Source organism: Pleomorphomonas carboxyditropha, assembly GCF_002770725.1.
Lineage (GTDB): Bacteria > Pseudomonadota > Alphaproteobacteria > Rhizobiales > Pleomorphomonadaceae > Pleomorphomonas > Pleomorphomonas carboxyditropha.
This window is the reverse complement of record NZ_NQVN01000016.1, coordinates 1-56,376: the sequence shown is the minus strand read 5'-3', so window position 1 is coordinate 56,376 and position 56,376 is coordinate 1. Positions and strand designations below refer to the sequence as shown.

The 56,376-nt window shown below is 62.8% G+C and carries 54 protein-coding genes and 2 pseudogenes (1 of these 56 only partly in view); 32 read left to right on the top strand and 24 right to left on the bottom strand.

All coding sequences use genetic code 11. From position 1 onward, the window contains the following. The 10 genes from CJ014_RS19350 to CJ014_RS19305 all read left to right on the top strand — a co-directional run. Positions 1-86: the final stretch of a conjugal transfer protein TrbD gene (locus tag CJ014_RS19350; protein ID WP_100082139.1), read on the top strand. 214 nt of this gene lie to the left of the window's left edge; only the last 86 of its 300 coding nucleotides appear in the window; the start codon falls outside the window, past its left edge; the stop codon is at positions 84-86. A gap of 10 nt (positions 87-96) precedes the next feature. Then, entirely contained in the window at positions 97-2,595 is a 2,499-nt protein-coding gene (locus CJ014_RS19345) for a conjugal transfer protein TrbE (RefSeq protein WP_100082138.1), read from the top strand. After that, a complete protein-coding gene (trbJ, locus tag CJ014_RS19340) occupies positions 2,592-3,404 on the top strand; it encodes a P-type conjugative transfer protein TrbJ (RefSeq protein ID WP_245427462.1) in 813 nt (270 codons plus the stop codon). Before CJ014_RS19345 ends, trbJ begins: the two co-directional genes overlap by 4 nt. After that, a complete protein-coding gene (locus tag CJ014_RS19335) occupies positions 3,398-3,616 on the top strand; it encodes a DUF2749 domain-containing protein (RefSeq protein WP_100082136.1) in 219 nt (72 codons plus the stop codon). The genes trbJ and CJ014_RS19335 overlap by 7 nt, the downstream gene beginning before the upstream one ends. Beyond that, positions 3,610-4,812: a P-type conjugative transfer protein TrbL gene (gene trbL / locus CJ014_RS19330; protein WP_100082135.1), complete on the top strand. Its 1,203-nt coding sequence runs from the start codon at positions 3,610-3,612 to the stop codon at positions 4,810-4,812. The genes CJ014_RS19335 and trbL overlap by 7 nt, the downstream gene beginning before the upstream one ends. Positions 4,813-4,832: 20 nt before the next feature. Beyond that, positions 4,833-5,492, top strand: coding sequence for a conjugal transfer protein TrbF (trbF, locus tag CJ014_RS19325; RefSeq protein WP_100082134.1), 660 nt, complete (start codon positions 4,833-4,835; stop codon positions 5,490-5,492). A 50-nt stretch (positions 5,493-5,542) separates the two neighbouring features. Further along, the gene (gene trbG / locus CJ014_RS19320) at positions 5,543-6,352 is read left to right on the top strand and encodes a P-type conjugative transfer protein TrbG (protein WP_425351934.1); all 810 of its coding nucleotides are present in this window, start codon (positions 5,543-5,545) and stop codon (positions 6,350-6,352) included. 4 nt (positions 6,353-6,356) lie between these two features. Continuing rightward, entirely contained in the window at positions 6,357-6,836 is a 480-nt protein-coding gene (gene trbH, locus CJ014_RS19315; protein ID WP_245427460.1) for a conjugal transfer protein TrbH, read from the top strand. 12 nt (positions 6,837-6,848) lie between these two features. Next, positions 6,849-8,186, top strand: a complete 1,338-nt coding sequence (trbI, locus tag CJ014_RS19310; RefSeq protein WP_100082132.1) for an IncP-type conjugal transfer protein TrbI — start codon at positions 6,849-6,851, stop codon at positions 8,184-8,186. Positions 8,187-8,540: 354 nt separating this feature from the next. After that, a complete protein-coding gene (locus CJ014_RS19305; protein WP_245427470.1) occupies positions 8,541-9,221 on the top strand; it encodes an autoinducer binding domain-containing protein in 681 nt (226 codons plus the stop codon). Positions 9,222-9,224: 3 nt separating this feature from the next. Here the strand turns inward: CJ014_RS19305 and CJ014_RS28395 are convergent, their stop codons facing one another. Further along, complete coding sequence (locus CJ014_RS28395; protein WP_425351933.1) at positions 9,225-9,314, bottom strand: transcriptional repressor TraM; 90 nt, start codon at positions 9,312-9,314, stop codon at positions 9,225-9,227. Here CJ014_RS28395 and CJ014_RS28215 point away from each other — a divergent pair. Next, complete coding sequence (locus CJ014_RS28215; RefSeq protein WP_425351932.1) at positions 9,300-9,554, top strand: molybdenum cofactor biosynthesis protein MoaE; 255 nt, start codon at positions 9,300-9,302, stop codon at positions 9,552-9,554. The genes CJ014_RS28395 and CJ014_RS28215 overlap by 15 nt on opposite strands. Before the next feature lie 125 nt (positions 9,555-9,679). Here CJ014_RS28215 and katG read toward each other — a convergent pair whose 3' ends face one another. The 3 genes and pseudogenes from katG to CJ014_RS19285 all read right to left on the bottom strand — a co-directional run bounded on the left by katG (position 9,680) and on the right by CJ014_RS19285 (position 13,027). Beyond that, the gene (gene katG / locus CJ014_RS19295; RefSeq protein ID WP_100082129.1) at positions 9,680-11,860 is read right to left on the bottom strand and encodes a catalase/peroxidase HPI; all 2,181 of its coding nucleotides are present in this window, start codon (positions 11,858-11,860) and stop codon (positions 9,680-9,682) included. Positions 11,861-11,927: 67 nt separating this feature from the next. Then, positions 11,928-12,335 (bottom strand): annotated as a pseudogene (locus tag CJ014_RS19290) (Dps family protein). A gap of 137 nt (positions 12,336-12,472) precedes the next feature. Next, positions 12,473-13,027 carry a recombinase family protein gene (locus CJ014_RS19285; RefSeq protein ID WP_245427458.1) on the bottom strand — a complete coding sequence of 185 codons (555 nt, stop codon included), beginning with the start codon at positions 13,025-13,027 and terminating at the stop codon, positions 12,473-12,475. On the opposite strand from CJ014_RS19285, the pseudogene CJ014_RS19280 reads away from it, so the two are divergent. From CJ014_RS19280 to CJ014_RS19245, 8 genes and pseudogenes are all read left to right on the top strand, one after another. Then, positions 12,995-13,696, top strand: a pseudogene (locus CJ014_RS19280) (Tn3 family transposase); the annotation flags it as partial. The gene CJ014_RS19285 and the pseudogene CJ014_RS19280 sit on opposite strands and share 33 nt — an antisense overlap. A 476-nt stretch (positions 13,697-14,172) precedes the next feature. Further along, entirely contained in the window at positions 14,173-16,287 is a 2,115-nt protein-coding gene (locus tag CJ014_RS19275; protein WP_207765812.1) for a beta-galactosidase, read from the top strand. 16 nt (positions 16,288-16,303) lie between these two features. Then, positions 16,304-17,116 (top strand): hypothetical protein, encoded by an 813-nt coding sequence (locus tag CJ014_RS19270; RefSeq protein WP_133121885.1) that lies wholly within the window; start codon positions 16,304-16,306, stop codon positions 17,114-17,116. Between the two features lie 123 nt (positions 17,117-17,239). Next, a complete protein-coding gene (locus CJ014_RS19265; RefSeq protein ID WP_245427456.1) occupies positions 17,240-18,340 on the top strand; it encodes a substrate-binding domain-containing protein in 1,101 nt (366 codons plus the stop codon). A 113-nt stretch (positions 18,341-18,453) separates the two neighbouring features. Continuing rightward, positions 18,454-20,055 (top strand): sugar ABC transporter ATP-binding protein, encoded by a 1,602-nt coding sequence (locus CJ014_RS19260; RefSeq protein WP_100082125.1) that lies wholly within the window; start codon positions 18,454-18,456, stop codon positions 20,053-20,055. A gap of 37 nt (positions 20,056-20,092) precedes the next feature. Next, positions 20,093-21,034 carry an ABC transporter permease gene (locus CJ014_RS19255; RefSeq protein WP_245427455.1) on the top strand — a complete coding sequence of 314 codons (942 nt, stop codon included), beginning with the start codon at positions 20,093-20,095 and terminating at the stop codon, positions 21,032-21,034. A gap of 162 nt (positions 21,035-21,196) precedes the next feature. Next, a complete protein-coding gene (locus CJ014_RS19250; protein ID WP_133121884.1) occupies positions 21,197-22,222 on the top strand; it encodes a LacI family DNA-binding transcriptional regulator in 1,026 nt (341 codons plus the stop codon). A 292-nt stretch (positions 22,223-22,514) separates the two neighbouring features. Beyond that, positions 22,515-22,841, top strand: a complete 327-nt coding sequence (locus tag CJ014_RS19245; protein ID WP_100082122.1) for a LuxR C-terminal-related transcriptional regulator — start codon at positions 22,515-22,517, stop codon at positions 22,839-22,841. A 3-nt stretch (positions 22,842-22,844) separates the two neighbouring features. On the opposite strand, the gene CJ014_RS19240 is transcribed toward CJ014_RS19245, so the two are convergent. Next, complete coding sequence (locus tag CJ014_RS19240; protein WP_100082121.1) at positions 22,845-23,162, bottom strand: transcriptional repressor TraM; 318 nt, start codon at positions 23,160-23,162, stop codon at positions 22,845-22,847. Positions 23,163-23,536: 374 nt separating this feature from the next. Between CJ014_RS19240 and CJ014_RS19235 the strand changes: the two genes are divergently transcribed. Both CJ014_RS19235 and CJ014_RS19230 read left to right on the top strand, forming a co-directional pair. Next, positions 23,537-24,793, top strand: a complete 1,257-nt coding sequence (locus CJ014_RS19235) for an ATP-binding protein (RefSeq protein WP_100082120.1) — start codon at positions 23,537-23,539, stop codon at positions 24,791-24,793. 365 nt (positions 24,794-25,158) lie between these two features. Continuing rightward, positions 25,159-26,106 (top strand): AEC family transporter, encoded by a 948-nt coding sequence (locus CJ014_RS19230; protein WP_100082119.1) that lies wholly within the window; start codon positions 25,159-25,161, stop codon positions 26,104-26,106. Positions 26,107-26,620: 514 nt separating this feature from the next. On the opposite strand, the gene CJ014_RS19225 is transcribed toward CJ014_RS19230, so the two are convergent. The 5 genes from CJ014_RS19225 to CJ014_RS19205 form a co-directional block, all read right to left on the bottom strand. Beyond that, positions 26,621-27,019: a NifB/NifX family molybdenum-iron cluster-binding protein gene (locus CJ014_RS19225; RefSeq protein ID WP_100082118.1), complete on the bottom strand. Its 399-nt coding sequence runs from the start codon at positions 27,017-27,019 to the stop codon at positions 26,621-26,623. A gap of 5 nt (positions 27,020-27,024) precedes the next feature. Then, complete coding sequence (locus CJ014_RS19220) at positions 27,025-27,405, bottom strand: DUF134 domain-containing protein (protein ID WP_280952346.1); 381 nt, start codon at positions 27,403-27,405, stop codon at positions 27,025-27,027. A gap of 211 nt (positions 27,406-27,616) precedes the next feature. Beyond that, the gene (locus CJ014_RS19215; RefSeq protein WP_100082197.1) at positions 27,617-28,399 is read right to left on the bottom strand and encodes a sulfite exporter TauE/SafE family protein; all 783 of its coding nucleotides are present in this window, start codon (positions 28,397-28,399) and stop codon (positions 27,617-27,619) included. Positions 28,400-28,504: 105 nt separating this feature from the next. Then, a complete protein-coding gene (locus CJ014_RS19210) occupies positions 28,505-29,233 on the bottom strand; it encodes a peroxiredoxin (protein WP_100082116.1) in 729 nt (242 codons plus the stop codon). 39 nt (positions 29,234-29,272) lie between these two features. Continuing rightward, positions 29,273-30,160 carry an MBL fold metallo-hydrolase gene (locus CJ014_RS19205; protein ID WP_100082115.1) on the bottom strand — a complete coding sequence of 296 codons (888 nt, stop codon included), beginning with the start codon at positions 30,158-30,160 and terminating at the stop codon, positions 29,273-29,275. Between the two features lie 93 nt (positions 30,161-30,253). Between CJ014_RS19205 and CJ014_RS19200 the strand changes: the two genes are divergently transcribed. Next, positions 30,254-31,204 carry a hydrogen peroxide-inducible genes activator gene (locus tag CJ014_RS19200; protein ID WP_245427454.1) on the top strand — a complete coding sequence of 317 codons (951 nt, stop codon included), beginning with the start codon at positions 30,254-30,256 and terminating at the stop codon, positions 31,202-31,204. Here the strand turns inward: CJ014_RS19200 and CJ014_RS19195 are convergent. After that, the gene (locus tag CJ014_RS19195; protein WP_100082113.1) at positions 31,194-31,793 is read right to left on the bottom strand and encodes a class I SAM-dependent methyltransferase; all 600 of its coding nucleotides are present in this window, start codon (positions 31,791-31,793) and stop codon (positions 31,194-31,196) included. The two genes, CJ014_RS19200 and CJ014_RS19195, sit on opposite strands and share 11 nt — an antisense overlap. A 168-nt stretch (positions 31,794-31,961) precedes the next feature. Between CJ014_RS19195 and CJ014_RS19190 the strand changes: the two genes are divergently transcribed. Then, positions 31,962-32,357, top strand: coding sequence for a PaaI family thioesterase (locus CJ014_RS19190; RefSeq protein WP_165790917.1), 396 nt, complete (start codon positions 31,962-31,964; stop codon positions 32,355-32,357). A 15-nt stretch (positions 32,358-32,372) separates the two neighbouring features. Here the strand turns inward: CJ014_RS19190 and CJ014_RS19185 are convergent, their stop codons facing one another. Beyond that, positions 32,373-33,353, bottom strand: coding sequence for an SLAC1 anion channel family protein (locus CJ014_RS19185; protein ID WP_207765811.1), 981 nt, complete (start codon positions 33,351-33,353; stop codon positions 32,373-32,375). A gap of 108 nt (positions 33,354-33,461) precedes the next feature. Between CJ014_RS19185 and CJ014_RS19180 the strand changes: the two genes are divergently transcribed. Together CJ014_RS19180 and CJ014_RS19175 are read left to right on the top strand one after the other, a co-directional pair. After that, positions 33,462-34,436 (top strand): hydrogen peroxide-inducible genes activator, encoded by a 975-nt coding sequence (locus tag CJ014_RS19180; RefSeq protein WP_100082110.1) that lies wholly within the window; start codon positions 33,462-33,464, stop codon positions 34,434-34,436. A gap of 148 nt (positions 34,437-34,584) precedes the next feature. Continuing rightward, a complete protein-coding gene (locus tag CJ014_RS19175; RefSeq protein ID WP_165790916.1) occupies positions 34,585-35,229 on the top strand; it encodes a Crp/Fnr family transcriptional regulator in 645 nt (214 codons plus the stop codon). Between the two features lie 4 nt (positions 35,230-35,233). On the opposite strand, the gene CJ014_RS19170 is transcribed toward CJ014_RS19175, so the two are convergent. The 6 genes from CJ014_RS19170 to CJ014_RS19145 all read right to left on the bottom strand — a co-directional run bounded on the left by CJ014_RS19170 (position 35,234) and on the right by CJ014_RS19145 (position 41,927). Continuing rightward, positions 35,234-35,887, bottom strand: coding sequence for a cytochrome b/b6 domain-containing protein (locus tag CJ014_RS19170; protein WP_100082108.1), 654 nt, complete (start codon positions 35,885-35,887; stop codon positions 35,234-35,236). Continuing rightward, a complete protein-coding gene (locus tag CJ014_RS19165) occupies positions 35,884-37,452 on the bottom strand; it encodes a tetrathionate reductase family octaheme c-type cytochrome (RefSeq protein WP_100082107.1) in 1,569 nt (522 codons plus the stop codon). Before CJ014_RS19165 ends, CJ014_RS19170 begins: the two co-directional genes overlap by 4 nt. A gap of 117 nt (positions 37,453-37,569) precedes the next feature. After that, positions 37,570-39,516, bottom strand: coding sequence for a methyl-accepting chemotaxis protein (locus CJ014_RS19160; RefSeq protein WP_165790915.1), 1,947 nt, complete (start codon positions 39,514-39,516; stop codon positions 37,570-37,572). 352 nt (positions 39,517-39,868) lie between these two features. After that, positions 39,869-40,759, bottom strand: coding sequence for an ATP-binding protein (locus tag CJ014_RS19155; protein WP_100082105.1), 891 nt, complete (start codon positions 40,757-40,759; stop codon positions 39,869-39,871). Then, the gene (locus tag CJ014_RS19150) at positions 40,756-41,592 is read right to left on the bottom strand and encodes a nucleotide-binding protein (protein ID WP_100082104.1); all 837 of its coding nucleotides are present in this window, start codon (positions 41,590-41,592) and stop codon (positions 40,756-40,758) included. The genes CJ014_RS19155 and CJ014_RS19150 overlap by 4 nt, the downstream gene beginning before the upstream one ends. Continuing rightward, positions 41,589-41,927: a NifB/NifX family molybdenum-iron cluster-binding protein gene (locus tag CJ014_RS19145; protein WP_100082103.1), complete on the bottom strand. Its 339-nt coding sequence runs from the start codon at positions 41,925-41,927 to the stop codon at positions 41,589-41,591. The genes CJ014_RS19150 and CJ014_RS19145 overlap by 4 nt, the downstream gene beginning before the upstream one ends. A gap of 151 nt (positions 41,928-42,078) precedes the next feature. Here CJ014_RS19145 and CJ014_RS19140 point away from each other — a divergent pair, with 151 nt between their 5' ends. Continuing rightward, positions 42,079-42,558 (top strand): PaaI family thioesterase, encoded by a 480-nt coding sequence (locus tag CJ014_RS19140; protein WP_165790914.1) that lies wholly within the window; start codon positions 42,079-42,081, stop codon positions 42,556-42,558. A 98-nt stretch (positions 42,559-42,656) separates the two neighbouring features. Here the strand turns inward: CJ014_RS19140 and CJ014_RS19135 are convergent, their stop codons facing one another. Next, positions 42,657-43,619 (bottom strand): aldose epimerase family protein, encoded by a 963-nt coding sequence (locus CJ014_RS19135; RefSeq protein WP_100082101.1) that lies wholly within the window; start codon positions 43,617-43,619, stop codon positions 42,657-42,659. Positions 43,620-44,102: 483 nt separating this feature from the next. Here CJ014_RS19135 and CJ014_RS19130 point away from each other — a divergent pair, with 483 nt between their 5' ends. The 5 genes from CJ014_RS19130 (at position 44,103) to CJ014_RS19110 (ending at position 49,153) form a co-directional block, all read left to right on the top strand. After that, a complete protein-coding gene (locus tag CJ014_RS19130; protein WP_100082100.1) occupies positions 44,103-45,848 on the top strand; it encodes an FAD-dependent oxidoreductase in 1,746 nt (581 codons plus the stop codon). A 262-nt stretch (positions 45,849-46,110) separates the two neighbouring features. Beyond that, positions 46,111-46,590, top strand: a complete 480-nt coding sequence (locus tag CJ014_RS19125) for a permease (protein WP_100082099.1) — start codon at positions 46,111-46,113, stop codon at positions 46,588-46,590. Next, positions 46,587-47,177: a permease gene (locus tag CJ014_RS27390; RefSeq protein WP_118847933.1), complete on the top strand. Its 591-nt coding sequence runs from the start codon at positions 46,587-46,589 to the stop codon at positions 47,175-47,177. Before CJ014_RS19125 ends, CJ014_RS27390 begins: the two co-directional genes overlap by 4 nt. A gap of 65 nt (positions 47,178-47,242) precedes the next feature. Continuing rightward, on the top strand, positions 47,243-47,779 hold the full coding sequence (locus CJ014_RS27385; protein WP_165790913.1) for a disulfide bond formation protein B: 537 nt from the start codon (positions 47,243-47,245) through the stop codon (positions 47,777-47,779). 156 nt (positions 47,780-47,935) lie between these two features. Then, on the top strand, positions 47,936-49,153 hold the full coding sequence (locus tag CJ014_RS19110; protein ID WP_100082096.1) for a GTP-binding protein: 1,218 nt from the start codon (positions 47,936-47,938) through the stop codon (positions 49,151-49,153). 8 nt (positions 49,154-49,161) lie between these two features. On the opposite strand, the gene CJ014_RS19105 is transcribed toward CJ014_RS19110, so the two are convergent. The 5 genes from CJ014_RS19105 to CJ014_RS19085 all read right to left on the bottom strand — a co-directional run bounded on the left by CJ014_RS19105 (position 49,162) and on the right by CJ014_RS19085 (position 53,866). After that, positions 49,162-49,887, bottom strand: coding sequence for an ABC transporter ATP-binding protein (locus tag CJ014_RS19105; protein WP_425351931.1), 726 nt, complete (start codon positions 49,885-49,887; stop codon positions 49,162-49,164). 35 nt (positions 49,888-49,922) lie between these two features. Then, positions 49,923-51,056, bottom strand: coding sequence for an ABC transporter permease (locus CJ014_RS19100; protein ID WP_100082095.1), 1,134 nt, complete (start codon positions 51,054-51,056; stop codon positions 49,923-49,925). Beyond that, a complete protein-coding gene (locus CJ014_RS19095) occupies positions 51,053-52,216 on the bottom strand; it encodes an efflux RND transporter periplasmic adaptor subunit (RefSeq protein ID WP_165790912.1) in 1,164 nt (387 codons plus the stop codon). Before CJ014_RS19095 ends, CJ014_RS19100 begins: the two co-directional genes overlap by 4 nt. Before the next feature lie 109 nt (positions 52,217-52,325). Next, positions 52,326-52,643 carry an SHOCT domain-containing protein gene (locus CJ014_RS28045; protein WP_100082093.1) on the bottom strand — a complete coding sequence of 106 codons (318 nt, stop codon included), beginning with the start codon at positions 52,641-52,643 and terminating at the stop codon, positions 52,326-52,328. A gap of 497 nt (positions 52,644-53,140) precedes the next feature. Further along, on the bottom strand, positions 53,141-53,866 hold the full coding sequence (locus CJ014_RS19085; protein WP_245427452.1) for a cyclic nucleotide-binding domain-containing protein: 726 nt from the start codon (positions 53,864-53,866) through the stop codon (positions 53,141-53,143). Positions 53,867-54,035: 169 nt separating this feature from the next. Here CJ014_RS19085 and CJ014_RS19080 point away from each other — a divergent pair. After that, positions 54,036-56,376 (top strand): nitrate/nitrite transporter (locus tag CJ014_RS19080; RefSeq protein ID WP_100082195.1); only part of this gene is annotated, 2,341 nt, incomplete at its 3' end.

Here is a 56,376-nt window from a genome sequence, read left to right as displayed (position 1 = left end):
ATCCGCTGATGCGGCGCGTCTATCTGCGCCACATCACCTACCGCTCGCACTATCGCACGACATCGTCGCCCTGGCGGCGCGCTTGAGGGATCCGTCATGGCCGCGCTTTCCCCCTTCCGCCACCGCGATCCTTCCTTCTCGGATCTCGTGCCCTATGCCGGGCTCGTCGCAAATGGCGTTATTCTCCTGAAGGACGGCTCGCTGATGGCAGGCTGGTATTTCGCGGGGCCGGATTCGGAGAGTTCCACCGACGTCGAGCGCAATGAGGTCTCGCGCCAGATCAATGCGATCCTCGCACGCCTCGGCTCCGGCTGGATGATCCAGGTCGAGGCGCTGCGCATTCCGGCAACCGATTATCCGTCAGAAGACGTCGGCCATTTCCCCGATGCCGTTACCCGCGCGATTGACTCGGAACGGCGGGCGCACTTCGAGCGGGAGCGGGGGCATTTTGAAAGCCGGCACGCCCTGATTCTGACTTGGCGCCCGCCGGAGCGGCGCAGGTCCGGTCTTGCCCGTTATGTCTATTCAGACGAAGCGAGCCGGACGGCTACCTTTGCCGAAACCGCGCTGCAGTCCTTCGAGACCTCGGTCCGCGAGGTCGAGCAATATCTCGCAAATGTCATTTCCATTGAGCGCATGCGCACGCGGGAGATCCACCAGCGGGAAGGGGAGGGCCGTTCCCGCATTGCCCGGTTCGACGATCTCTTCCAGTTCATCCGATATTGCGTCACTGCCGAGAACCACCCGGTGCGCCTGCCGGAGGTACCCATGTATCTCGACTGGCTGGTGACGGCGGAATATCAGCATGGCCTGACGCCCATGGTCGAGGGTCGCTTTGTCGGCATCGTCGCCATCGACGGCCTGCCGGCCGAGAGTTGGCCGGGCATTCTCAACAGCCTCGATCGGATGCCGCTCACCTATCGTTGGTCGAGCCGCTTCATGTTCCTCGATGCGTTGGAGGCACGCGACCGGCTCGAGCGCACACGCAAGAAATGGCAGCAGAAGGTCCGGCCTTTCTTCGACCAGCTATTTCAAACCCAATCGCGCTCCGTCGACCAGGACGCCATGGCCATGGTCGCGGAGACAGAGGACGCGATCGCGGAAGCTGCCTCCCAGTTGGTGGCTTATGGCTATTACACCCCGGTCATCGTGCTGCATGACAGTGATGCCGAGCGCTTGCGAGAGAACTGTGAAAGCATCCGCCGCATTGTCCAGGCCGAGGGGTTCGGGGCACGCGTCGAGACGCTGAACGCCACCGAGGCCTTTCTCGGCAGCCTCCCCGGCAACTGGTACGCCAATATCCGCGAACCGCTGATCAACACCCGCAATCTCTCGGATCTCCTACCGCTCAACTCCGTCTGGTCGGGGAGCCCTGTAGCACCATGCCCGTTCTATCCGCCGGGCTCGCCGCCACTCTGCCAAGTCGCCTCCGGCTCGACCCCATTCCGGCTGAATCTTCACGTCGATGACGTCGGCCACACGCTGATCTTCGGGCCAACGGGCTCGGGCAAATCAACCCTGTTGGCGCTGATCGCAGCGCAATTCCGTCGCTATGACGACGCGCAGATATTTGCCTTCGATAAGGGCCGCTCGCTCATGCCGCTGACGCTCGCCGCGGGCGGCGATCACTATCAAATCGGAGGAGACAGCGACGGCGAACTGAGAGCTTCACTCTCGTTCTGCCCACTCGGCGAGCTTTCAACCGATGGCGACAAAGCCTGGGCGACGGACTGGCTGGAGATGCTGGTTGCCCTGCAGGGTGTCACCATCACACCGGATCATCGCAACGCCATTGCCCGCCAGGTCGACCTAATGGCCAACGCGCCGGGCCGCTCGCTCTCCGATTTCGTGTCAGGGGTGCAAATGCGCGAGATCAAGGAGGCACTCCACGCCTACACCGTCGATGGGCCCATGGGCCATCTTATGGATGCCGAACAGGACGGGTTGACGCTTCAGTCCCTCCAAACCTTCGAGATCGAAGAATTGATGAACATGGGGACACGCCACCTCGTCGCCGTGCTCACCTATCTCTTCCGGCGGATTGAGAAGCGCCTGACCGGTGCGCCGAGCCTGATCCTGCTCGACGAGGCCTGGCTTATGCTTGGCCATCCGCTGTTCCGCGACAAGATCCGCGAGTGGCTGAAGGTGCTGCGCAAGGCCAACTGTGCCGTCGTACTCGCCACCCAGTCGATCTCCGACGCGGACCGTTCCGGCATCATCGATGTCCTGAAGGAATCCTGCCCGACCAAGATTTGTCTGCCAAATGGCTCGGCGCGCGAACCCGGCACCCGCGAGTTCTACGAGAAGCTCGGCTTCAACGAGCGGCAGATCGAGATCATCGCCTCAGCCATTCCGAAGCAGGACTACTACATTTCCTCTACCGACGGCCGTCGCCTGTTCGATATGGCGCTCGGTCCCGTAGCGCTCGCCTTTGTCGGCGCCTCAGGCCGCGACCATCTCAAACGCATCCTAGAACTCAAGGCAGCCCACGGCGCCGACTGGCCGGCGCACTGGCTCGAAGCGCGAGGCATTGCCCATGCGCATCAGCTGCTTGAGGCCAAGTTGATCGAACCAAACGCGCAGAGGGCACGATGAAGAGACCCCATGAGGTTCCGCGCTCGATGGCGAGCCACCGCATCCTTTCGGCCGCGCTCATCTTGTCGATATCCTGCGCGCAGGGCCACGCTGGCGGTGGGCTCACCGGCGGAGCGACAGAATGGACACAGATCCTCAACAACGGCGAACTCGTCCACCTCGTCGGCCAATCCTCGCAGCAGATCAACAATCAGATCACCCAGATCTCGCAGCTCGCCGAGCAGATCCAGAACCAACTTCACATCTACCAGAACATGCTGCAGAACACCGCGCAGCAGCCGGCCCACGTGTGGGGCGAGGTCCAGGGCGACCTCAACCAGTTGCGCTCGATCGTCAATCAGGGGCAGGGCATCGCCTTCTCCATGGGCAATGTCGATGATGTCCTCAAATCACGATTCCAGAGCTACGCCGACTTCAAGACCAACCTGCCAAGCGGGTCGAGTTTCTCGTCATCCTATCAGACCTGGTCGGCCACCAATCGCGACACGATCTCTGGAACCCTGAAGGCCGCAAACCTCACCGCCGATCAGTTCGGCAGTGAGGAGGCGACCATGTCGCAGTTGCGCTCGATGTCGGAAGGCGCCGACGGCCAGATGAAGGCGCTGCAGGTTGGCCATGACATCGCCGCCCAAGAGGTCGCGCAGATGCAGAAGCTGCGGGGTCTTGTCTCCCAGCAGATGACCATGATGGCGACTTGGTACCAATCCGAGCAGTCCGAAAAGGACCTGTCTCAGGCTCGCCGCGAGGAGTTCTTCAAGTCGGCCGCGCCATCGATCTCCGGTGGACAGGAGATGCGCCCGAGATGGTGAACCGCACTCTCCTCTTCGCCGCCGTGATCGCGAGCTTGATCTCGGCCGCGATCGCCGGGGCGATCAGTTGGCAGATTGCAAGTTCGCGGACCTGCATCGCGGGCAACGCTCCGGCGCAACCAACGGCATCGACCGACAAGCGGCAAAGCGACTTCTTCAAATCGACGGCCCCACCCCTTACCGGTGGCCAGGAAATGAGGCCACGATGGTAGCAGTCAATAGGCCCGCGGCCCTGAACCCGGCTTTCGCTGCGGCGGCCTGTGCCGCCGTTGCCATTCTCATCGCTTCTTCCCCCGCCCTTGCCGCCGACGGCAGCGTGCTCACCACCCTGGAAAACCAGGTAGTGACAGCGGCCAAGGGTTGGGAGACCACCATCATGGATGCGGCGCGGTCGCTGTTCTGGATCCTCGCCGGGATCGAGATCGGGGTTGCCGCCGTCTGGCTCGCCCTTCAGGCTGCTTCGCTCGAGGCCTGGTTCGCCGAACTCGTCCGCCGCATCATGTTCGTCGGCTTCTTCGCCTTCGTCCTCGATCGGGGGCCGGCGCTGGCCAAGGCAATCGTCGACAGTCTGTTCCAGATCGGCGCCGGGGGAGGATCAGCCTCACCCGCCAATGTCTTCAATGCCGGGCTCACCGTCGCCGCGAAGATGTCGGAGAAAATCTCCTTCGGCGTGTTCCAGGACAATGCGCTGGCACTGTCGGCCTCGCTCGCCATGATCGTCAGCGTGATCGCCTTTTCGCTCGTTGCTGCGATCTTCCTCTCGGTCCTCGTTGAAATGTATGTCGGGCTCCTCGCGGCCATGATCCTGCTCGGCCTCGGCGGCTCGTCCTACACAAAGGACTTCGCGATCCGCTATCTCATCTATGCCTTCTCGGTCGGCATGAAGCTGATGGCGCTGGTTATGATCGCCAAGATCGGCTCGGACGTGCTGATCGGGCTGGCGAGTGATGCGACCATCGGAGACCAGTATCAGACCGCGCTGGCGATCGCCGGCATCGCCGTCGTCGTCTTCGTCATCGCCATGTACGTGCCGACCATCATCCAGGGCGTTGTGCAAGGCGTGTCCGTCACCGGCGGCATGGAGTCGATCCGCCATGGCGGTCAAGCCGCGAGTTTCGCGGCAGGCGGAGCCGCGCTTGCCTGGGGCGGGGCGAAGGCGGGAGCGTCCGCCTACACATCGGCGCGCGCAGGCGGCTCTTCCTTCGGCAGCGCCGCCCTTTCCGGATTGAGGGGGGCGGCTTCCACCGGCGGTGCCATGGCCTCAGCCGCGAGGGACAAAGCCATTGGCTCGCCGGGCGCCTATTCCGGTTCCCTCCTCGGGCTGGCCAATGCCAAGCTGGATCAGGGGCAATCGGCCGGGCAGGGGCGTCCGACTTCGCCACCGCCGCCACCAAAGCATCAAGATTGACTTCATGAAGGAGCCCCGCCGTGGCCGAGCATACTCCCGACAATCCCTATCTCGCCGCCCGGCAGGAATGGACCGAACGCTATGGCTCCTATGTTCGCGCCGCCTCTGCCTGGCGCCTCGTTGGCATCGTGAGCCTGTCACTGGCGACCCTCAGCACCGGCTATGCTCTCTACCAGAGCACCGAGGTCAAGCTCGTTCCCTACATCGTCGAGGTCGACAAGCTCGGCTCCGCCGTCAATGCCGGGTTTCCCGCGCAAATCGAATATGCCGATCCACGCGTCGTGCGGGCAAGCCTGGCTGCCTTTGTGACGAACTTCCGGTCGGTCACACCTGATGCGGTCGTCCAGAAGCAATATATCGACCGCACCTACGCTCTCTTGCGCACCTCGGATCCGGCGACCGAAAAGGTCAACAACTGGTTCCGCTCATCCTCCCCCTTCGACAAGGCAAAGACCGCGACGGTCGCCATCGAAGTCAACAATGTGGTCCCACTCTCCGGTCAGTCGTTCCAGATCGACTGGACCGAGTATGAGCGCGATCGCAAGGGCAAGGAGGTCGCCACGCGCCGCTTTCGCGGCATCGCCAATGTCGTGCTGATCCCGCCCCAGGATGAAAGCGTCATCCGCCTCAACCCAATCGGTCTGTACCTCAAGGACTTTGACTGGACCGCCCAGATCTGAAAGGCCGCGCTCCCATGAAGCCGAATTCCCCCATATCCAGCGCGGTGCGGATGCGCTCCTTGCTGGCTCTCACGCTCGTCTACCCGTTCCTCTTTCAATCGCGCGCCGATGCGCAATCGATGACCCTCAAGGAGACAAAGGGCGTGGAGATCTCCGGACAATGGCGCGGCCAGACCGGACTGGTCACCAAAGGTCCGGACGGCAAGGTCATCTTTCTCTATGGCGAGGTTCAGCCCTCGGTTATCTGTTCGCCGCTCCAGGTCTGCGACATCGAGCTCCAGGGTGGAGAAATCGTCCGCGACGTGCTGGTCGGCGATACCGTGCGCTGGAAGGTTGAGCCAGCAACCTCTGGTGCGCCAGGCGGACAGGCCATCCACCTGATCGTCAAGCCGACCGAGCCGGGCCTCGTCACCTCCATGGTGGTGACGACCTCGCGCCGCACCTATCATATCCAGCTCAAATCCCATCCGACCCAATACATGGCCCGCAGCGGCTTCGACTACCCGGAAGACGTCTCGACGCGGATGGCAGACATCAACGCCCGCATTGAGGCGAGCACTATTCCCGGCGCCGGCATTCCCGCCGATCAGCTGAACTTCGGCTACTCGATTTCAGGCAGCGCCCGCTTCCGTCCGACACGCGTCTACACCGACGGCACCAAGACCTACATCCAGTTCCCCGAGTCCGTCGCCGCCCGTGAGGCCCCAGTCCTCTTCGTCGTCTCGGGAGGACAGAACCGCATCGTCAACTATCGCATGAAGAGCAACATGATGATCGTCGATTTCGCGGTCGACAAAGCGATCCTGATCTCCGGCGTTGGCTGGAGCCAGGAAAAGATCACCATCAAGAGGGGAGGGTGATCAGATGACGAAATCTATCCTCGTCCACCCCATGCTCGCCAGGACGGCCATGGTCGTTATGGTCGTGACGCTTGTCTCGGGCTGCGCCGGGCTCGGGCTCGACGGGTTTGGAACCAGCGGCCTTGTTGCCAGCACGGCTCCGACCGAGATGACGACATTGGCGGCATCCGCTGTCGCAGGCGATCTCGTGCCGCGCCTTGCCGAACAGCTCGGACAGGGCAAAGCCACCATCGTCCTGAAGCCAGACAGCTCAGCCTTCGGCGCCGCGCTCGAGGCCGCGCTGCGCACCTGGGGATTTGCCGTCACCACGGACAGCGAGGTGAAGGATCAGAACGCGATCCGCCTCGCCTATGTGCTGGCACCTGTTGACGGCCAGATCCTTGCTCGTCTCACGACGGGCTCGCTGGAAATCGGCCGGATCTACACCACCTCGGGCACGGGGGCGCTCCCGGCCAGTCCCGTCTCTGTCATGCAGCGCGGGTAGGAGAGGGTATCCATGGTTCAATCGCTGAAGCTTGGCGGCTCTGGACAAGGGCACGCCGGCAATCAGAAGCCCGGCGCCGGCATCCGCCGGCTCAACCGTCTGCCCGTCATCATCGCGATCGCGCTCGCCGTCGCCTTCTTCGCTGTGATCCTTTTCGGTCTGACGTCGCGCGGCCTCGTCTTCCGTGATCGTAGCGACCAAAACGCGAGCGGAGGCCTGCCCGCGTCAACCTTTGCCGACCAGATGAAGCGTGGTGTCACCGACGGGATCATCGGCGAGCCTCAGCCGCCGGCGGTCATTGTCGCTGCTCCCGCCAATGATTCGCATGAAGCAAGGCCGAACCCGTTCAATTCCGAGACAAAGCGGACAGAAGACCCAACCCGGCAGAACGAGATGGAATCCGAGGCAGCTTGGCGGGCGCGGCTTATGCGGGAGCAGCAGGAACAGGTCTTCCGCGAGCAGCAGCGCCAACGAATGGCCCGTCTCCAGGCCGCCAATGTGGCGCTCGACTCCCCGCTTGCCGTCAGAACCGACAAGCTGAAGGCTGCAGTCACGGATCCAGGGCAGACCAACGCAGGCGGTCAGGCCGCTCTTTCCGGGAGAACAGCGGCTTCGCCCGCCGCCGACCTTTACAGCGCCGCCCTTCAAGCCGGCTTCAACGGCCAGAATGCGGATCCGAACGGGCAGAGCAAGAAGGAAGCCTTCTTCAACTCCGATCTGGCGAAACTCGGCTATCTGCCGAACCAGGTGGTAGCCCAGCAATCACCTTATGAGCTCAAGCGGGGATCAGTCATCCCTGCAACGCTCATCACCGGCATCAACTCCGATCTGCCAGGAAGGATCACGGCCCAGGTCAGCCAGAATGTCTACGACAGTGCGACCGGCTATCGGCTACTCATCCCGCAGGGCACCCGACTAATGGGCCGCTATGACAGCAAAGTCGCTTTCGGCCAATCGCGCGTCCTCGTCGTCTGGACCGACATCATCTTTCCGAACGGTTCAACCCTGCAGATCGGTGGCATGGCCGGAACCGACGCCGAAGGCTATGGCGGCTTCAACGATCAGGTCGACAACCATTACTTCAAGACGTTTGGATCGGCGGTCCTTCTGGCGCTGATCGGCACCGGCATGGATATGGCCATCCCGGAGAACTCGACGCTGGCAAATCAGACCACTGCTTCGGACGCAGCCCGGCGCAACTTTGCCGAGACCTTTGGCCGCGTCGCGGAGCGGACGATCACCAAGAATCTCGATGTCCAGCCGATGCTGGAAATCCGACCCGGTTACCAGTTCAATGTTCTTGTCGATCAAGATATGGTGTTTCCATCAGATTACAGGGATAAACATTGAATTTTCCGAACTATACTGACCCGTCATTCTTATTCCGTACGCCCTAACCGGCGAGAACGCCTAGCAATTTTGTAGACAAGAAAGCTTATTAGAAGATTTCTATCCTTTACCGATTGGTAAAATGAATTTCAGTACCTTCGGGTATTCATATTTTTGACATATTTTGACACGTTCTATCACTGGTAGCAGTTTCGCCGTGGCCGCCACTTGAGGGAGGAGACTGCAGCAGCAGCATAGCGAGCGAGACGACACGGGACCCGCACCTTCATCCCCGAAGAAGATTCAGTGTCCGATGTGCCCGCGCAAGTCGCGTGATAGAGAGGTCGTGCATTGAGAACATGGTTTCAGCGATTGGTGGACACCCTCGCGGTGACGCAGACAGAAGAAACACTCCGGAAGGCGGTCGCGGACCTCGTCCAGGATCTCGGCTTCGGTGGTTTCGCCTTCCTGCATGTTGAACCGGCACGTACCATTGCCGTGTCGAACTATCCAGAGGAGTGGCAGGAGCGCTACCTTGATGGCAACTATCCCGCGATCGACCCCATCGTGAAAATCGCCAGGTCGCGAATGCGACCTTTCAACTGGGTCACCGGAAATCCTCGATCCGCTGAAAACCAGGAAATCAGAAATTTCTATGAAGAAGCCAACGATTTTGGGATCAGATCCGGAATCAGCATTCCCGTGAGAACCGCCTTTCAGTATGTGTCGATGCTAACGCTCGCTTCCGACAAGTCCATGCTGAGGTTAGAGAGTGACATCGACCAAACCGCCGCTGTCACGGCGGTCGGCTATCTTCATGCCAAGATTGAGCAACAGGATAGGGGCGTTGTCAGGAGCGGCGTTTGCGAACTCACGCCGAAGCAGGCACTTTGCCTGAAATGGTCTGCAGAGGGCAAAACAATGCGGGATATCGCTGTCCTCGAAGACATGTCGTTCGCGACGGTGAATTTCCACCTGAACAATGCACGCAAGGCACTCGACGCCGGCAGTCTGGCACAGGCGACCGCCATTGCCACCAGACTGCGGCTCATCTGAAGCCTACTCCTGCTCGGTTGGCATATCAGGGACATAGCCAAGCACGTCGAGCAATGCGGACAGACACGCCTGCTGTGCGTGGCAGTCGATCATTGTCCGAATGTAAGCGAGTCGGCCGTCGGCGCGGTAACCAGTTTCGTCGTCTATGGCCGCGACGAGGACGGCCGGCTGGCCGCGCTGGAGCTGGAATATTATTCCGGCATGGCCGAGGCGGAGATCGGCCGCGTGGTCAAGGAAGCCGTCGCCCGTTGGCCGCTGATGGCCGTTACCGTCGTTCATCGCGGTGGTCGCATCAAGGGGTCGTCTCAGAAAAGGGAAAATAAAGCACGCTAAGAAAGTTACGAGTTTCAGTACATCATTCGCTGCCCCAAGTACCACGGATACAAAAAGAGAGACCGAAAAACAATTGCTTTTCGGTCTCTCCGAAGAGTGTTTAGCAGGTTGTCCTGCCATCCAACCTAGTGCAGATCAAAACGATCCGCATTCATGACTTTCGTCCAGGCCGACACAAAGTCCTGCACGAATTTGGCCTTGTTGTCATCCTGCGCGTAGACCTCCGCATAAGCACGCAACACTGAATTTGAACCGAACACCAGATCAACGCGTGTCGCTGTCCACTTGGTTGCTCCCGTCTTGCGGTCAACGATGGCGTAAGTGCTGCGCCCCGTCGGTTTCCAGCTATAAGCCATGTCGGTCAGGTTGACGAAAAAATCATTCGTCAGCGTGCCAACACGATCTGTGAACACACCATGTGCGGTGCCGCCGAAGTTGGTGCCGAGCACCCGCATGCCTCCTACCAAGGCGGTCATCTCGCACGCTGTCAAACGCATCAGTTGGGCACGATCAAGCAGCAGTTCCTCAGCACTGACGACATAGTCCTTCTTCAGCCAGTTGCGGAAACCATCGGCCAAGGGCTCAAGCACCTCGAAGGACTCAACATCGGTTTGTTCTTGCTTGGCATCCCCACGGCCGGGGGCGAACGGAACCGTCACGTCAACGCCGGCAGCCTTGGCTGCTTGTTCGACGCCGACGTTGCCGGCGAGCACGATCACGTCAGCGACGCTGGCGCCGGTGTCGGCGGCGATCTTGTCATAGACCGCGAGCACCTTGGCGAGTCGGGCCGGTTCGTTGCCCTCCCAGTCCTTCTGCGGGGCGAGGCGGATGCGCGCGCCGTTGGCGCCGCCGCGCTTGTCCGAGCCGCGGAAGGTGCGGGCGCTGTCCCAGGCGGTGGCGACCATTTCGCTGATCGGCAGACCTGCAGCAACGATCTTCGCCTTGACGGCGGCGACGTCGTAATCCTTGCGGCCGGCCGGCACCGGGTCTTGCCAGATGAGGTCTTCGGCCGGAACATCCGGGCCGATGTAGCGGGCCTTCGGTCCCATGTCGCGGTGGGTCAGCTTGAACCAGGCGCGGGCGAAGACTTTTTCGAAGTAAGCCGGATCGTCACGGAAACGCTCGGCGATCTTGCGGTACTCGGGATCGAACTTCATCGCCATGTCGGCGTCGGTCATGATCGGCTTGCAACGGATTGAAGGGTCTTCGACGTCGACCGGCATGTCTTCTTCGGCGATGTTGACCGGTTCCCACTGGTGCGCGCCGGCCGGCGACTTTTGCAGCCACCAGTCGTAGCGGAGCAGCAGGTCGAAGTAGCCGCCCTTGCCGGTGTTCCATTTCATCGGATGCGTCGTCCAGGCGCCTTCGATGCCGCTCGTCACCGTGTCGCGACCGAAGCCGCGCGTGGTGTGGTTCTGCCAGCCGAGCCCTTGTTCTTCGAGCTCGGCGCCTTCGGGGGCGGGACCGAGGTTGGCGGCGCTGCCGTTGCCGTGCGTCTTGCCAACGGTGTGGCCGCCTCCGGTCAGGGCGACGGTCTCTTCGTCATCCATCGCCATGCGGGCGAAGGTGATGCGCACGTCGTGCGCAGTCTTGATCGGGTCGGGCTTGCCGTCGACGCCTTCGGGGTTGACGTAAATGAGGCCCATCATGACGGCGGCCAGCGGGTTTTCCAGATCCCGTTCACCGGAATAACGGCTACCGGCGCTGCCGCTGGGGGCGAGCCATTCCTTTTCGGATCCCCAGTAGGTGTCCTTTTCGGGATCCCAGATGTCTTCGCGACCAAAGGCGAAGCCGAAAGTCTTCAGACCCATCGATTCGTAGGCCATCGTGCCGGCCAGAATGATGAGGTCGGCCCAGGAGAGCTTGTTGCCGTATTTTTTCTTGATCGGCCAGAGCAGGCGGCGCGCCTTGTCGAGATTGGCGTTGTCCGGCCACGAGTTGAGCGGTGCGAAGCGCTGGTTGCCGGTGCCGCCGCCACCCCGTCCGTCGGCGACGCGGTAGGTGCCGGCCGAGTGCCAGGCCATGCGGATCATCAGTCCGCCGTAGTGCCCCCAGTCGGCCGGCCACCAGGACTGGCTGTCGGTCATCAGCGCCTTGAGATCCTTCTTCAGCGCCTCGACGTCGAGTTTCTTGACCTCCTCACGATAGTTGAAACCCGCGCCCAGCGGGTTGGTCTTGCTGTCGTGCTGATGCAGGATGTCGAGATTCAGCGCCTTCGGCCACCACTGCCGCATCGTTTCAGCCGAGGTCGCGCCGCCGTGCATTACCGGGCATTTTCCAGAAGAACTTGCGTCTTTGTTTTCCATGTCTCACTCCTATGTTGCGTTGTGATCAGAAATCGTTGGCCCAATCCAGGCTGACTGGCGACTTGCGTCAGTCTTCGAGCAAGCTACGCAGCATCCAAGCCGTTTTTTCATGAACATCGATGCGCTGGGTCAGCACATCTGCCGTAGATTGGTCGTTGGCTTCATCAACTACCGGGAAGAGTTTGCGGGCAGTTCTGGCGGTAGCTTCTTGCGCTGCGACCAGATGGGCGATCATCTCGTTGGCTTTGGGTACCCCCTCGACCTCCTGGATTGAGGCGAGCTTGACGAATTCCTTGTAGGTGCCCGGAGCCGGAAAACCCAAGGCACGAATGCGCTCGGCGATGACGTCCAACGCATCTCATTGTTCGGTGTACTGATCCATGAACATCATGTGCAGACTGTTGAACTGCGGACCGGTGACATTCCAATGGAAGTTGTGCGTCATCAAGTACAGCGTGTAACTATCGGCCAGCATCGCGGACAATCCGTCGGAAATTTTCTTCCGGTCAGCCTCCGAAATCCCAGTATTCATAGGCATTGATTTGACTTTCTTTTCTTTCATGGCACTTTCCTTTCGTTGAGAGTAATTGAATTGGCATACCGACGCAGTCATCAAACCTGATTGAGAAGCTTGATTCCATCTGGACGTAGCTCGCCTTTTGGTGAAATGCATCGATACAAGGTCTGACGTGTAATACCGAGTTCGGCACACAAATCGCCGACCTTGGTTTCTGGCTGCCCCATTGCCGCCATTGCCAAGCGCAACTTGGCGGGCGTCATCTTGAACGGTCGGCCACCCTTTCGACCGCGTGCCCGTGCTGAAGCCAGGCCCGCCACGGTGCGTTCGGCGATTAGCTCTCGCTCGAACTCGGCCAGTGCAGCGAAGATGCCAAAGACTAGCTTCCCGGCAGCAGTCGTCGTATCAATGGCTGCGCCGTGGCCCGTTAACACCTTGAGGCCGATGTTGCGCCCGGTCAGATCATGCACTGTGTTGATGAGATGACGCAGGTAGCGTCCAAGACGGTCGAGTTTCCATACGATCAGCGTATCACCTGGCCGTAGCGCCTTCAGGCAATTTGCCAAGCCTGGGCGGTCCTCTCGCTTGCCGGATGCCTGATCTTCATAGAGCTGTGCGGAATCACCGATCACGTCTTCGCACTGATGCACCTCTTGGGCTTCCGCTTCGCGCCGCGCATCCGCGACCTGGGCGACACCAAGCTCTACATCCCGAAGGGCGATGCTGCCTACGAGGCATTGAAACCAATGATCGGCGGCACGCTCAACATCAAGCATGTCCGCGCCCATTGGGACGAAATCCTGCGGCTGGCCACGTCGATCAAGCAGGGTACGGTGACTGCATCCCTCATGCTCAGGAAGCTCGGCAGCTACCCACGCCAGAACGGCCTGGCCGTGGCGCTGCGCGAGCTGGGCCGCATCGAACGCACGCTGTTCATCCTTGACTGGCTGCAAAGCGTCGAGCTGCGCCGCCGCGTACATGCCGGGTTGAACAAGGGGGAGGCGCGCAACGCGCTGGCCCGTGCCGTGTTCTTCAACCGCCTGGGCGAAATCCGCGACCGCAGTTTTGAGCAGCAGCGCTACCGGGCCAGCGGCCTCAATCTGGTGACGGCGGCCATCGTGCTGTGGAACACGGTCTATCTGGAACGGGCGGCACACGGACTGCGCAGCAATGGCCATGCCGTTGATAACGCGCTGTTGCAGTACCTGTCGCCGCTCGGCTGGGAGCACATCAACCTGACCGACGATTACCTCTGGCGCAGCAGCGCCAAGATCGGCGCGGGCAAGTCCAGGCCGCTACGACCCCTGCAACCGGCTTAGCGTGCTTTATTTTCCGTTTTCTGAGACGACCCCAACATCCGGCCAGCAATCTGGCGATGCCTTATCTCAATCGACATGCCGCATGACCTCATTGAAGTGGTTTGATGTTTTTTGTGATGCATGTTGAGGTGAGTAAAGGCTGCGTGCGTGGCGTGCCTCCTCTGAGGCCGCTTGCACCAACGGTTTCGGTCGAAGCTTCATCGAAAAATGCAGAAATCTCGGTCTTTCTAGGGGCTCTTCTTTGGCCGCCTCGCCGTTTCTTGCGCCCTGATTCCACGTCAATAGCCGTCCTGATGTGCAATATGATGGATTAAGCAGGCATGATGACGTACTATCTGATATTTATTGAGTTCTAAGACTGACGTTTTTTGTTGCGCTTTTTGCGGTGCGGTGATACGCCTCCTTATGCACGGACGGCCGCCGTGATGTTGGTGCCACGCAGATATGACGACCGAGAACGGTCGCAGGAGGATGCAGTGACTAAAAATGCGCGAAGCGACGAGCGCATCGTCGCGGGAGATCACCAGTTCCGCATCGGAGGCAAGGTCGAGGAGCTCTATGCCGGTGCCGTGCACTATTGGCGGCTGGAACGCGACAAATGGAGCGACATTCTCGATAAGGTCCGCTCCCTGGGCTTCACCGCCATCTCCATCTACATGCCGTGGGAAATCCACGAGATCGAGCGCGGCAAGTTCGATTTCGGCAGCATCGATCCGCGCAAGGATCTCGATGCCTTCCTGACGCTCGCCGAGTCCAAGGGCCTCAAGATCGTTGCCCGACCGGGGCCGCAGATCAACTCGGAGCTGACCTGGTTCGGCTATCCGCTGCGCATCCTGGCCGATCCGGAGCTGCAAGCCCAGAACGCCCAGGGCGGACGCACGGTTCTGACCCAGGTGCCGCGGCCCATTCCGGCCGTCAGCTATGCCGTCGACAAATTCTTCGACGAGACGGCGCTCTGGTATGACGCCATCATGCCAATCCTCAGCCGGCATCAGTATCCGGCCGGCGGCCTCATCTCGGCGCAGGTCGACAACGAGATGGCGTTCTTCTTCAACATCAACGCCTACGCCTCGGATTTCTGCCCCGCGTCGATCAAGCGCTTCCGCGCTTTCCTTGAGGGCAAGTACGGCTCGATCGCCGGCCTCAACGTCGTCTACGGCAAGAAATACGCGAGCTTTGCCGACGTCGATGCGCCGCGTTCCTTCTCGGCGACCGCCCGCACCGACCTGCCGGCCTACGTCGACTGGATCGAGTATCGCGAGCGCTACCTGATCGACAGCATGAAGCGGCTTGCCGACATGATGCGCGCACGCGGTCTCGACCGCATCCCGCTGTTCCACAACTATCCGCATCCGCTCGGGCCGGGTGGCGCGGCCAGCGGCATCACGGCGCCCTACAACCTCATGGGGCTCGAGGAGGTCCTCGATTTCGTCGGTTTCGACATCTACTCGCGCAAGGAGCTCTACGAGCACGTCAAGACGGTGACGTCCTATGTCGTCGGCTCGAGCCGCTTCCCCTACATCCCGGAGTTCATCGCCGGTGTCTGGCCCTGGTATCTGCATCCGGGCGACGACAAGGACGAGGCCTTCGTGACCCGGGCGGCCATGATGCACGGCATCAAGGGCTTCAGTCGCTACATGCTGGTCGAGCGCGATCGATGGCTTGCCTCGCCAATCCGTCGCGACGGCCGCGTCCGTCCGGAAAACGCCGCGGTGTTCTCGTCCACCAACAAGGTGCTGAAGGAACTCGACTTCAAGTCGCTGCGCCGCCAGGCCGACGTGCTGCTCCTTGCCAATCGCGATTATGATCGCCTCGAGGCCGCGAGCGTGCTGATCTCCTACCCAGGCGACTTCCTCGAGTCGCAGATCAGTCTTTCCGAGTATCCGAACTTCATGACCACCTCGGAAGAGACCTTCGGCTTCGAAGAGCCGGTACAGGCGGTCAAGAACGACTGGTTTGCCGCTTTCTACGAGTCGTTGTCGAAGGGAGGGCAGACGTTCCTGCTGTCCGACACGGCTCTGCCCGCCGAGCGCCTTCCGCGATACAAGGCGGTGCTGCTGTCGTCCTTCGAGTTCCTCGGCGCGGCGGTGCAGAAAAAGCTCCTCGATTACGTCGAGGCGGGCGGTACCGTGGTCGTCGGGCCGAAACTGCCCAGCCTCAACGAGCGGTTCGCCTCCGACACGACGCTTCTCGATGCGGCCAATGCGGCCAAGTCGTCGGCGGTCAGCGTCGTGAACCGCAAGGCGGCGACGCGTTACGCGGTCGGCAAGGGAGCGCTGGTCGTGGTGCATGACATCGCCGATGTGGAGGCCGTCCTCGGCGTCGCTCTCGCCGGCACTGGTATCGTGCCGGTGCGGAAGAACCACCCCAAGCTCGACGTCACCATCCACCGCGATCCGGCCGTGAATGGCAAGGCCGTCGTCTTTGTCGCCAACCCGACCGCCCAGCCGATCGCCGCCGACATCGGCATCGGGGCGCCGGTTTCAAAGGTGAGCGAGGTCTGGGACGCCAAGCCGGTCGTCGTCACCGAAACAGGCTGGAAAGACGATTTCGCGCCCTACACCATCAAAACCTACTTCGTCGAAGCCTGAACGGGAGGACGACATCATGCTTCATGAAAACCCATTGATGGCCGACATCGACGTCGACCACTGGCGCAACCTGCAGTCCCTCCTCCTCGAGTCGGCCAAAGAGAAGCGTCGCATCATCGTCATCCACGAGAGAGGCAAGATCCTGAAGTTCGCCCACTCGGCGAAGGCGGCCATCGTCCGTCCGATCTCCGAGGTGACGGACGCCCACAAGGATGCCGAGGCCATCTACGACGCCAATGTCGCTACCACGGACATGGTGGTGGTGATCGAGCGTTCCGCCTCGGACGCCTACTTCAAGGCGGTCCAGGACGCGTGGACGCCCGCCGACGATATCGACGTCTACGTCCATCGCGCCTTCACGCTGATGGGGCAGTACCACGACGGCATCGTCGTCTTCCCGGGACCGGCCAACTATCGGCTCGGCCTGCAGTGGCGCCTCGGGGCGAGCTATGCCGAAGTCGAGGCGGCGGTCCAGATCTTCGCCAAGCCGGAAACCTCGGTGGTGTTCGGCGTCTTCGAGGGCGATACGCTCTGGACGACGCTGGTGCTGCACTTCGATGCCGCCCGCAAGATCGACGTGGTCACCACCGTCGACCCGACCGAACTCAAGGCCGTCGGGAGCCGCGAGGCGGTGGTCGCCGAGGTCACCGAATGGGTCGGCAAGCAGTACGGAGCCGTGTCGCTGGGGCTTTACAGCGACAGGGTCGGCGCCGAACGCTTCCTGAAGGCGATCGACAAGCCCAAGGCTCTTGCCGAGTTGCGCCGCACCGATGCCCTGATCGCCAAGCCGCTGCCGGCATCGCTCGCCGCGGTGATTAAACTGGCGTAAGCCCAAGCGGTGTTTGGCCTTTCACAATAACCGTCCGGGACCGCGACGGCCCCGGGGGGGAGAAGCAATCAATCACCAATGGCAGTGGAGGAACATGCCATGTTTTTGAACCGCAGAACCGTAATGACGGCGGCCTTTGCCGCCCTGCTCTCGTCGACCGCTGCGTTGCCGGCATTCGCCGCCGACGCCGATGCCCTGCTTGCCGACTTGGCCGTCAAGGTGCTGAGTCTCGGTCCGAACGGCGAGCAGCCGCAGCCGGCCAGCAGCGTCTCCTTGTCGGACGAGGAACTGGCTCAGGTCAAGGCCAAGCACGCAACCGCTGCCATCGTCATGCACTACGCGGGCAATGACTTTTCGCGCGCACAGATCGACGGCCTCAAGACCCAGTTCGCGACGATGGGCATCGAGGTGCTGGGCGTGACCGACGCCGGCTTCAAGCCTGAAAAGCAGGTGGCCGACATCGAGACCATGCTGGCCAAGAAGCCCGATATCATCGTCTCCCTTCCTACCGATCCCATCGCCACCGCCGGCGCCTACAAGAAGGCCGCAGCCCAGGGCGTCAAGCTCGTGTTCATGGACAATGTTCCGACGGGCCTCGAAGCCGGCAAAGACTACATATCGGTGGTTTCGGCCGATAACTACGGCAACGGCGTCGCCTCGGCCCTGCTGCTCGCCAAGGCGCTCAATGGCAAGGGCAATGTTGGCGTCGTCTATCACGCCGCCGACTTCTTCGTGACCAAGCAGCGCTATGATGGTTTCAAGAAGACGCTCACCGAGAACTTCCCGGACATCAAGATCGTCGCCGAGCAGGGTATTGGCGGCCCGAACTTCTCCGGCGACGCCGAGCGGGTGGCCGGCGCCATGATCGCCGCCAACCGCAAGCTCAACGGCATCTGGGCAGTGTGGGACGTGCCGGCCGAGGGCGTGGTTTCTGCTATTCGCTCGGTGGGAGCCGACAAGATCGTCATTGCTACTTGCGATCTTGGCGAGAACGTTGCCATCAACATGGCCCAGAACTCCTACGTCAAGGGCCTCGGCGCCCAGCGGCCGTTCGATCAGGGCGTGACGGAAGCGCTGCTGGCCGGTTACGGCCTCATCGGCAAGGCCGCGCCGAACTACGTCGCCTGGTCGGCGCTGCCGGTGTCGAAGGCCAACCTGGAGGAGGCCTGGCAGCAGGTCTACCACAAGCCGCTGCCCGACGACGTCAAGGGCGTCATGGAGTAATTGGATCGCGGGCTACCTCCTGGCCCGTGTTCAGTCCCGCGCCGGTTGGCTCCCCCCGGTCGGCGCGGGATCACCCATGACCCTTACGTTCGATACGCGGAGTTCAGCTCATCATGTCAGCCGGTCCACTGGCTGCCGGATCGCCCCCTTCCCGGCAAGAAAGCGACAGCGCGAACGACCTCGCCATCGCGATGAAGGGCATCACCAAGACGTTTGGCGGCGTGAAAGCTCTGTCCAACGTCAAACTGGAGGTTCGGCGCGGCGAGATCCACGCCTTGCTCGGCGGCAACGGAGCCGGCAAGTCGACGCTGCTCAAAATCCTGCGCGGTGTCCAGGCGCCGGACGCGGGGACCATCGACGTCAATGGCGTGCGGCTGAGCGAGCATTCGACCGAGGCGTCCCGCCGGGCCGGCATCGCGATGATCTTCCAGGAGATGAGCCTCATCCCGACGCTGACGGCGGCGCAGAACATCTTCCTCAACCGGGAGCCGCGCGGTGTCGCCGGCCTGATCGATGACCGGCAATGCCGCGAACGAGCGAGGCAACTGTTCGAGGAGTTCCATGTCTCCATCGATCCGGATGAGCTCGTCGCCAGCATGAGCGCCGGACAGCGCCAGTTGACGGAGATCGTCAAGGCGATCTCCCAGCGCAGCAAGGTGCTGGTCCTCGACGAGCCGTCATCGGCGCTGACGGAAAGCGAAGTCGACCTGCTGTTCGACATTCTGCGAAAGCTGAAGGCCGACGGCGTCGCCATCATCTACGTGTCGCATCGCATGGAAGAGATCATGCGCATCGCCGACCGCGCCACCATCCTACGGGATGGACAGTACGTGCTGACGGCGCCGCTCAGCGAGCTCACCCTCGATGCCATCATCTCCCACATTGTCGGCCAGGAAGGTCGCAACCTGTCGATGAGACAGGAGGGGACGGCGGCGGCTGGCGAGGTCATCCTCGAACTGCGCCATGCCTCGGGCTCGAGCAAGCCCATCGACGTCTCGCTCGAAGTGCGGCGCGGCGAGGTCGTCGGCGTCGCCGGCCTGCTCGGCAGCGGCCGCAGCTCGCTCGCCCGTCTCGTCTATGGCGTGACGCCGCTCGTCTCCGGCGAGATGCTGGTCAAGGGCAAACCGGTGCATTTGCGCAAGCCATCGGAAGCCATCGACGCGGGCATTGCCCTCATTCCCGAGAACCGGCTCACCGAGGGACTGGTTGTCACCCATTCGGTGGCCAGCAACATGTGCCTGCCGGTGCTCGACCGGCTCAGCCGCTGGTCCCTGGTATCCAGCGCCAAGGTGGCCGAGCTTGTCGACAGGCATATCGAATGGCTGCGGGTGAAGACCGACTCGCGTGAAGCCTCGATGCTGTCGCTGTCGGGCGGCAACCAGCAGAAGGTCGTGTTGGCCAAGGGACTGGCCACGCTGCCCGATGTGCTGGTGCTTGATGAGCCGACCGCCGGTATCGACATCGGCAGCAAGACCGAGATCGTGTCGCTGATCCGCGACATGGCGGCGGCCGGCAAGGCCGTTCTCCTGATTTCATCCGAACCGTCGGAACTGATTGCCGCCTCGGACCGCATCGTGGTCATGGCCGACGGTCGCCTCGCCGCGGAAGTCGGAATTGCCGACATCGTCTCCAGCGATGACACCCCTGTGGAACGCCTTCAGCACGCCCAGCAACGACTGCAGCTGCTGATCCAGAAGGTGAATGCAAATGACTGAGCTTTCCTCCCCCTCGAAATCGAAGCCCTCGGTGCCCATGACGACTTATCTGCTTCGGTCCTGGCGGCGCGGCATCATCTATATCGGCTTCGTGGCCATCTTCATCGTCTTCTCGGTCACTCTATCGGATCAGGGTTTCCTCGATCCGGACAACCTGCTCAACATCATCCGTCAGACGGCGATGATCGCGCTCATGGCCGTGGCCATGACCTTCGTGCTGGCAGCGGGCGAAATCGATCTTTCCGTCGGTGCCGTCGCCGGTCTCGCTTCGGTCGTCACCGCCATCGTCATTCACGACTATGGGTTTCTCGGAGGCATGCTGGCCGGGCTGGCCTCAGGCGTGTTGATCGGTCTCGTCAACGGTCTGCTGACGACGCGTATCGGCATCCCATCCTTCCTGACGACGCTCGCCACCATGGGTGTGGCCACGGGAACCGCCATGTGGATCTCGCAGACCGCCGCCATCCCGATCCTCAACCGCGCCTATTCGTTCATCTTCGGAGGCGGCAACATCGGCCCGATTCCCGTCCTGTTCGTCTGGGTGCTGGTCATTGGGGTCGCCGGTCATATCGGTCTCAAGAAATGCTCGTTCGGTCGCCGCGTCCTTGCCACCGGCGGTAATGAAACGGCTGCCCATTACAGCGGCGTCGATACCCTCAAGATCAAGCTCAGCGTGCTGCTCATGTCGTCGACCATGGCGGCACTGGCCGGCATGCTGTATGCCGGGCGCCTTCAATCAGGGCGTTATCAGTTCGGCGAAGGCGACGAGATGTCGGTGATCGCAGCGGCGGTGCTCGGCGGCACCAGCCTGATGGGCGGCACGGGCACCATCATCGGCTCCATCGTTGGTGCGCTGATGATCGGGCTTATCAACAACGGCCTCGTCCTGTTCGGCCTCGACTACAGTCAGCAATTGATCGCCCGCGGCGGCATCATCATCCTGGCCGTGGCCCTCAGCCAGCGCAGCCCACGCCGTTGACGAGAAGGCCGTCGGTACCTGATAAGGCGCCGAGGGCCAATTACAGCCAGAGGTAGGGATTCCAAATGGCACGATTTGCTGCCTTGTGGATCACTTGCCGACGCGACATCAAGAAGATTGCCGGGAGCGCCCTTTGTGGCCGGCAACGAGGAGTGTGGTCGGGTGAAGCGGGTAACTTTGCGTGACATCGCCGCCGAGGCACAGGTCTCCCTGGCCACGGTTGACCGCGTCCTGAACGGGCGTTCCGGCGTCAGCGAGGACGCCGAGGCCCGGGTGCGCAAGGCCATGGAGGTACTGCGCTTCAAGAGCCAGACGGTGGAAGCCAGTGCGGCCGGCGAGCGGGAATACCGCCTGTCCTTCATCATACCGCGTGGTCCCAAGAACACCTTCATGGTGGAGATGCGTAACTACGTCGAGATGCTCGGCGGCAACATGGCGGCGCAGGGCACCCTGCTGTCCGTTTCGGACTACGGCGAACTCGACGAGAAGGAACTGACGGACGTCCTGGCGGCCATCAACCCGGAGAGCTGCATGGGCGTCGCCGTGGTGGCGATCGACTCGGTGCCCGTCCGCGAAGCCATCGACAGCCTGGTACAGAAGGGCGTCGGGGTGGTGACGCTGGTGTCCGATGTCACGCCGTCGAGGCGCTTCCACAGCGTCGGCCCCAACAACGTGGGCGCGGGCCGGCTGGCCGGTTCGCTGGTCGGCAAGTTCGCCCGGCGTCAGCCTGGGTCGATCGGACTGATCGGCTCCATGACGTTGCGCGATCAGGCCGACCGCCGCCTCGGTTTCGAGCAGGTGATCTCCCGCGAATACGGCTACCTGAAGATATTGCCCGTTATCGATGGGCGCGACGACAGCACGGTCACCATCGAGGTGGTGCGCAAGCTGCTGCGCGAGCACAGCGATCTCATCGGCCTCTACAATATCGGCGCCGGCAATCGAGGCGTCATCGAGGCGCTGGAGGAAAGCCAGCGCAAGGACGATATCGCGGTGGTGGTGCACGAACTGACGCGCCATGCGCGCCGGGCGCTGGTGTCCGGCACGTTCGATGCGGTGATCAACCAGAACTACAAGATCGAGGTCGATTACGCGATCCAGGCGCTCAAGGCCTACGTCGACAGTGACGTTACTGCCTTGCCGCCGCCGGTCCAGCTCGACATCTACATGCGCGACAACCTGCCATGACGAAGGCCGGGCCGAGGCCGATGATCGCCTCGGTCTTCAAGGACATTCCGCCATCTGCTGGAAGGGACGCTCAGGCCCCCGCCCGGATCAGCTTGGCCGGGTCGCCGAACTTGGGGCTCCGTGGGAATCTCTGAAATACTACCCGCTAAGGGATTTTCGGTTGTGACGGAAAACAAGTGATTTCCGCCAAGCGGTTCGGCGGATCGAAATCGATGGGGGTGATAGGGCAATTTTTTACGCGACAAGGTCCGGCATCAGCATTCCTGTAAGGACAGCTTTTCAGCACATCTCGATGCTGACGCTCGCCTCCGACAAGCCTTCCCTCGACCTGGAAGCAGATATCGATCAGGTCGCCGCTGCTACGGCGGTGGGATATCTCCATGCAAAGATTGAGCAACAAAACAGCGGTGTTGTTAGGGGTAACATTTGCGAACTCACCCCAAAGCAGGCACTTTGCCCGAAATGGTCGGCGGAGGGCAAAACAATGCGGGATATCGCAGTCCTCGAAGACATGTCGTTCGCGACGGTGAATTTTCACCTGAACAATGCGCGCAAGGCACTCGACGCCGGCAGTCTGGCTCAGGCGACCGCCATTGCCACCAGGCTTGGGCTCATCTGAAATCTATTCCGGCTCCGCAGGCATATCAGGCACATAGCCAAGCACGTCGAGCAGCGTGGAAAGGCATGCCTGTTGGGTATGACATTCGATCATCGCCCTGATGAAGGCGAGGCGCGCGGAACCAACCGCTTCACAGCTGGGCAACTCGTCGTGGACTTCTGTCAGGCGGAGTTCTGCAACGTCACGAAGGAAGCGATGACGCAGCATCGCTTCCATGACGATCGGTTCAAGCACCTTTTTCGGCAGCGTCTCGGTCAGACTGACAATCGGCCGAAGTACCAATTTTGCCTCAGAATTCGAACAACCATCAGAAAAGGACATTGTTCCGCCAAGGATAGGGTCTGCGGTACGCCCCCGCAGACGTCATCCTGAACCCAAGCCGGGGGTTGGAAACCGTCTCTACAACGGTCCTGAGACCTTTAGCACCGAGGTACCTGGACATACGTCACAGGCCCCCGGCCACTGGCCAGAGGATCTCGGTGCCCTCACGTTAGGCACCCATCGGTAGAGAGGGGTTTCCACACCCCGGGGCAGCGCGTACTGCCCTGAGAGGGTTATAAACACAGGAGCCATGTTCGACAATCATCACCTGAGTGGGCGAGACTTGTTAGCGCGACCAGCCGATGTCATTCATGGATTCGGATTGGACGGATTATCATTTTGATTTGGACGGAACTTGATTTAAGTTCGGACGCATGGAATCGCCTCTTTCGCCGCCCCCCGCCCTCATTCCCCGTGCCATCGCGCCAGCGGTGCGTGAAGCGCTTGACGACACGCGAGTTGTCCTTGTCGCGGGGCCCCGTCAGGCCGGCAAAACCACTTTGGTTCGTCAACTGGCCGGCAATGATCGGTCCTATTTCACCTTGGATGACTTGACCACACTCGCAGCGGTGCGCGCCGACCCGGTCGGCTTCGTGCGGGGGCTCGGCTTTGCGATCATCGACGAGATTCAACGCGCGCCGGATCTGATCCTGGCAATCAAGGAAAGCGTCGACAGAGACCAGACACCCGGTCGCTTTCTGCTGACCGGTTCAGCCAACCTCTCCACCTTGCCAATGGTCGCCGATTCCCTGGCTGGACGCATGGAGGTAATTACCTTGCTTCCGCTGTCCCAAGCGGAAATCGAGGGAAGGGCGGGGCGGTTCATCGAGCGCGCCTTTGCTGGCGACATTCCTCTTCAGGCGATCCACCCCGTCATCGACGGCGAACTCATCGAAAGAGTGCTCGCTGGCGGCTATGCCGAGGCGCTTCGCCGCAAGTCCACAGGGCGGCGCCAGAAATGGCTCGAGGACTATGCGCGGCTGATCCTTGACCGCGATGCCCGCGACATCGCCGCGATCGACCAACTCGAGCGCTTGCCGAGACTTCTTGCCGTTCTTGCCGAGCAGGCGGGGCAGCTCACCAACCATTCGAGCTACGGCTCCGCGCTCGGACTCTCGGACGTCACAGCCAGAAAATATGTCGGTATCCTGGAGCGATTGTTTCTCGTCACCACCTTGCAGCCCTGGTCCGGCAATCACCTAAGCAGACTGGTCAAGACGCCGAAAATCCACTTCCTGGATAGCGGGCTTCTGGCCATGCTCCGAGGGATGAGCCCCGACAGCGTTGCGCGTGACCGGACGCGCTTCGGCGCTTTGCTTGAGAGTTTCGTGGTGTCCGAGGTCATGAAGCTCTCGACATGGTCGGCTATCCGGCCAGCCTTTTATCATTATCGAACGAAGGATCAGGACGAGGTGGATCTCGTCCTTGAGGACCGGCGGGGACGCATCGTCGGCATCGAGGTCAAGGCCTCCGCCACCGTGACACAATCCGATTTCAGAGGATTGCGACAAATGAAAGAGGCGCTCGGCGAGCGATTTGCCTGTGGCCTCGTCCTGCACGACAGCGATAGGGCAATTCCATTTGGCGAGAATTTGTTCGCTGCGCCAGTATCTTACCTGTGGCAGGTGTAACTCACATCCGGCTGCGCATTTGTCGGAATTGAGCTTCTCGAGTAACGGGCCGGTTCCTCTCCATGTCGCTTCGATGGCTCTCTCATTAGCTTTGGAGACGAGAGTTTTGAGTTTGGGGGCACCGCAAGGTTTGCGCGCTGAACAACGCTAAACCATAAGACATGGACATCGTCAGGCGTGACGTTGCCCCCACTATCCAGTTCTGAGCTCGCTTCCGGGGTTGGTTCTTCGGCATCGGCGAGGGATTCCAGTTGTCCCGGCTCTCATCTTCGCGACCGGCATCTGCCATTTATCTGACTATTTTCCGCCGCGTCGATCTGATCATATGTTGCCGGCGCCGAACCGGTGACCTCCGGACCATTATCATGTCGTTGTCTAGCCAGGTTGCGCCTATCTTTCTGCTCATTGCTATCGGCTTTGCCAGCCAACGCTTTGGCTGGCTCAGCGATGCCGCCATGGACGGACTGCGGCAGATCGTGGTCCGTATGGTGCTACCGTCAGTGCTATTTCTTTCCTTCCTGGATATGAACCTCTCGCCGAGTTACCTGCCGCTGGTGGCGATAGTGTTTGTCGCTTGCACTGCCGGTTTGGCGATCGGCTGGCCGTTGCTGAGGCGGGCCTATCCCGCCGACCGCTTCACTCCGTTCATGATGGGCGGGTACGAATTTGGCATGCTTGGCGTCAGCCTGTTCGTTGGCGCCTATGGCGCCGGAGCGCTATCGTCGATCGCTGTCGTCGCGCTGGGCCATGAACTCTTCATCTGGTTCGTGTTCTTCGCGCTGCTGATCGCCGCTCGCGACGGCTCGGCAAGGCCGGCCGATTTGCTCCTTGGCTTCGTGAAAAACCCAGTGACGGCAGCCATCTTTCTAGGTTTGCTTGGCAATATCTTGGGTCTTAGAACCGCATCGCTCGATGCCATTCGAGGTATCGACGCGGTGATAACGACGCTGCATCACTTTTCATCAATGATCGTGCCAGCCGTGCTCATCGTCGTTGGGCATGGTCTGCGCTTCGAAACGGCCGACGTCGGCAAGATTGCTAAGGTGATCGGCCTGCGTCTGCTGGTTCAGCTCCCTCTCACCGTACTGGTGTCCTTCCTGGTACTTGGCGCCATGCTCGGCTTCGACCTTCGCTTCCAAGTCGCGCTCTTCACCCTGATGATACTGCCACCACCATTTATCGTGCCGCTCTTCATGCCGAATGATGCCGGCGCGACTGCCGAGAGGCCGCTGATCTTGCAGGTACTGACGATCCACACGCTAGCATCGCTGATCGTCTTTGCCGGCATCGTCGCTGCTTTTCCGCGGTTCTAGCTGCGTGAGGCTACGCTGCTTCGGTGAGATCCCGGCGGATCTTGTTGGGTTGTTCGGTGGAGCGGCGGAGTATGTTGTGCTCAGTCGCAGGCCGCCACGTTGAGCGTCCTCAGGCGCTCGACGAACACCGGCTTTCCGCTACTGGTTGCCTCGAACCCATTGGCGACCCTCGGCGGTCCAGTTCATCGCGCTGGCGACACTTCCCGGCACACCGTCGACCATCGCTCCCCGCAGGAAAAGGCCGCTCTCCCGGCAGCGTCGAAGCGACATCATCAGGCGCGGGGTGCATTTCTGATGAACCGGAGTTCGGTGTAATCCTGAATGTGCCGGAGAAAGACATGAGGAAGTGTCTTTCATACGCCATCATCCCAGCATCACTCAATGCCGGCCGTCTGGTCGACCGGGTCAGCCGAAGATGGAGATTGTAGTCAGCCGACACGTACCCATTGGTTGTAACCGCGTGTCGACTGCTGGTACAAGCGGTTACAACTTGGCGCGGGGGCTGCTGGTCAGGTCAGTGGTCGTGGCCGCAGCCGGCCGCGTCCTCGGCGTGATGGGCACAGGTGTGATCGGACGAGAAGGCGGCAAGCCGGCCGGTGACGAACGCGTCGACCACATCGCCGACCCTACGCAGCTCGCCAGCATGATAGGGCTGAATTCCGGATGCGACGAAGCCGTCGAGAGGCCGGGCGCCCATTCCATAGGCGGCGATGGCGGTCACGCCGCGCAAGGCCAGCAGACGCACCGGTGCCAGACAGTTATCATGCGGCTCGGCCGGGATGATCGTTGTCTCGACGACGCGGCCATTGTCGATGCGGAACAGCGAGAAGGCATCGCAGTGGCCGAAGTGTCCGGAGATATCGGCATCGACGCCGCCGGGCGCGTCGGAGGGAACGGCGAACAGGATAGTCATGGTTGCTATGATCCTTCGGTCTTTTTGCCTGACGCATTCCCTTCCGCACCGATCCTTTCGGTGGCTTTCGGACGCTGTCCGCAGTCGGCGCCGCGCGGGCGCGTTACCGAACCACCTTCGATACGGAGCGCCAGTCCGCGCGTAATGGCTATCGCCACAGTCCGGCGCGCCTCGGCAAGAATCCGCGACAGTGTCGAACGGGAAACGCCCATACGGCCTGCCGCTTCCTGCTGGTCGAGGCTCTCGACGTCGACCAGGCGAAGCGCCTCGCAGCCATCGAGCGTCAGGATCACCTCGCTCAGCGATACAAGCGGAATGCCTTGAGGCTTGAAATAGCTGACTGGCGCGTCGTCGGACACGAAGCGTGGCTTTCTCGGTCTCGCCATCCCATCTCCATTTTGGGAATGCACCCATAACATGATCCGAACGGGATCGAGCCGATAGTCGGTGATGCACGTATACCCGAAACCGGTGGAGGCGTGAATTGCAGGCCTGGCGGAAGAACAAATTGCCAAGGGGAGATGCAGGAACGGCGCGGTGCTCCAATGGCGAACAAAACCGGGCGAAGGATCGACCGTTGGCGCTGGGAGCTAAGGCTCATCTCGTGAAGAGTGTGCTGCCTGCACGGTAGAGGACATAAGTGGCGACGATGAAGACGACTGCCGCGAAAACGCGGTTGAGGGCGTCCTTGTTTGCCGAAAGGCGGCTCGCGAGGCCAAGCCCGACGAGACCGCCCAAAAGACCTCCAGCCAGGAACTCGGCGGCGACCACCCAGTCGATCAGGTCGGAGGCGGCGTAGTTGATCGCCGTCGTCAGGCCGAAGACGCCAACCGCCATCAGCGAGCTGCCCACCGCATTGATGGTGGCCATGCCGGTGGCCAGGATCAGGGCGGGCACGATGAGAAAGCCGCCACCGATGCCGAAGAATCCGGAAGCGGCGCCGGTCAGCACCGCCATGCCGGCGGCGCGGACGCAGCTTTTGCGGGTGATCGCCGGCCGCTCGCCCGGCTGCAGCCGGCGAGGGCGCAGCATGGACAGACCAACGGCGACCATGGCGAGGCCGAACAGGAACAGCAGCATGTCGCCGTCGATCAGCTTGCCGAGCGTCGACCCCAGAAAGGCGCCGGCCATGCCGAAGGCGGAGAACACGATGGCGCAGCGCCAGAGCACGTGGCCCTTGCGGGCATGCCCAGCGAGATTGGCAAAAGCGTTGAGCGAGACGGCGAGTGCGCCGGTGCCCAGCGCAATATGCGGCGAAGCAACGCCGACGAAGTAGAGTAGAAGCGGTGTCGCCAGCACCGAGCCGCCGCCGCCGATCAGGCCGAGCACGAAACCGGACAACGCGCCGGACAATACGGCGGCAAAGGCTTCAAACAGCACGTCGTTCACTCCGTCGGTTTGCTCGCGTCACGGCCTGTCCGGAGCGTCTTCGCCGAGCCGGCGTTTCCGCCGGCTCGGCAATTGCTTCGGGCGGGGCGCGCCTTATCAGGCCAGCTTCTTCTTCGAGAAGTACCAGTCGGTGGTCTCGAGGCCGGCAGCGAGGCGGGTCTTGACGTCCTCGACGGTGACCGGCGCGCCGACCAGAACCTTGTCGCCCGGCTGCCAGCCCTCGGGGGTGGCGACGCCGTTCTTCAGGCTGGTCTGCAAGCCCTTGACGAGGCGCATGATCTCGGCGACCGAACGGCCGTTGGTCATCGGATAGTAGACCATGGCCCTGAGGATTCCCTCGGGATCGATGATGAAGGTGGCGCGCACCGCCGAGGTATCGCCGGCCCCCGGATGGATCATGCCATAAGCCTTGGCGACATCCATCTTGAGGTCTTCGATGATCGGGAAGGGGATGGCGACGCCGAACTTCTCTTCGATGTTCCGCACCCAGGCGATATGCGAGAAGATGCTGTCGATGGACAGGCCGAGCAGCTCGGTGCCGATCGACTTGAACTCATCGGCCGCCTTGGCGAAGGCGATGAACTCGGTGGTGCAGACCGGCGTGAAGTCGGCCGGGTGGGAGAACAGCACCAGCCACTTGCCCTTGTAGTCGGCAAGCGAGCGGGGGCCGAAGGTCGTCTTGGCGGCAAAGGCCGGCGCCTGTTCGTTGATGCGCGGCAGGCTGACGACCGGGGCGATCGGTGCCGCCGCGGCGGCCACCGGCAGGGGAGCGACGACGACGGCCGGCGCTTCGACGGTCTTGGGGGCGGATTCGGTGCAGCTCATGATTTATCCTCGTTGGGGTTGGGGGTGGACACAAAAACCTCAAAGGCCGTCGATCGGCACCTTGAGAAAGCGTTTGCCGGTGTCGTCCGGTTCGGGCAGCCGTCCGGCTTTCATGTTGACCTGCAGCGACGGCAGGATCAGGCGCGGCATGTCGAGCGTGGCGTCGCGGGCCGTGCGGCGAGCGACGAAGCTGTCCTCGTCGATGCCGTCGCCGACATGGGTGTTGTTGGCCCGCTCGTCGGCAACCGTCGTTTCCCAGGCCATGCCGCGCTCTTCGGTGCCATAGTCGTGGCACATGAACAGCCGCGTCTCGGGCGGCAACGCGAGAATGCGTCGGGCCGAGCGATACAGGGCGCGGGCGTCGCCGCCGGGAAAGTCGGCGCGGGCCGTTCCGGCGTCGGGCATGAACAGGGTGTCGCCGACGAAGGCGGCATCGCCGACCACATGCGTCATGCAGGCCGGCGTGTGGCCGGGCGTCGAGAGCGCCACCGCCTGAAGCATGCCGATGGCATACCGGTCGCCATCGGCAAACAGCCGGTCGAACTGGCTGCCGTCGCGGGCAAATTCGGTGCCCTCGTTGAACACTTTGCCGAAGGTATCCTGAACGACGGTGATCTTGTCGCCGATGCCAATCTTGCCGCCGAGCGCCTGCTGGATATAGGGCGCGGCCGACAGGTGGTCGGCATGGACGTGCGTTTCAATCAGCCACTCGACGGACAGGCCACGCGTCCGGACGAAATCGATGATCGCGTCGGCGGAGTGGTAGCCGAGGCGGCCGGCAGCATAGTCGATGTCGAGCACGGCATCGACGATGGCCGCCGCCCCCGTCGCCGTGTCGGCGACCACGTAGCTGATGGTGTTGGTATCCAGATCGGGAAAGGCGGTCACGTCGGGCCGGCCGATCGGGTTGCTGGCTGCCTCGCTCATGGCTTTCAACCCCGGTTGTGTTTTTCGTTGCTCTTTACATAAGCAATCTCTAAATCACATGGAAACGAATAAAACTTGTCACTATGATCGAAGATGGCAATTACGATGCGCGCCTACCCCAACCTCAGACATCTCGCCTATCTCGTCGCGCTTGCCGAACATCGGCATTTCGGCAAGGCGGCCGAGGCATCGGCGGTCACCCAGTCGACGCTCAGCGCCGGCATCCGGGAACTCGAGACGATGCTCGGCATACAGGTGGCGGAGCGGACCAAGCGCTCGGTGATCCTGACGCCGATCGGCCATGTTCTGGCTGAGAAGGCGCAGGCGCTGCTGCGCTCCGTCGATGACATGCTCGATATCGCCACCGAAGCGGCCGCACCTTTTTCGGGCACCATCGCGCTCGGCACGATCCCGACCATCGGCCCCTACCTACTGCCACGGATCATTCCGGCACTGCGCAAGCGCTTTCCCGAACTGCGCTTTGCCCTGCGCGAGGACAAAACCGGTGCGCTGCTCGATCGGCTCGCCCATGGCCGGCTCGACCTGGTGCTGATCGCCTTTCCCTATGAGACGGAGGGGCTCGAGACCATGATGCTGTTCGACGACGCCTATCGCTTCGCCTGTGCCGCCAGCCATCCTCTCGCCAGGGCGCCACGCATCGGACTGGACCAGCTCATCGGCGAGCCGCTGATGCTGCTCGAACGCGACCACTGCCTGCACAGCCACGCGCTGCCGCTGCTCGAAGCGGCAGCGGTTGCCGAAGCGGCCTTTTCGGCGACGAGTCTGCCAACGCTGATCGCCATGGTGGCCGAAGGTATGGGGGCGACGCTGTTGCCCGATCTGGCGATCACCGGCGGCATGGCCGGCGGAAGCGACATCGCCATCCGCCCGATCTCGGGGGAAGCCAACAGGCGTAGCGTCGGCCTTGCCTGGCGGCGCCAGTCGGGACGGGCGCAGACCTTCATGGACATCGGCGATTTTCTGCACAGCTGGGCCAAGGCCGAAATACAGCCGTGGCGCAGCAACGGCGAAGTCAGATCCTGACGCCGACGAAGCGAACGATCGCGCTGCGGCCGATATGGCCGCGCCCCTCGTCGAGGTCGATATCGCCTTCGAAGCTATGGACGGCGCGAATGTCCGGTCCGAAATCCTCGGCGAGATGCGCTAGGTCGAACAGCATGGCGACATCCTTCGGGCCGCCGCTCGTGCGGCCGAACTGATCGCGATGAAAGGCCTCGAGGATGATCAGTCCGCCGGGCTTCAGGGTGCGCACCAGATTGCGGTGGGCAGCGCGCCGAACCGCCGGAGGCATGTGGACGTAGATCAGCACCACCGCGTCGGCACTGGCCACCTCGGGCTGGTAGGTCGAAAGGTCGACGACGGCGGTCTCGATGGTCACGCCGCGCTCATCGGCCAGCGCCAGCGCCTTGGCAAGGCCGACCGCCGAGGCGTCGAGCGCCAGAACGTGGTGCCCCTCGGTCGCCAGCCACACACCGTTGCGCCCCTCGCCATCGCCGGCGGCGATCACCCGCGCGCCCGCTGGCAGACGCCCGGCCATCTCGACGAGAAAACTGTTTGGCTCCGTGCCGTAGCGGTAACCCGGTTTGGAGAATTCCTCGTCCCATGACGGCATGACGGTCTGTCCTTGCGATAACGCCCAGCGATCGGCGCACAACATGCCGATCAACGCGCCGGCTGTCCATCGGCAGCCGCCGAAATGCTGGCCGGGCCGGCTCCCCGAATTGTGGGGGGAGTGCCAAATCGGTGTTGCTCCCGGCCCAGGCGGCCTGTTTATGGGCATATGCTCAAGAACACGAATAATCCGGAGGGGTGCGAGCAGGCGGATTTCGTATCAGCCTTGCTCGCCCTCGTCTTCACGCTCGACGGACCGGATGGCGTGAGGTCCAGCTTTGAAACCTCGGCCCGATTCCAGGGCTACGAAGGGACCCTGCACGGTGGCATGATCTCGGCGCTTCTCGACGCGGCGATGGGAGAGTGCCTGTTCTCCAAGGGGATCTTGGCCGTGACGGCGGAGATGACGGTGCGCTTCCTGCGACCAGTCCCACTCGACAGGACGGTCGATCTCCGGGCAGTGCTGGTTTCGGCGCGCCACGGCCTTTTCCTGCTGTCGGCCGGCCTGTCCCTGGATGACAGGCCGTTGGCCAGGGCGACCGGCAAGTTTCGCCGCCGCGCCTGACCAGTGGGTGGCCGGTCAGTGCTCGGGCACGCAGATTTCGCCGCGCACCATGGCGACGACGGTGCGGACGGCGAGCGCGGCGATCAGCACGGCCAGCAGGCCGTAAAGGCCGAAGCCGATCCAGCGGTAGAATGCCACACCGCCTTTTTCCGCCATGGCGAACTGGGCGATGGTGAGCGCGGCCAGCGGGAAGGAATAAGCCCACCAGGACAGGGTGAAGGGCAGGCGGGCGAACTTGCCAAGCTGCGGCAGCATCATCAGGAAGAAGAAGATCGCCGAGAAGAATAGGATGCGGCCGAAGGAATCGATGCCGCCGCTCAGCGCCGTCCAGGAAATGAAACCCACGGCCGGAGGGGCAATCAGGATGAACAGCGTCGGCATCAGTCGCGCCGGCAGCGGGCTGTGGAAAATCAGGCGGTTGACGACCACGGTGAGCAGCACCAGCCAGAACAGCAGCCCCACCGAGAAGAACAGCCATGAAACGTCGGCGGGCGCATGCCGGATGCCGGCGATCGGGACCAGGATGTTGCCGACGACCGGGATGAACCAGGCAGGGTTGAGGTGGATCACCTCGTAGCGCGAGTGATCGATCCAGGCCGTGATCACCATGATGGTGAACGCGAAATGCAGAGCGGAGCCGGCAAGCCATAGCCAGAAGGACAGCCCGGGCGCCACGCCAAGGGCGGCGATCGACAGCAGAATGAGCCCGATGGAACTGGCCGGAAAGAAGGCGATGCGGACCGGATGCCGCCATTCGGCGGCCACGGCGGCCGGCTTCAGCAGCATCTTGACGAGATAGACGCAAACGATCGCCGCGTAGACGGCGCCCGCCGTCCAGAACAGGACGGAGCCGGCGGTTCCACCCAGGCCGGCTGCCCCTTCGAGCTTGTGCGTGGCGATGGCAAGGCCGGCAAGGCCCATGACAACGGAGAAGAAAGAAACGGGAAAATGCGCAAGCCGGTCGGTCCGATCTGTCGCGAGGGAAACTGCCGTCATTGCCTTACCACCCATGTTGATCTTCGTGTTTTTCCGAATAGGGCATTGCCTGTAGTCTGAAAAGCAAATTAAAGTGGACACGGTAATCGTAAAATCCGATCAGAAGCCATGCTGTCCTATCCCAATATCCGCCATCTCGCCTTTCTGGTCGCGCTCGCCGAGCAGCGGCATTTCCGAAAGGCTGCAGAAGTCTGCAACGTTTCGCAGTCGACGCTCAGCGCCGGCATCGCCGAGCTGGAATCCCTTCTGGGCGTGCGCATAGCGGAAAGAGACCGGCGCTCGGTGATGGTGACGCCGGACGGCCTGCGCATCGTCGAGCAGGCGCGCCGCGTGCTGCACGAGACCGAACAGCTGCTCGGACTCGGCGAAGCGGCCGGCAATCCGTTGAGCGGCAGGATCGAACTGGGCTGCATTCCTTCCGTGGGCCCGTTTCTGCTGCCGCGGTTCTTGCCGTTTGTCCGCCAACACCTTCCCGACCTGGTGTTCGGCCTCCGGGAGGACAAGACGCCGGCGCTGATCGAGCGCCTTGCCGACGGGCGTCTCGATCTGGTTCTGATGGCCTTTCCCTATGACATCGGTCCCTTTGAAACCGAAATGCTGTTCGACGACCCGTTCCGCTTCGTTTGCCCGGTCGATCATCCGCTCGCTTCTCTCGACGCGGTCGAGCCCCGCCAACTGGTCGGCGAGGAGATGATGTTCATGGAGCGCGAGAATTGCCTGCACCGGCATGCCCTGCCGGTGTTCGCCACCTGGCCCACGCTGGCCGACGCCGCCTATTCGGCGACCAGCCTGCATATGCTGACAGCCATGGTCGGCGAGGGCCTGGGCTCGACCTTGTTGCCGGAACTCGCGGTGCTCGGCGGCCTCTTGTCCGACCACAAGGTGGCGGCCGTCCGGTTGGCCGACGGCGTCAACAGGCGGACCATTGGCCTTGTCTGGCGGCGGCAGTCGCCGCGCGCCGCCGGGTTCCGGGCGGTCGCCGACCTGATCCGGCGCTGGGTCGCCGGTCAGAAGGGCAACGACAGCCGGGGCCTTCGGGCCATAGGCGCCCGGGACGCCGAGGCGCCGCATCGAATTACCTGATAGGCGTCCTCGGAATGAGAATGTAGCTTGCACCCGATGACGGAGGCCTGCCGGCGGCGTCAACCTGGGATCGACGATGCTGGAGACACCGAACAGACGCGACATGCCGACGACATCCCGGAGTGACAGTCGCTGCGAGGCCTGTCCAGTGCGCCAACGCTCCCTGTTCGGCGTCTTGTCTGCCGATCGTCTCGATGGCATCCTTCGTCAGGTGGACGAGGTCGAATACGCCGCAGGCGTGTCGATCTACACGACCGGCGAACGCCGTTCCACCGTCTTCACGCTGCGGTCGGGCTACGTCAAACTTCTCCGCTTCCTGCCGGACGGCCAGCAGCGGATTGTCCGCCTCGTGAAGCCATCCTGCACCTTCGGTCTCGAAGCTCTGGTGGGCGACACTTACGGCCACGCCGCCGTCGTTCTGGAGCGGGCAGTGGTGTGCATGATCCCCACAACCGCCATAGACGGGTTGCGGCGAACGACCCCCGCGCTGCACGATCAGCTGATGCGACGTTGGCAAATCGCCCTCGAAGAGGCCGACGTCTGGCTGACCGAGCTTTCCACCGGCAAGGCGCCGCAGCGCTTTGCCCGACTTCTCCGCCGCCTCGTCGACGCCAACGGCGTGGCCCCTCTTTTCTCACGCGAGAACCTCGGCGCCATGCTGGCGATGACGCCGGAGCACGCAAGCCGCGTGGTGACCGATTTCCGCCGGAACGGGGCGATATCTGACGTCACGGCCGGACGCTGCCGTTGCAACCTCGCCCAGTTGAGCCGCCTGGCGGCCGGCGGCGACTGATCGATCACCGCATCTCCGCCGACTTGGTCTCCTCGATATAGGCTTCCTCGACTTCGCTCAGCTCGATGCTGTCGTAGCCGGTGATCATCGTCCTGACGTAATGCAGCGGCGTCTTGCCGGTGGTCGTCATGTAGACGTGGATGACGACGAAGGCGCCCATCGCGAAGGCGGCAGCCGTGTGCAGCAGCGCCACGATCCAAAGCCCGGTGGTGGACCAAGCGTAGTGACTCCAGGAATTGTAGAGCAGGTAGGCAATGCCGGTCGACCACAGGGCAGGGCCGATCAGCGTCATGAAGGTCATGTAGGCCAGCGACTGCAGGGCATTCTGCTTGCGTTGCAGGGATTTCTTGTAAGGGTGCGGTTCGCCGAAGAGGATTCCCCAGGCATAGAAGCGGATGACCTTGAACACCCCCTTCTTGAAAAGATACTGGCGCCACTGTCCGGTGGTGAAGTTCCAGAAGGTCGTGAACACCCAGAGCGCGATCAGTGCCAGCGCGGCGTTGGTGTGGATCTTGACCGCGAGGCCGAAGGGAACAAGATGGTGGGTGCCATGAATGGCAAGCCCGGTGAAGAACAGGGTGAAGATGAGAAACGCCTGCGACCAGTGCCAGAAGCGCTCGTAGCGGCTGTAGATCATCACGTCGCGTTTGTGGCTCATGGCCGGTGTCCTCCGCGCAAGACGATCCTGAGGGCGCCGTGGATGACGACGCCGAACAGGGCGCCGAACAGGGCGAGATAGCCGAGGGCGTCGAGCAGGCGCGATCCGTCGCGGCCGGGCATGTAGAAGCCGCCAAGTCCCGCGAGGCGTCCGTCGACGTCGCGCGTGTGGCAGTCCGAGCAGGGAACGGCCTTCTCCTTGGGCGCGACCATGTGGGTGATCGGCCAGTACATGCGCGTCTCGATGAAGCCGATCTTGCCGCTCCACGGCAGGCCGGCGTAATTCATGCCGAAGGCGATCGCCTTGGGATAGTCGAAATTGGTCCAGAAGGCGCTGTCGTCCTTGCCGAACACGTGGTTGACGACCAGCGTGTTGAGTTCCGGATCGTAGGGCTGCTTGCCCTTCATCTCCTTGAACGGCCAGATGCGAGACTTGCCATCTGCCGGACCGCCGCTGATGCGATTGAGCGTCAGGACGTCGTCCTTGATCTTATCGTCAAGCTTGTCGGTGATCGCCGTCTGTTCGATCGTGCCATTGTACCAAAGGTAAGTTGGGCGGACGTTCTCGCCATAGGCGAAGTCGCCCTTCTCGGCCGAGTAGATCAGGTGGCCATGCTCGTCCTTGATGTAGACGGGCTTGCCGTCGGCGTCCTTGCGGCCGGCGGTCGACCAGTCCCACAGCGTCTTGGTGGCAACGCCACCGCGCGCAAATTCGGGAATGTGGCAGCTCTGACAGGCGACGCGGTCGGTGTGATCGTTGATCTTGGCCTCGGCATGCGGCGCTGCGCCGTGGCAGGACTCGCAGGTAGCGCGGTTTTTGTCGTCGTGCGGCAGGTCGAGGCCGTGCGGGTCGACCGCCGTCGTCATGTAGCGCGAACCGGAGGGAATGTGGGCGTTGAAGGTGTGGCAGGTCGAACAGGTCATGTTGGCGCCGTCGACGGCCATGTGGACGTCGAGATCGCGCGGCGGGTCGGTCAGCGAGCTGTCGAGGTCGCCATGTTTGACTCCATCACCTCCGCCGCCGTTGAAATGACATGCGCCGCAGTTTTCCCGTTGCGACGGGCCGACGCTCATCGCCGCCTTGGCGAGATCGGGGGGCTCGACTGTGACGCCGCCGATGACGCGCGGCGAATAGAGCGGATGACCGGCGTCCGTCGCCGTCTTCTTGTAGGTGCCGGAGCCGTCATGACAGGCCAGACAGTCGACGGTCGCGCCGTTTTCCTCCGGCGTCTTGCGCAGATCGGTCCAGCCGTAGCCGGCATGACAGGAGGTGCAACGAGGTTCGTTGGAAATCGGCGAGCCGCAGAAGCTGTTCATGATGCGCGGCTTGCCGAGCCGCTGGCCGGTGAAAGAGTTCGTCCCGTCCCAGGTCCAGTGGATCGTTTTCTTGACCTCGCCGGCCGCCTCGGTGTGGCAGGTCGAGCAAGCCTCGGTGACGTCCTCGGCCGTCGTGAACGGCCCCTTGAGGACGTCGAATTTCGAGTGATCGGCAGTGCCGGCCGAGGCGGCGATCGCCGAATGGACAACGAGGAACGCGACAACCCGCCAAAGCGCTCTTGGGAACATGACGATGCCGCCGCATCTTGCCGCCGCGATGGCGGCGGTTCCAGATGTTTCCCAGCATGGCGAGCCGCGCCCGACCCGTCATTGACAATTGTTGTCCGACGACCGGTCTGGCGGACGTCAGGCGGCAGCGACCTCGCTGAGGAAGCGCTCGATTTCCTCCTTGAGGCTGGAGCTGCTGCGCAGCGCCTCGGTCGTGGCGACCAGCACCGAGGTCGCCGAGCTGTTGGTGGCGTTGACCGACTGTTCCAGACGGCCGATGCTGTCGACCATGGATCCGGTCTTGGTGGCGACGGTCTGGATGTTGGAGCTTATTTCGGCGGTGGCGGCACCCTGCTCGGTCACCGCCGAGGCAATGGCCTCGGTATACTGGTTGGCTTCGCCCATTGTCGTCGCGATCGCCGAAATGGCTTCCACGGCTTCGCCAGTCGACATCTGGATGGCCTGAACGTGAGCGGCGATTTCCTCGGTGGCCTTGGAGGTCTGGTCGGCCAGTTGCTTCACTTCGGTAGCAACGACCGCAAAGCCCTTGCCGGCCTCGCCGGCCCGCGCCGCCTCGATGGTCGCATTGAGGGCAAGCAGATTGGTCTGGGAGGCGATGGTCTGGATGAGGGTGACGACCTGACCGATCTTGTTGGCGGCCTCGGCCAGCGCGGCGATCTGGCTGTTGCTGCGCTCCGTATCGTGCGTCGCCCTGGTGACGACCTCGGTCGCCCGGACAGCCTGGGAGCTGATCTCTTCGATGGAAGACGACAGTTCCTCCGAACTGCTGGCCACCGAGGCGATGCCGTTCGACGTCTGGCGTGAGGCTTCGATCACCGATTCCGCCTGCTCCAGACTGGCGCCGGCGATCCGCTCCATGGAATGGGCGGCGGCCATCAGCGTCGTGTGCTCGCGGTCCATGGTGGCCAGCAGATTGCCGGCAATGCCGTGGAACGCGCCGATCAGGCGATCGACGCGCTGTTGCCGCAGCAGCTTTTCCTCGCTCTCGGCCTGTTGCTGCGACTTCAGTTGTTCCTGTTCGATGCGATTGTCGCGGAACACCAGGAGCGCCCGCAGAATGCCGCCAATCTCGTCGGACCGGTCGGCGTTGCGCACCTCGAAGTCGGTTTCGCCGCCGGCAAGGCGGGCGATGTGTTGCGTGGCGCAGCGCAGCGGGCGCAGAAGGCCGCGATTGACGTAGAAGAGGGCGCCGCCGGCGATCACCAGCAAGAGGAGGCCGATCGCCAGGCCGACATTGCGCGCCTTGTCGGCGATCGCCTGGTACATGCTGCGGTCGACGGCGATGACCGCCGTGGCAATGGGCTTGCCGGAATAGTCGGGCACCATGGTTTGCGATAGGAAGTAGCGACCGTCGGCCGAGTTGACGCCGCTCGCCTGGGTCTCGGTCAGAACGGCTTCCGGGTCCATGCCAGCCGGCAACCGGTTTCCGATGACGCCCTTCTTGCCGTCCTTGCCTTGCTGGAGCAATACGACGGCGAGGGGGTAACCGGTCTTGCGCGAGAACTCGGTGACGAACAGTTCCTCGAAGCCAAGGCCGAATTCCACCGATCCAACGTGCTTGCTGCCGTTGAACACGGGCACCACGCCGCGAATGCCGATGCCACCGACGCCGCCCTCAAGCCCGACCACCGGCTTCAAGGTGGTGTTGGTTTCCACCACGGTCTTGCGGAAGGAGGAAAGGTCGTCGTCGAACTTGGCGGGCTGGTGAACGCGGAAAAAGGCAGTGGCCGGCGCCAGATGGAACTGGAACTGCTGAATTCCATATTCCTTCTTCAGTTCGGCGAACTCGGGAACGAACTGGGCGGCTAGTCCGTCGCGATTCCGATCGGCCAGCATGGCCTGCACGTCGGTCTGTCCGGCGACCACCTTGGCCAGCAGCAACGCCTGGCGGCTGTGGGCCTCGATTTCCGCCTGAAGCTGAAATTGAGCGTTCTTGACCTCACGGTCGAGTGCCAGACCCGTCAGGTCGCCGGACATCCAGCCTGCGCCGAGCACGATGGAAAGGGCACCCAGAAGAGCCAGCGACAGGATCGTCGTCAGAAGGCGCGCGCGAATACTGCTCATGGTGGACCTCTTAACCGTCGGATCGCCCAGCGAGCCGCAGTTCAAACCTGCGCACTCTGTATTTATATTCAAAAAACCGAATATACGCACCATGCAGCCCGGTTGCCACCAAGAGTGCAAGGATTTTTCCATGATCTTCCTAGGTGCGCGTATTCAAGCCTCCAGTATTGGATATGCTTTTGATTGTTAAGTTCGACTTAAAATACTGATACTTCAATATTGTTGTATTCTTAGGTAAGCTTATTCGGCCTCATTGCATTTGGTTGGGGCTGGCGGGAGGCGTTCTGGCCTTTGATTCACGCAAGCTCGGGACCGGCTCCCGCGCTCGCTGCCGGCCAATGGCCGGAACGGTTCAGCCGTTCACGGATTCGACCGCCAGACGCTCGGCCATTCTGCCCCAGACCGCACGAATGTCCGCGGCGGAGGGGACGCCGGCCTCGACCGCCGTCTCGGCGCGCATCTGGGCCTCGGTGACGCCACGATCATAGCGGATGCGGCCGGCAAAATAGGCCCCGGCGGCGCGGGCGTTCCGCTCAATGGCCACGCTTTTTGCCGCGTCGATGTCCCATTTGTTGACGCAGACCGAGGTCGGCACTGAAAAATGGCCGGTGAGGGCGAGAACGCGGTCGAGGTCGTGCAGGCCGGACATCGTAGGCTCGATGACGATCAGCGCATGGGCGCAGCCGGTCAGTGCCGCCATGGTCGGGCAGGCAAGGCCGGGCGGACCGTCGATCAGCACCAAGGTGCAGGCCCGCTGTTCGGCGAGACGCCGCGCTGCCTGACGCACATGGGCGACCAGCTTGCCGGAATTGTCGGAACCGGGAACGAGGCGGGCATGGGCCATGGGGCCACGGCGTGTGTCCGAGATCATGACGTCTCCCGCCATGCGATCGCTGAAGCCGATGGCACCGGTCGGGCAGACGAAGGCGCAGACGCCGCAGCCTTCGCAACCGAGCGGGTCGACCTCGGCGGTCTCGTTGGGGCCGGTCATGCTCATGGCATCGAAACGGCAGGCCGCCGCGCATCGCCCGCAGCCACAACAGACTGCGGATTTGACGTGCGCCTCCCGGCCGGCGTGGAACGCCTCGCGGCTTTGCACGTCCGGGCGGAGCAGAAGGTGAAGGTTGGCGGCATCGACGTCGCAGTCGGCCAGTACGGCGTCAGGCGCCAGAGAGGCAAAAGAAGCGGTCAGGCTGGTCTTGCCGGTGCCGCCCTTGCCCGAGAGGATAACCAGTTCCTTCATGCCGTCACCCTCTCCAGGCAGGCTTCCAAAATCGATCGGAACAGCGGCCGATAGCCGGGCAGGGCCTCGACGATCAGCCGTCCGGCGGCGTAAGCCTCGGCGATCCGCCGGTCGTCGGGGATCTCGCCCAGAATGTCGATCGCCTCGTGATGGCAATAGTCGTGGATCAGGCTCTCGGACCTCACCGTGCGATTGATGACGACGCCGAAATCCATGCCCATCTGGCGAAGGACTTCCACGGTTAGGCGAAGGTCGGACAGGCCGAAAGGGGTCGGCTCGGTAACCAGCAGCACATAGTCGGCGCCGCGGACCGTGGCGACCAGCGGGCAGGAGGTTCCCGGCGGCGCGTCGTAGATGACGAAATCGCCCTTGGCGGCGGCCTTGGCCGCCTTGATGACCGGCACCGGCGACGATACGCCGACCTCCAGACGGCCTTCCACCAGGGTGCACTGAGCGGCATCGATCCGCCTGACCTCGCCGAGAGGGCGGGCAATTTCGCTGATGGCCCGGGCACGGCAAACGAGGCGGCAGCCGCCGCAACCGTGGCATAGGTCGGCGAAAAACAGCGGTGGCCCGCCGAAGGAGATCAGGGCATTGGAAGCGCAAAACTCGACACACGCCCGGCATCCGGTGCAGCGGCTCTCGTCGATGGCCGGGACCCTCATTGAAACCGTCTCGGTGGCGACGACGTCACCCTTCAGGAAGATGTGGGCGTTGGGCTCCTCCACGTCGCAGTCGACCAGCGTGACGGAGCGGCCGGCGGTGGCCGCCAGATTGACCGCCACCGAGGTTTTGCCGGTACCGCCCTTACCCGAGGCGATGGCGATCCTCATGCCGGCTGCGCCTCGCGGAGGCTTCCCTGCCGCAACTCTTCGAGGGCGTCTTCAAACGTCGCGCTGTCGGTGGAGTAGACCTTGACGCCGGCCCGATGGAGGGCGTGCAGCGCCTTGACGCCGCATTCCCCGGTGACCAGTGCGACGGCGCCGAGGGCGACGATGTTTTCCGCCGCCTTGAGACCGGCGCCCATGGCGGCGTCGACGGCGGCGTTGGCGACGAGCTGCCGTTCGTCCGTCTCGCTGTTGTAGATCAGGAATGTGTCGGCGCGCCCGAAGCGGCGGTCGACGAGGCCGTCGCGGCCATCGCCTTGCAGGGTGAATACGATCTTCATGGGAACGCTCCGACTGGATGGAAGGTGACCTTCGTCCGATGAGCCCCGCGTGGGACGCTCGGATGAATTATGAGCATACACCCATAATAGGCGTTGACAGGAGGACAGGCAATCAGTTTATGCACATACACCCATAATGAAAGGCGCGAGAATGTATGACACCGAGGGTCTGTCGATCACCGGGACGCCCTGTCCGGACGACGCGCCCTGCGCCGTGAAGTCCTATGAAGAGACCAGGAAGGCCCACCTCGGCTGCATGGTGTGCGGCGAGGGCGGGCCGGACGCGCCGGCCTTCGGGCTCCGCTTCATCCCCGATCCGGCGGGAGGCGTCCTTGCCACCTTCAGGACGGCCCGCCGCTACCAGGGCTACGCGGGGATCCTGCATGGCGGCGTCATCTCGACGCTGCTCGACGCGGCAATGGTCCACTGCCTGTTCGCCCGGGGCGTGACGGCCGTCACCGCCGAGATGACGGTGCGCTTCCTGCGCGAGGTACCTGTCGATTGCGACGTCTGTGTCGGCGCAACGCTGATCGGCGAACGCCACGGCGTCTTTCAGGCGGTTGCCAGCCTGTCGCGGGGCGGAACGCGATTTGCCGTGGCCAAGGGCAAGTTTTGTCGCTCTGTCCGGTAAGGGCCAGGGAAAGGCGCGGGAGGCGCTCACCCCTTTTCAAAGTTGCGAAACCGGCCTGGGCCGGGGGAGGTACCCCCCGGCCAGTGCCCGGCCCAAGGTCAGAAACCCGAGAACGCCCACTCGATCCGATGAGCATAACGCCCGCTTGGCCGCAATACTGAAGACGGGAAAGCCGGTTCGTTGATGGCATTGGGGTAGGTCTGAGGTTCAAGCGCTATGCCGCCGTGCTTCACGACCTTGGAGAAGGGTGAAATCAGCGCTTCGGAAAAATGGGTCGCCGTATAGAGCTGAACGCCGGGTTCGGTGGTCGACAGCGTCATGCTCCTGCCCGTGTCCGGTTCGACCAGACGCGCGGCCAGATGCGAGGGGCCACGGCCGGCATCCAGGCAGAAGTTGATGTCGTAATCCTCCGCGACGGGTCTGGGACGCCGGAAGTCGAAGCGCGTTCCGGTCACGTCGGCGATTTTCCCCGTCGGAATGAGCGCCTCGTTGACAGGCGTGTAGTGCGACGCCGGGATTTCGACCTGATGGGCCAATGCCGAGCCAGCCCCGCTGAGGTTGAGATAAACGTGGTTGGTGAGGTTTATGGGCGTCGGCCGATCCGTTTCGGCGGTCATGTCGAGATAAAGCGAGCTGCCCTCGATACCATAGGTGGCCCTGACATCGAGCTTCCCGGGGAATCCCATGTCACCATCCGCCGAGAGCAATCCGAACTCGACAAGGGACTCCTCGGCCTTGGCCACCGTCCACTCGCGGCGCGAAAAGCCGACCGGTCCACCATGCAGGGTGTTCGGCGCCTTGTTGATGGGGAGGTCAAAACGCTGTCCATCGAGCTCGAACGTGCCGCCGGCAATGCGATTGGCGACACGACCGCAGATGGCGCCACCCGAGGCATCCGCGCCGACATCGTCGGGATGGGCCGACGATCCGATGACCACCTGGACCTCGCCGCCATCCCTGGTCGGAACGTAAAGAGCCACGAGCTTTGCCCCGACCGGACTGAGAATTGCTCTCAGACCGCTCTCGCCCTTGATCGTTACGAGCTTGTGCTGGCCAGCCATATCGTTTCACTCCCAAGCCGCCACGGACATGTCTGGCGGATATTTCCATCGACCGATGTCGTGTCCGGTTCTCGGGCCATCCTTATGGTGATAAACAGCCTTCTCTCGGGCAGCCGACACGCCCAAGCTCTGCCCGGACACCCCATTCTACCCCCAAGGCCGGAATTGCGCGAACCGCGATCAAGAGCGGAAAGGCACGGTCGGGCCGGTGTCGTCCTCATCTATCTCCAGGTCATTGTGGCGCGCGCTGAACGCGCCGCCATCGACCAAGTAAGAACAGGGCTTTCCCGATCTTGCTCTCGGCGTTTTGGGAGGATACCCATAACGCGACATTGACAGGCCGTTGTCCATTCCCCGTTGACCGCCCGAGGCCGCGGAGCGGGGAGCCGGGAACTTATCCATTCGCGCGGATGCGATCTTGGATGACATCCGCTTTCGATTTTAACATGAGAACATACGAATATAAAAAAGAAGGAGTCGGGCATGAAGATCATCATCATCGGCGGCGTGGCCGGCGGAGCCACGGCGGCGGCGCGTCTTCGCCGCAGCGACGAGCAGGCCGAGATCGTCCTCATCGAGCGCGGGCCGTATATCAGCTTTGCCAACTGCGGGCTACCCTACCACATCTCCGGTGCGATCGCCGAGCGCGGCAAGCTACTAGTCACCACCGAGGCGGGGTTCACGGCGCGCTACGCCATCGACGTTCGCTCGCGCACCGAGGCGCTGTCGATCGATCGCGCCCACAAGACGGTGACGCTACGCAACCTCGACAGCGGCGAGGAAACGGTCGAGAGCTATGATCGCCTGCTGCTGTCGCCCGGCGCCGAAGTCCTGAAGCCGCCGATCCCCGGCATTGGCTCGCCGCGCATTTTCACGCTGCGCAACATCCCCGATCTCGATCGCATCATGGCCTCGCTCGGCGAGAACAAGCCGCGCCGGGCGGTGGTGATCGGCGGTGGCTTCATCGGCCTTGAAGTGGCCGAGAACTTCCACGATCGCGGGCTGTTCACCACGGTGGTGGAAGGCGCCTCGCACATCCTGCCGCCGTTCGACGACGAAATGGCCGCCATCGCCCATGCCCACATGCGCGAGAAGCAGGTCGAGCTCTATCTCGGCGACAAGGTGGACCATTTCGAGGACCGCGCCGACCACACCATCGTCTTCCTGGCATCCGGCAAGCGCATCCAGGCCGATATCATCATCCTGTCCATCGGCGTGCGGCCGGAGGTGAAGCTCGCCCGTGACGCCGGCCTCGAACTCGGCGCCATCGGCGGTATCAAGGTCGACGAGCACCTGCGGACCTCCGATCCCGCCATCTTCGCGGTGGGCGACGCCATCGAGGTGGTCAACAAGGTGTCCGGCAAGACGGCGCTGATCCCGCTGGCCGGCCCGGCCAACCGGCAGGCGCGCATCGTCGCCGACAACATGCTGGCCGCCGATCCTTCCGCCTGCAAGAAATACCGTGGCGCCATGGGAACGGCCATTCTCAAGGTGTTCGATCTCGCCGCCGCCTGCACTGGCCTCAACGAAGCCGCGGTGCAGGCGCTGGGCATTCCCTACCGTGCCAGCATCACCCATTCCGGCTCGCATGCCTCCTATTATCCGGGCAGCCAGCAGATCAGCCTGAAGCTGGTCTACGGCCTCGACGGGCGGGTGTTCGGGGCGCAGGCGATCGGCATCGACGGCGCCGACAAGCGGATCGACGTGATCGCCACCGCCATCAAGGCCGGCATGACGGTCGACGACCTCGCCGATCTGGAGCTTGCCTATGCGCCGCCGTTCGGATCGGCCAAGGACCCGGTGAATGTCGCCGGCTACGTGGCGAGCAACGTGCTCGACGGCAGCCATGACATCATCGGCTGGAGCGAACTCAGGGACATCCTGCGCGATGCCCCCGACACGATCGAGCTGATCGACGTGCGGACGCCGGAGGAATATGCGATCGCCAGCCTGCCGGGCGCCCGGAACATCGAGCTCAACCAGTTGAGGAAACGGCTGGGCGAAATCGGTCGCGGCAAGCCGCTGGTCGTCTTCTGCCAGGTCGGTCTTCGCGGCTACGTCGCCTATCGCATTTTGAAGCAGTCCGGGTTCGATGAGGTCAGCAACCTGACCGGCGGCTTCAAGACCTATGCCTGGGCGACGGAGAAGCAGTCCAACCCCGATCTGTTCGACTACGAGAACATCCGTCAGCTCGACCCCGCCGAGATCGCAAGCAGGTTACACGGCTGAGGCAGGACGGAAAACCCCGATTGGTCCGGTGGCGACTTCAGACGCTGCCGGACCTTCTCCCTAAGGGCAACGGAACGGCGCTTCGCCAAGGCGCCGGCGCTGGCAAGCTTGGCCCCGTTCGGCACAGCCAACGCCTTCCGCCGCCCTTTGCCCGGAGCCGCCGCCGAGCCGGTTGAGACAAGCCGATCGGCGGCGGTTCCGGAATGAACCGCACAGCAGGCGCGAACTCGCTCCGCGCCACGCCAGGAGGCAATGGCCCTTCGTGATCCTGCTTTATGTTGCAACCCTTGCCCTGTTCCTGCTCAGTCTGGCGGCGGACCGAGGCAAGACCGTCAAGGCCCTGCGGGCCGGCACGAGAATGTTCCTCAACCTGCTGCCGTCGTTGCTGGCCATCCTCATTCTCGTCGCGGCGGTGCTGACGCCGCTCGGGCCGGAAACCATTCGGGGCTGGCTGGGCGCGGAGTCCGGTCCGATCGCCTATGTCATCGCCGCCGCTGTCGGCTCGGTCGCCCTGATCCCCGGACCGGCCGCCTATCCCATGGCCGGCATGCTGATCGACAGCGGCGTGGGCTATCCGGTGATTGCCGTCTTCATCACCACGCTGATGATGGTGGGGATCGTCACGTTGCCTCTGGAGCGCAGGTTCTTCGGAACGAGGGTCGCCGTGGCTCGCAATGCGCTGAGCTTGATCGGCGCCCTGGTGATCGGACTGACCATGGCAAGCGTCTGGAGTCTTCTGTGAGCAGCTATCTCGCCAGGCACCGGATCGACCTGATGATCATCGTCCTGTTCGGGCTGGTCTTCGTCCTGTCCTTCGTCTTCGGCTGGGAGGGAGGCCAGCGCGCCGCTGCCAGCTTCAGGGACTTTGCCCTGGAGATGATCGTCGTCCTGCCGGTCATCTTCCTTCTGATCGGGTTGGTCGACGCCTGGATGCCCAACGAGGTGGTGGCCCGGCACACCGGTGACGGGTCGGGCTGGAAGTCGTCGTTATGGATGATCCTGTTTGCGATGCTGCAGGTCGGCCCGCTCTATGGCGCGTTTCCCGTTGCCGGCCTGATGTGGCGGAAGGGCACCAGCCCCCGCAACATCTTCATCTATCTCGGGGCGTTCAGCACGCTGAAGCTGCCCATGATCGGCTTCGAAGTCGGTTTTCTGGGGCTCAAGTTCACCCTGCTGCGAGCGGCGCTGGCCGTGCCGGTCTTCCTTGTCATGGCGATCGTGATGGACAAGGCCTTCGGCAAGACGTTCGTCGTCAACGACATGGCAGCAAGCCGGCCCCGGGACTCTGCCCCGGCTACACATCGCCCGCCCAACCCGACCGCCGGATGAATATGGCGGCTCGTCTTGTGGGGTGGGACTCTCATAATTGCGAGCACGAATGGAGGACCCTCGTTATGTCAAGCTTCGCTATCCGGGAATACGCGCGGCTCGTTTGGAGTTTCATCAACTCCAAGCCGTTGGCGACGATCACGGCGGTAGCCGGGATACTCACCGTGAGCGCTTTCGTGCTCGAGAACGGGTTCGGAATTCGCCCTTGTCCAATGTGCTGGTGGCAGCGCTACGTGCACTGGGCGATCACCGCCATCGGGCTTGCCTGTCTCTCTCCCGTCGCCGCTCGGTTGAGACCGGGCGCGCTCGGGATTGTCGGGATGATCGCACTCATCGGCGCGATCATTGGTGCGTGGCAGTCGAGCGCACAGTGGGGGTTGCTAGGCTATCCGGATGGTTGCACGAGTGACGGAATGCAGGCCCGGTTTTCGACGGAAGACATCATGCAATCACTGAGCCAGCAGGGTACGATCCCCTGTGACCTGGAGACCTTCAGGCTGTTCGGGCTCAGTCTGGCGAACTGGAATATCCTGGCGATGGGGGCAATCATCCTGCTGGTGCTCCGCTATCTCCTGCTGTCGGGCAGGCGCCTCAGAGCTTGAACGGCGCCAGGATTTCCGACGGTGCCGAATTGCTTCAGGTCACAAGGGAGACGGGCAAAAGGGCTCTACCTGGGCCATGCAAGGTCTCCATGACCATTGACGGCAGGCAAGCGGAGTTGCTACCAGTGTAATGTTATACTATTACGCCGAGCCGAGATGACCCACCACCAAAGCGCCGACAATCGCCTCCCCGTCACCGTGCTGTCCGGCTTTCTGGGCTCTGGCAAGACAACCCTCCTCAATCACATCCTGAACAATCGCGAAGGCCGACGCGTCGCCGTGATCGTGAACGACATGAGCGAGGTCAACATCGACGCCGATCTGGTGCGTGGGGAAACGTCGCTGAGCCGCGGCGAGGAAGAGCTCGTCGAGCTGACCAACGGCTGCATCTGCTGTACGCTTCGCGAGGATCTGCTGAAGAGGGTGCGCCAAGTCGCCGAGGAGGGGCGTTTCGACTACCTGCTGATCGAGAGCACCGGCGTTTCCGAGCCTCTGCCCGTCGCGGCCACCTTCGAGTTCCGCGACGAGGCCGGCCGCGGCCTGTCCGATCTCACCCGCCTCGACGCCATGGTGACGGTGATCGACACCATTCACCTGCTCAAGGATTACTCCTCCACCGATTTCCTGGCCGATCGCGGCGAGATGGTCGGCGAAGACGACCAGCGGACGCTGGTCAATCTCCTGGTCGAGCAGATCGAGTTTGCCGACCTCATCGTCATGAATAAGGTGTCGGACGCCAGCGAGGCGCAACGCAATGCAGCCCGCGCCATCATCCGCGCCCTCAACCCGGATGCTCGGCTGATTGAAACCGACTGGGGCAGAGTGGCGGCGGGCGAGCTGTTCGACACCGGCCTGTTCGATTTCGACCGCGCCCACCGGCACCCGCGCTGGTACAAGGAACTCCACGGCTATGCCGAGCACGTTCCCGAGGATGCCGAGTATGGCGTCACCAGCTTCGTCTGGAAGGCGCGCCGTCCGCTCGTTCCCGAACGTTTCGCCGAGTTCGTCGAGACGCCGCTGCCCGGCGTCATCCGGGCCAAGGGACATTTCTGGCTGGCAACGCGGCCAGATTGGGTCGGCGAGTTCTCGCTTGCCGGAGCGGCGGCGGCCGTCAAACCGCTCGGCATCTGGTGGGCCGCCGTGCCGCCGGAGCGTTGGCCCGGCGATCCGGAGATCGTGGCGCGAGCGAGGGCCTCCTTCGACCCCGTATACGGCGACCGCCGCCAGGAGATCGTTTTCATCGGCATGTTCAAGGAGATGAAACGAGGGCGGATCACCTCGATGCTCGACCGCTGCCTGATCCCGGAAACGTCCGCCCCCTTCAAGTCGCAAGCCTATCGCGACCTGCCGGACCCGTTTCCTGTCTGGGCGTAGGCAACGCGCTACAGGCTGATTTTCCCGTCACGCAACCGGACGACGCGGTCAAGGCGCCCCAGGATCTTTTCGTCATGCGTCACTGCGATGATGGCGGCCTGCTGCTCGACGGCCAACTTGTGAAGCAGGTCCATGACGATGCCGGCGCGCTCGGAGTCGAGCGCGGCTGTCGGCTCGTCGGCGAGAATGATGCGGGGACGGTTGGCGAGCGCCCGGGCAATCGCCACGCGTTGAGCCTCACCGCCTGACAACTGCGCCGGCATGGCGTTCTTTCTGTGTCCGACCTGAAGATACTCCAGCAGTTCGACGGCGCGCTGCCGCGCTTCCGATCGCGGAACGCGGGCGAGATGGAGCACGAGCGCGACGTTGTCGATGCAATTCAGGAACGGCAGAAGATTATGGGTTTGAAAGATGAAGCCAATCTTCTCGAGGCGCAGGTGGCGCAGGTCCTTGCGGAGCCAACGGTGGTCGTAGACAACCTCGCCGTCCAGCGCCACATATCCTTCGTTGGGCTCGACGATACAGCCGATGACGTTGAGCAACGTGCTCTTGCCGGAGCCGCTCGGCCCCAATAACCCGACGACCTCGCCGGCCCGCACGCGGAAGGCGACGTCGCGCAGGGCATCGACGCGTGCCTCTCCTTCGCCGAAGTGCTTGGACACCCCGCGGATTTCGACCAAGGCGGCGGCGGGTGCCGTCGGCTGGGGGGACATATCGACATCGACGGTGGACATGCGGGCACTCGTCCTGAAAGGAGGCTTGGCGGATATCAGCCGACCAGGGCCTTGGCTGGGTCGACACGCACGGCAATACGCACGCCGACCGCGCTGGCCAGGATGCAGACGCAGACGACGACAATGAACAGACCAACGAGGTCGCCGGACTCCATCACGATCCGGCGGGGAAATCTGTCCTTGGCCAGCGCGACCAGGGTTGTCCCAAAGCCGAAGCCGACCACCCCCATCATCAGGGCTTGTTGCACGATGAGCCCGATGATGGTGCGATCGGGCGCACCGATGAGCTTCAGCGTGGCGATCTCTTTCAGCTTTTCCATGGTGAGCGTGTAGACGATCAGGGCGATGATCACCGCCGAGACCAGCGTCAGCACCGACATGAACAAGCCAAGCTGACGGCTGGCGCGCTCGATGACGGTACGGGTCAGGATTTCCGCCTGCTGCGCTTCGGTCAGAACGGAAAGGTGCTTCCACCGTCGAACCGTTTCGGCCACCTCCTGCACGTCGAAACCGGCCGAGACCCGCGCCACGACGGCGTTGACGATGTTGGTGTTGACGCGCAAGGCCCCACGGGAGACCTCCCTCCGGCCTTCCGCGGGGGTGACGTCGAACTGCAGTTGCTGGGCATCCAGCAGCGTCATGTAGAGGACCGAGTCGCCCGATAGGGTGACGTTGCCCTCAGTGAGGCCGACCACCGTGTAGACGTTGCGGCCCATCGTCAGTTTTTCCCCGAGCCCGACGCCGGCCTGGCGGTCGGCGATCACCTCGAAGTGGCTGCGATGGATGTCCCGGCCGGCAATCAGGTTGGCGGGCTCGCCAGGGCGGCCCGGCTCGAAACCGATGATCTGCACCCTCAGTCGGCGGCTGCCTTGCTTGACCTGAACCGTCTGAAAGGTCAGCGACCCGGCCGCCGTGACGCCGCCCATGCGGGCCACCATCTCGCGGGTGTCTCCCGGAATCCGCGACGCCTCGGCGAAGGGACCGTTGGTGTCGCCCTGAACCACCCAGATGTCGGCCTGAATGGCGCGGCTGAGCGCCAGCGCATCCGCCGTCTGTCCTCGGTAGATCCCCGCCATCGTCACCACGACGCCCAGCAGAAGGCTCAGCCCCAGGCAGGTGAGGATGAAGCGCCCGAGCTTGTGGCGAATATCGCGAAAGGCGAGGTTCATGGCGCCTCTCCGTCCTTCACCGAAACCGGTCGCCCGACCCGGAAGCCACTTTCCACCTTCGCAACGATCCGAGCTTCCGGCGTCAGGCCGCCGGTGATGACCATACGCCCGTCCAAAGTCGTCTGGCCCAGCGAAACCAGCCGCCGGGCAAGTCGGCCGTCCTCCACCGTCCAGATGACGCCTTCTGAGCCCTTGCGATCCAGCACGGCCGCTTGCGGCACAAGCCGGGCCTCCGCGAGCGCGTCCACGTCGATCAGCACTTCGGCCTGCTCGCCGAGGTGAATCTCGGTGGGGCAGCGAACGCACCGCACGTAGACGCGGCGCTCTTCGTTGACACGGTCGCTTTCGATGTCGATCCGGGCGACCTCGCCGGCAAAGCGTTGGTCGGCCATCGAGCGCAGCATCACTTCGGCGGGCTGGCCGACCTTCAACTGTCCGGCCTTGCTCTCGTCGACATAGGCGAGAACCCAGACGGAGGTCGGGTCGACGAGGGTGAACAACTGTTCGCCGGCCGTCAGCATCGACCCCAGTTCGAGGTTGCGTGCCACCACGATGGCGTCATATGGGGCGTAAAGCGCATGTTTGGATAGCCTCGTCTCCTCGAGCAACAGGAGGGCTTCGGCCTGTTCCCGGTTGGCACGGGCGACCTCGACCGTGCTCCGGGCCTGCGACAGATCGGCTTGTGCGATATCGACGGCCGCCTGGGCGTCTTCGGCCACTTCCGTGGAGACACCTCCACTGGCAACGAGCTGTTGCCGGCGCTTGTTGATCTGTTCCTTTTGCCTGGCCGTAGCGTCCGCGCGTTCCAAGGCCGCGGAAGACTGACGGATGGAACTCTCCGCCTGCTTGAGGGCCGCTCTTGCCTGGGCCGCCTTGGCCGCTTGCTCGCGACTGTCGAGGTGGGCCAGCAGTGTCCCCTTGGCAACCCGATCGCCGCTGTCGGCGTGAAGCTCGGTCAAGGTGCCGGGCATCTCAAAGCCGACCCTAGACAGCACCCGCGCCTCTACCGTCCCCAGTCCGAACACCTGGATGGGCACGTTTCGCTCGGTTCTAACGACGGTCACATCGATCGGGCGAAGAAAGGCCGTCCAGACGACGCCCGCCAGGGCCGCTGCCAGGGCAAGCAGGGCTAGGCCAAACAAGACGCGATTGCGGCGCATGACGGTAACTCCTGAAGGCTTCTCGTGGGCTGTTGCTGCCTCGGAGAACGGGCGGCGGCAAGGCTTGGCCATGACGCTCCCGGTTGCGATTTTTAGCCCGATAGGCCTCTCACTCGCCGGTCAGGTTGGTCTTGCGCCGCAGGAAGTCCTCATGGTCAATCTTGCCGCTAGCATATTGTCGGCGCAATTCCTCCAAAGCCGTATCTCGGACGGAGGGGCGACCTCGGTTGGTCCGCGCCTGGACGAGCCAGAAAATACCGATCGCCAGCAGCACGATCCATAGGATGCTGGGGCCGCCATGCTGCCAGAAGGTGCCGGGCCCATAGCCTGCGGGGCCATGGCCAAGCCCGAACGCGTGGGCCGCGCCAGCCGTGCCCATGGCGCCGGCCAAGACGGCCGCGACGACAAGATGTTTCCTGCAGAACATTTTCGACTCCGCTTCTTCAGATCGAAGCCCCTTGGGCCAGCCAACTATTCAGTAAAGTCAAAATGTTGCGCCGCAACCTCGCGGAGGCCACTTTGTTGTAACAGGTTGTCGCAGATAAACGGCCCTGGTTGGAATGTTACATTTCCTCTGACCCAATGAGCTGCATTTGCGGAAATCGTGACGCGGGGTAGGTCGCGGCGGTAATGGGGGAGGGGGACTCACCGCCTTCACCAAGAAGGTCGCGGCGCCTGTTTGGGTTTGAACGCAATCCTCTCCATGGGCATGGCTCATGCGGAAGCGAAGAGGCGGTCGGCGACCGACCGGAGGGTGCGGGCATGATTATGGTCTCTCTTCCTGAGCGCATCGTACTTAGCCCGGCTGACAGGATCGTGCTGGGTGCCAATAGGTGCCCAATGGTAGATTCAGTTGCCGAGCCGGTTGCGGAGGGTATCAAAACCGCCCAAACGCATGAGGTCCTTGGCAATCTCGGAGAGTGCTCAGTCCCTCGACATAAGCCCGAACTCGTGGCCGTCGATCAGCGGGTCGGGAACGCACTCCTTCGCCAACTGTTTCGCGTCGTCAATCCAGATGGTCTGGCCGTCGATGCGAATGCCGTGCTTCTCAAGGCTCGCCAGAACGCGTGAGAAAGACTCGCGTGTGATGCCGAGTTCCGAGGCGATAAGGTTCTTCTCGTAGGGCAGCACTGCCTTTTCCGGGGTGCCCTGCCGCTCCGACAGCGTCAGCAAATAGCAGCCGATACGCTGGGCAGCGGAGCGCAGCTTGAGGCTCTTGATCTGCCTCACCATGCGACGAAACTGGGTGGCCAGGCTGCCGATCACCGAATTGGCCAGTGCCAGATCGGATGCGACCAAATCGCGGAAGGCGCGCGCGGGAATGAGCAGGAATGTGGACGGTTCGGGCACTCGCGCACGCATCAGGTAGGGCGCGCCGGTAACGACGGCAGCCGGTATGATCAGATCGGGCGGCGACACAACTTCGACAAGCACCTCACGCCCGCTGGTCGAGCGACCGAACAACTGAACCGATCCCGACATGACGACGATCTGGAAGTTCGGAGTATCACCCTGCTCGAACAACACGCTGCCGGCCGGAACCGTATGCAGCAACGTGTTTTCCATGATCTGACGACGACGGCCGTCGGCGAGGCCGCGTAGGATTGGCAGTTCCTCGGGTGTCATCACGGCAGGCGACGAACTTTCCATTCTCTGTGCTCTAATCCCAAAGATTGACGGTGGTTACGCCAATATGTGATGTATATCACGCTTGAAGTTGCTCTGCATCAATGTCTGACGCTGATGCTTCGGCAAAGGTCGTGATGGGATGGAGGCCCCACTCCCGCTATCGTATTAGCGCCTAGGTTGTCGGAGAACTATGATGAAAGTCGCAGGGCAGGAAGGTGCGGCACGCGCGCTCGGCATGAGCACCGTCGCATTCACGGTGTGCTTCGCCGTCTGGACAATCTTCGCCATCATCGGCATCCAGCTGCGCGAGGATTTGCAGCTGTCCGAAGCCCAGTTCGGACTTCTGGTCGGTACGCCGATCCTCACCGGATCGCTGATCCGCATCGTGCTCGGAATATGGACCGACCTTTACGGCGGTCGGCTGGTGTTCACGCTCAACATGCTGGCGGCGGCGGCGGCCACGTTCCTGCTCGCCTACGCCGACACCTTCCCGATGGTTCTTCTGGCGGCTCTCGGCGTCGGCATCGCAGGTGGCTCCTTCTCGATCGGTGTCGCCTACGTGTCCCGCTTCTTCCCACCCGAACGGCAGGGTATCGCTCTCGGCGTGTTTGGGGCGGGCAATGTCGGCGCGGCAGTCACCAAGCTTCTTGCGCCCTTCGTTCTCGTTGCTTTCGGTTGGCAGACGGTAGCCCAGGTGTGGGCTGTGGCGCTGACTCTGATGGCCGTTCTTTTCTGGGTTGCGACCAAGGATGACCCGGTCATCCGGCAGCGTCGCTTGACCGGCGATCGGCCGAGGAGCGCTCTGCTGGAGCTGGAACCGCTGAAGAACGTTCAGGTCTGGCGTTTCTCGCTCTACTATTTCTTCGTCTTCGGCGCCTTCGTGGCCTTGTCCCTCTGGCTGCCGCAGTATCTGGTTCGCGTCTATGATCTCGATATCGAGACGGCGGGCATCATTGCGGCCTGCTTCTCGATTCCCGCCAGCCTGTTCCGTGTCTACGGAGGGCACCTCTCCGATACCTACGGCGCTCGGCGCGTCCTTTACTGGACTTTCCTTGTCTCGATCGTCGCCACCTTCATCCTCTCCTATCCGACCGCCGACTATGTCATCCAAGGCGCCCACGGCGAAATCCGGTTCCATCTCGGAATGGGGCTCGTCGGCTTCACCGTGACCGTCTTCATCCTCGGCTTCTTCATGGCCCTCGGCAAGGCGGCGGTCTACAAGCACATCCCCGTCTACTACCCCAATCACGTCGGCGCGGTCGGCGGCCTTGTCGGCATGATCGGCGGGCTCGGCGGCTTCGTGCTGCCGGTCCTGTTCGGCGTGCTGCTCGACCTGACGGGTCTCTGGACATCCTGCTTCATGGCGCTGTTCGTCGTCGTCGCCGTGTCGCTGACCTGGATGCACGTGACCGTTCGCCAGATGGAGCGGGCCGCCGCCGGTCCGGCGCTCGCCGCGCTGCCACCATTCCCCGAAATGCTGGACATGCCGAAGCCCGTCGCGGCGATCGCCCCCAGCAAGGCCGTGCTCACCGATTGGCAGCCGGAGGACAAGACCTTCTGGAACGCGACCGGTCGTCGCATCGCCCAGCGGAACCTCTGGCTGTCGATTCCCTCGCTCCTGCTCAGCTTCGCAATCTGGCAGGTCTGGTCGGTGGTCGTCAGCAAGCTGCCTCTGGTCGGGTTCGATCTCACCACCGATGAACTGTTCTGGCTGGCGGCTCTGCCCGGCCTGTCGGGCGCAACCCTGCGTATCTTCTACTCGTTCATGGTCCCGGTTTTCGGCGGCCGTCTCTGGACGACGCTGACCACCTGGTCGCTGGTCATCCCGGCGCTGGGCATTGGCTATGCCGTCCAGAACCCTGAGACGCCCTATGTGGCGCTGCTCATCCTAGCGTTGTGCTGCGGCTTCGGCGGCGGCAACTTCGCGTCCTCCATGGCCAACATCTCCTTCTTCTTCCCCAGGTCGGAGAAGGGCAACGCGCTGGCGCTCAACGCCGGTCTCGGCAATCTCGGCGTCTCGGTCGTTCAGTTCGTCGTGCCGTTGGTCATTACGATGGGGATGTTCGGCAAGCTCGGTGGCGAGCCGATCATGGTTGCCGCCGCGTCCGGACCGGCGCCGCTGTGGCTGCAGAACGCCGGCTTCTTCTTCGTGCCCTTCATCGTTCTGGCAGCCTTTGCCGCGTGGTTCGGGATGAACGACATTGCGTCGGCCAAGGCATCCTTCTCCGAGCAGGCGGTGATTTTCGAGCGCCGGCACAACTGGATCATGTGCTGGCTCTACACCGGCACCTTCGGCTCGTTCATCGGCTATTCCGCCGGTTTCCCGCTGCTCTCCAAGATGCTGTTCCCCGACGTCAACGCGTTGGCCTATGCCTTCCTTGGCCCGCTCGTCGGTGCACTCGCTCGTTCGGGGACTGGCTGGCTGGCCGACCGGCAGGGCGGCGCCCGCGTCACCGTCTGGGTGTTCGCGCTGATGATGGCCGGAACGGCCGGCGTCCTCTGGTTCATCGGCATCAAGGATCAGCCGGGGG

Excerpts from the sequence above, each read along its gene's own strand:
- CJ014_RS19210 (WP_100082116.1), bottom strand. The coding sequence starts at position 29,233 with ATGAGCTGCACCGAATCCGCCCCCAAGACCGTCGAAGCGCCGGCCGTC.
- CJ014_RS19205 (WP_100082115.1), bottom strand. The coding sequence starts at position 30,160 with ATGAGCGAGGCAGCCAGCAACCCGATCGGCCGGCCCGACGTGACCGCC.
- CJ014_RS19240 (WP_100082121.1), bottom strand. The coding sequence starts at position 23,162 with ATGTCCTTTTCTGATGGTTGTTCGAATTCTGAGGCAAAATTGGTACTT.
- CJ014_RS19260 (WP_100082125.1), top strand. The coding sequence starts at position 18,454 with ATGTCAGCCGGTCCACTGGCTGCCGGATCGCCCCCTTCCCGGCAAGAA.
- CJ014_RS19095 (WP_165790912.1), bottom strand. The coding sequence starts at position 52,216 with ATGCGCCGCAATCGCGTCTTGTTTGGCCTAGCCCTGCTTGCCCTGGCA.
- trbG (WP_425351934.1), top strand. The coding sequence starts at position 5,543 with ATGCGCTCCTTGCTGGCTCTCACGCTCGTCTACCCGTTCCTCTTTCAA.
- CJ014_RS19335 (WP_100082136.1), top strand. The coding sequence starts at position 3,398 with ATGGTGAACCGCACTCTCCTCTTCGCCGCCGTGATCGCGAGCTTGATC.
- katG (WP_100082129.1), bottom strand. The coding sequence starts at position 11,860 with ATGGAAAACAAAGACGCAAGTTCTTCTGGAAAATGCCCGGTAATGCAC.
- CJ014_RS19180 (WP_100082110.1), top strand. The coding sequence starts at position 33,462 with ATGCTGTCCTATCCCAATATCCGCCATCTCGCCTTTCTGGTCGCGCTC.
- CJ014_RS19245 (WP_100082122.1), top strand. The coding sequence starts at position 22,515 with ATGCTGACGCTCGCCTCCGACAAGCCTTCCCTCGACCTGGAAGCAGAT.
- CJ014_RS19150 (WP_100082104.1), bottom strand. The coding sequence starts at position 41,592 with ATGAGGATCGCCATCGCCTCGGGTAAGGGCGGTACCGGCAAAACCTCG.
- CJ014_RS19190 (WP_165790917.1), top strand. The coding sequence starts at position 31,962 with ATGCTCAAGAACACGAATAATCCGGAGGGGTGCGAGCAGGCGGATTTC.
- CJ014_RS28045 (WP_100082093.1), bottom strand. The coding sequence starts at position 52,643 with ATGTTCTGCAGGAAACATCTTGTCGTCGCGGCCGTCTTGGCCGGCGCC.
- CJ014_RS19235 (WP_100082120.1), top strand. The coding sequence starts at position 23,537 with ATGGAATCGCCTCTTTCGCCGCCCCCCGCCCTCATTCCCCGTGCCATC.
- trbL (WP_100082135.1), top strand. The coding sequence starts at position 3,610 with ATGGTAGCAGTCAATAGGCCCGCGGCCCTGAACCCGGCTTTCGCTGCG.
- CJ014_RS19345 (WP_100082138.1), top strand. The coding sequence starts at position 97 with ATGGCCGCGCTTTCCCCCTTCCGCCACCGCGATCCTTCCTTCTCGGAT.
- CJ014_RS19195 (WP_100082113.1), bottom strand. The coding sequence starts at position 31,793 with ATGCCGTCATGGGACGAGGAATTCTCCAAACCGGGTTACCGCTACGGC.
- CJ014_RS19265 (WP_245427456.1), top strand. The coding sequence starts at position 17,240 with ATGACGGCGGCCTTTGCCGCCCTGCTCTCGTCGACCGCTGCGTTGCCG.
- CJ014_RS19230 (WP_100082119.1), top strand. The coding sequence starts at position 25,159 with ATGTCGTTGTCTAGCCAGGTTGCGCCTATCTTTCTGCTCATTGCTATC.
- CJ014_RS19185 (WP_207765811.1), bottom strand. The coding sequence starts at position 33,353 with ATGACGGCAGTTTCCCTCGCGACAGATCGGACCGACCGGCTTGCGCAT.
- CJ014_RS28395 (WP_425351933.1), bottom strand. The coding sequence starts at position 9,314 with ATGATCGACTGCCACGCACAGCAGGCGTGTCTGTCCGCATTGCTCGAC.
- CJ014_RS19140 (WP_165790914.1), top strand. The coding sequence starts at position 42,079 with ATGTATGACACCGAGGGTCTGTCGATCACCGGGACGCCCTGTCCGGAC.
- CJ014_RS19160 (WP_165790915.1), bottom strand. The coding sequence starts at position 39,516 with ATGAGCAGTATTCGCGCGCGCCTTCTGACGACGATCCTGTCGCTGGCT.
- CJ014_RS19135 (WP_100082101.1), bottom strand. The coding sequence starts at position 43,619 with ATGGCTGGCCAGCACAAGCTCGTAACGATCAAGGGCGAGAGCGGTCTG.
- CJ014_RS19105 (WP_425351931.1), bottom strand. The coding sequence starts at position 49,887 with ATGTCCACCGTCGATGTCGATATGTCCCCCCAGCCGACGGCACCCGCC.
- trbH (WP_245427460.1), top strand. The coding sequence starts at position 6,357 with ATGACGAAATCTATCCTCGTCCACCCCATGCTCGCCAGGACGGCCATG.
- CJ014_RS19220 (WP_280952346.1), bottom strand. The coding sequence starts at position 27,405 with ATGGCGAGACCGAGAAAGCCACGCTTCGTGTCCGACGACGCGCCAGTC.
- CJ014_RS19110 (WP_100082096.1), top strand. The coding sequence starts at position 47,936 with ATGACCCACCACCAAAGCGCCGACAATCGCCTCCCCGTCACCGTGCTG.
- CJ014_RS19100 (WP_100082095.1), bottom strand. The coding sequence starts at position 51,056 with ATGAACCTCGCCTTTCGCGATATTCGCCACAAGCTCGGGCGCTTCATC.
- CJ014_RS19155 (WP_100082105.1), bottom strand. The coding sequence starts at position 40,759 with ATGAAGGAACTGGTTATCCTCTCGGGCAAGGGCGGCACCGGCAAGACC.
- CJ014_RS27385 (WP_165790913.1), top strand. The coding sequence starts at position 47,243 with ATGTCAAGCTTCGCTATCCGGGAATACGCGCGGCTCGTTTGGAGTTTC.
- CJ014_RS19145 (WP_100082103.1), bottom strand. The coding sequence starts at position 41,927 with ATGAAGATCGTATTCACCCTGCAAGGCGATGGCCGCGACGGCCTCGTC.
- CJ014_RS19170 (WP_100082108.1), bottom strand. The coding sequence starts at position 35,887 with ATGAGCCACAAACGCGACGTGATGATCTACAGCCGCTACGAGCGCTTC.
- CJ014_RS19200 (WP_245427454.1), top strand. The coding sequence starts at position 30,254 with ATGGCAATTACGATGCGCGCCTACCCCAACCTCAGACATCTCGCCTAT.
- CJ014_RS19085 (WP_245427452.1), bottom strand. The coding sequence starts at position 53,866 with ATGGAAAGTTCGTCGCCTGCCGTGATGACACCCGAGGAACTGCCAATC.
- trbJ (WP_245427462.1), top strand. The coding sequence starts at position 2,592 with ATGAAGAGACCCCATGAGGTTCCGCGCTCGATGGCGAGCCACCGCATC.
- CJ014_RS19130 (WP_100082100.1), top strand. The coding sequence starts at position 44,103 with ATGAAGATCATCATCATCGGCGGCGTGGCCGGCGGAGCCACGGCGGCG.
- CJ014_RS19165 (WP_100082107.1), bottom strand. The coding sequence starts at position 37,452 with ATGTTCCCAAGAGCGCTTTGGCGGGTTGTCGCGTTCCTCGTTGTCCAT.
- CJ014_RS19225 (WP_100082118.1), bottom strand. The coding sequence starts at position 27,019 with ATGACTATCCTGTTCGCCGTTCCCTCCGACGCGCCCGGCGGCGTCGAT.
- CJ014_RS19255 (WP_245427455.1), top strand. The coding sequence starts at position 20,093 with ATGACGACTTATCTGCTTCGGTCCTGGCGGCGCGGCATCATCTATATC.
- trbI (WP_100082132.1), top strand. The coding sequence starts at position 6,849 with ATGGTTCAATCGCTGAAGCTTGGCGGCTCTGGACAAGGGCACGCCGGC.
- CJ014_RS19270 (WP_133121885.1), top strand. The coding sequence starts at position 16,304 with ATGCTTCATGAAAACCCATTGATGGCCGACATCGACGTCGACCACTGG.